Raw genomic sequence first — 56,909 nt, forward strand, 5'->3', positions numbered from 1 at the left:
CCCCCACACCCACTCCGCCCCCGCCCCTCCCCCTCCACCACCTGCGCCGCTCGGTACTGGCGGAGGCTGCCGTGGCCGCGGTGGTCCTGGCCCTGACGACGCTCCTGACCAGTACCGTCCCCGGCCGCACGGCGACGGAGGCGGCGCAGTCCACCACAGCGGACGCGGGCATCCCGACGGCATCGGTGACGACGATCCCCTTCGACGTCGGCACCCCGGGCGGCCACGGCAAGGTCCAGATCACCCTGGACCCCGGCCGGGTCGGCACCTGCTCCGTCCAGGCGGTCGTCTACGGCCCCGACGGCGGCCTGTCCACCGTCCCCGAACTCCGCATCACCCTCACCCTCCCCGACCGACGCATCGGCCCCCTGGACACCAAGGTCACCGACCGCGGCGGCTACTGGGCAGCCGACTCCTTCACCCTCCCCCTCCCGGGCACCTGGACGATGAGGGCGACGGTGCGCGTCTCGGACGTGGACCAGGTGACGGTGTCGGCACCGGTGCGGGTGACGCGGTAGCCAGGAGCCCTCCCGACAGGGCTCGTCCGCCCGGAGCTGCCGGTCCCTGCCGGTCCTGCCGGAGCCCGTCAGGGCGGGCGGCCGCACCCCCGTCCCCGAGCCGACCGAGCCCGCCCGGGAACCCCCTCAGCAGCCCGTCATGTCCCGACGTCCCGCGCCCGGGATATTCAGCCCCTCGTCTCCGGGCGGCACCGGAACATGCCGTCGATCTTCCGTGCCGGAACGATCCCGCAGGACCGCCGGGCACACTCGGTGAGTGCGGCGACCATCACATCCCGGTCGAACCGAGGCCACCGGCCCCCGTCCCGGGGACATCGGATCCGGAAACGCGAAAGGCCCCGACCGGCGAACCGGTCGGGGCCTTCAACTGCCCTGTCGGGCTGAGGCGGAGGATACGAGATTCGAACTCGTGAGGGGTTGCCCCCAACACGCTTTCCAAGCGTGCGCCCTAGGCCTCTAGGCGAATCCTCCGCCGGAAACATTACATGACCGAGGGGAGTGCTCGCGAACCCGTTCTCGCAGGCCCGGATCGGGAGTGACCCCGGCCGGTGATCGGGTACTGAACGCGGTCCGCGATCGGGTACTGTGGGGCGCAGCCCCTCACGTGGCGCTATCTGACTGAACTCCCCCAGGGCCGGAAGGCAGCAAGGGTAGGTCGGCTCTGGCGGGTGCGTGGGGGGCCCTTGTTTTCCCGGGTTGTCAGTGGGCGCCTATAACCTCGTATGCGTGTCGTCCCTCGCGCTGTACCGCCGCTATCGCCCGGAGACCTTTGCCGAGGTCATCGGGCAGGAGCATGTCACCGACCCGTTGCAGCAGGCGCTGCGGAACAACCGGGTCAATCACGCGTACCTGTTCAGCGGGCCGCGCGGTTGTGGCAAGACGACCAGCGCGCGCATCCTCGCCCGCTGCCTGAACTGCGAGCAGGGGCCCACCCCCACCCCGTGCGGTGAGTGCCAGTCGTGCCGGGACCTCGCGCGCAACGGCCCGGGGTCCATCGACGTCATCGAGATCGACGCCGCGTCCCACGGCGGTGTGGACGACGCCCGTGAGCTGCGTGAAAAGGCCTTCTTCGGGCCCGCGAGCAGCCGGTACAAGATCTACATCATCGACGAGGCCCACATGGTCACGTCGGCGGGCTTCAACGCGCTGCTGAAGGTCGTCGAGGAGCCGCCGGAGCACCTCAAGTTCATCTTCGCCACGACCGAGCCCGAGAAGGTCATCGGGACGATCCGGTCGCGTACGCACCACTACCCCTTCCGGCTCGTGCCGCCCGGCACGCTGCGGGACTACCTCGGCGAGGTGTGCGGGCGGGAGGACATCCCGGTCGAGGAGGGCGTGCTGCCGCTGGTCGTGCGCGCCGGCGCCGGGTCCGTGCGTGACTCCATGTCCGTCATGGACCAGCTCCTCGCCGGTGCGGGAGAGCAGGGTGTGACATATGCCATGGCCACCTCCCTCCTCGGCTACACCGACGGCTCGCTGCTCGACTCCGTCGTCGAGGCCTTCGCCACGGGGGACGGGGCCGCGGCCTTCGAGGTCGTCGACCGCGTCATCGAGGGCGGCAACGACCCGCGCCGCTTCGTCGCGGACCTGCTGGAGCGGCTGCGGGACCTCGTGATCCTCGCCGCCGTTCCGGACGCGGTGGACAAGGGGCTCTTCGACGCCCCGGCCGACGTCCTGGAGCGGATGCAGGCCCAGGCCTCCACGTTCGGCGCCGCCGAGCTGAGCCGCGCCGCCGACCTGGTCAACGAAGGCCTGACCGAGATGCGCGGAGCCACCTCGCCCCGCCTCCAGCTGGAGCTGATCTGCGCGCGCGTGCTGCTCCCCGCCGCCTACGGCGACGAGCGCTCGGTGATGGCCCGCCTCGACCGCCTCGAACGCGGCGTCAACTTCTCGGGCGGTGCCGGCGCGCCCGCCATGGGGTACGTCCCCGGCCCCGAGGCCCACGGCCAGGGCGGCGGTGCGCCGGTCGCGCCGGGCGGCGGTCCCGCCGCGGCCCGTGCCGCCGTCCGCGCGCCGGGGGCCCCGGCAGCACCGGCCGCCCCCGCCCCGGCCGCATCCCGCCCCGCGGCGTCCCAGCCCGCCTCGCAGGCCCCGGCGTCCCCGCAGTCCGGCCCCGCGGCCGCTCCGGCGGCGCCCGCCCCCGCCTCCGCCCCCGCACCGACCCCCGAGCCCGCCGTCGCCCAGGCTCCGGCGCAGCCCCCGGCCTCCTCCGCACCTGCCGCCGGCGCCTGGCCCACGGCCGCCCCGGCCGGTGGCGGCCGGCGCCCCGGTGGCTGGCCCACGGCCGCCCAGGCCGGCGGCCAGGGGCAGCAGGCCCAGGCCCCCGGCCGCGCGCCCGCGCAGCCGCAGCACCAGGCAGCCCCGGCGCCGGCCCCCACGCCGACGGCCACGGCAGCACCGGCACCCCCCGCACCCGCCGCGGCACCGGCCCCCGCCGGCGGCCTGGACCCCCGCGTCCTGTGGCCGAACATCCTGGAGGCCGTCAAGAACCGCCGCCGCTTCACCTGGATCCTGCTCAGCCAGAACGCCCAGGTGGTCGGCTTCGACGGCACGACGCTCCAGCTCGGCTTCGTCAACGCGGGCGCGCGGGACAACTTCTCCGGCAGCGGCAGCGAGGACGTGCTGCGGCAGGCGCTGGCCGAGCAGTTCAACGTGCAGTGGAAGATCGACGCGGTCGTCGACCCCTCCGGCGGCTCCGCGTCCCCGGCCCCGGCCGACTTCGGCGGCGGAGGAGGCGGTGGCTACGGCAGTGCCCCCGCCGGAGGTGGCTACGGCGCCCCGGCCGCATCCCGCCCCGCGGCGTCCCAGCCCGCCTCGCAGGCCCCCGCGTCCCCGCAGTCGGGCCCCGTGGCCGCTCCGGTGGCGCCCGCCCCCGCCTCGCGGCCCACGCCCGCCCCCGAGCCGCCCCCCGTCGCACCCGAGGACGACATCCCGGAGGACGACGACCCCGACCTGGACGAGTCGGCCCTCTCCGGCCACGACCTGATCGTGCGGGAGCTGGGGGCGACGGTGGTGGAGGAGTTCTCGAACGAGTAGGCGGCCGGCCGGCTCACGTGCGTACCTCGCTCACCCCTTCCGGGCCTCTTTGGAGGAAACTCCAGCAAACCCGGCCCCCGGCCTTCGGCAACCTTGCCATTAGGCTGACCCCCGTGAAGGTCCTCGTCATCGGCAGCGGCGCCCGCGAACACGCCCTGTGCCACTCCCTGTCCCTCGACCCCGACGTCACCGCGCTGCACTGCGCCCCCGGCAACGCCGGCATCGCCGAGGTCGCCCAGCTGCACCCGGTCGACGCGCTCGACGGTGCGGCGGTGGCCGAACTGGCCGTGGGCCTCGGCGCCGAGCTGGTCGTCGTCGGCCCGGAGGCCCCGCTGGTCGCCGGGGTCGCCGACGCCGTCCGGGAGGCGGGCATCCCCGTCTTCGGCCCTTCGAAGGAGGCCGCTCAGCTGGAGGGCTCCAAGGCCTTCGCCAAGGACGTCATGGCGGCGGCCGGGGTGCCGACCGCCCGCTCCTACGTCTGCACGACCGCCGAGGAGGTCACCGAGGCCCTCGACGCCTTCGGCGCCCCCTACGTCGTCAAGGACGACGGCCTGGCCGCCGGCAAGGGCGTCGTCGTCACCGAGGACGTCGAGCAGGCGACGGCGCACGCCGCAGGCTGCGAGAGGGTCGTCATCGAGGAGTTCCTCGACGGCCCCGAGGTCTCCCTCTTCGCGATCACCGACGGCGAGACCGTCGTACCGCTCCAGCCCGCCCAGGACTTCAAGCGCGCGCTCGACGGCGACGAGGGCCCCAACACCGGTGGCATGGGCGCGTATTCGCCACTTCCGTGGGCTGATCCGAAGCTGGTCGAGGAGGTGTTGGAGACGGTCCTGCAGCCGACCGTGGACGAACTGCGCCGCCGCGGCACGCCGTTCTCCGGTCTGCTCTACGCCGGACTCGCGATCACGAGCCGGGGCGTGCGGGTCATCGAGTTCAACGCCCGTTTCGGCGACCCGGAGACCCAGGTCGTGCTGGCCCGGCTGAAGACGCCGCTGGCCGGTGTCCTGCTCGCCGCCGCGAACGGCACGCTCGCCGATCTGGCGCCGCTGCGCTGGAGCGAGGACGCCGCCGTGACCGTCGTCGTCGCCTCGCACAACTACCCGGGCACGCCCCGCACCGGCGACCCGATCACCGGCCTCGCCGAGGTGGCCGCCGAGGACGCCCCGCACGCGTACGTGCTCCACGCCGGGACCAGGCGGGACGGCGACGCCGTCGTGAGCGCGGGCGGGCGCGTGCTGTCCGTCACGGCCGTCGGCGGCGACCTGTCCGAGGCGCGCGAGCGGGCGTACCGGGCGGTGGACCGGATCGGGCTGGACGGCTCCCAGCACCGCACCGACATCGCCGCGAAGGCGGCGCGGGAGGCTGCGGCGGCCCGCGCCTGACCTGGTCGGCCGTCCGCCCTGTTCTCCCGCAGGACCGCACCCGGGCCCCGGATCCACGATCCGGGGCCTGATCTTTGCTGTCTGTCACCCACCTCTGACCAAAGCCATTCCATCGAGTGAGCAATCGTCTATACGGCTGACGGGGGCCGGGGCCCCAACTAGGGTGCCGCGCAAGCGTTCCGGCACTTGGCCCACCGGCATTGCGATGTCAGTGGTGGGTGCCACAGTGGGGGAGTGAGCACCACCAGGCAAGCACGGCAACGGCAGCGAGGGGGTGAGGTCGGCACGTGAGCGGAATCGGTGTGGAAGTGGGCGCGCAGGCCGCGCGTTCCCGGGCCCTGGCCGTTCTCCGGGTCCGGGGCCGGGCGCTGGCCGCGGCCCTGGTGCCGGCAGGCGCCGCGGTGATCCTGCTGACCGGCGGCTCCACGGGCCATCTGGTCGGCCCGGGCTGGGACGCGGCCCGGATGGCGGTGAGCGCACTCGCCCTGCTGGTGCTGGTGGCCGCCGCCGGCATCGCCCTGGTCGTGGCCCGCGCCCGCCCCGCCATGACGCCCACGGTGGCGATCCCGGAGGAGTCCGCCCCGGATCTGTACCGGCTGGTGCGCGACCTCGCCGACCGGCTTGACGTGCCGGCGCCCTCGGCCGTCGCGCTCACCCCGGACTGCGACAGCTGGCTGGAGGACCGTACGCACACGGCGCACGGCCCACCGGCCCGCTCCGCGCCCGACGAGATAACGGGACCCCCCGGCTCCCCGCCCCAGCGCCGTACGCCGGTCGCACCGGTCCTCGTGATCGGCTCCCCGTTCCTGTGGTGGATGCGCGTCGGCGAGCTGCGCGCGGTCCTCGCCCCGGTCGTCGCCGGTACGGGTCCTTCGGCGCACCCCGACATAGCGGCCGCCCGCCGCTTCGTACGCGGGCTGGACGCGGCGCTCGCGGTCGCCTCGGCGCCCGGCCGCGGCCCGCTGGCCCGGCCGGCGTGCGCGGCGCTCGGCTGGGTGGCCCGGCTGCTGCTGAGCGGCTGCCGGGAGCACGCGACGCAGATGGAGCGCGGGGTCGCGGCAGCCGCGGCCGAGCGCGCCCAGGCGGTCGACTACGGCCTCAGGATCGTCGCCCAGGAGCAGGTCGGCCTCGCCTACGCGGGCTGGGACCGGCTGCTGACCCGGGTCGCGCTGCCCGCCTGGCGCATGGGCCGCTGGCCCGCCAGGCTGGACGCGGGCGTGGTCGCGGCGCTCACCGAGCTGTCCCGGCGCGACCGGCTGGCCGAGGGCTTCGCCTCCCGGCTCGGCGAGCGCCCCGCCTGCGACCTGCTGGAGGAGCCGGGCACGGTGGACGAGGCCACCTCGCTGCTCGCCGCCCGCCTCTTCCACGGCGGCCCCGCCGAGCCCGGCCCCGACTGGGCACCGGTGGACTGGCACGCGTATCCGGAGGAGGTCGTGGACCGCACCTGGCGCGCCGAGGCGGCCCGGCTGCACCGCGTCCTGGACTCGCTCGGCGTGCGCCCCTCGGCCGGCCCCACGGGTCCCGGCGGCCCGACCCTGGCCCGGGTGCTGGACCACCTCACCGAGCCCGCCGACGCGCTGCCGCACCGGGCCGCCCCCTGCGCGGCCGGCGAGCCCCCGGAGGCTGACGACGCCGAGGACGCCGAGGCCGGTACGGAGCGCAGCGCCGCCCTCGCCGCCCGGCTGAGCGCCGAGCTGGCCAGGGAGGAGGCCGTCACGCCGAGCGGGGCGAGCCCCGCGGGCGGCAGCCCGGAGAGCGCGCTGTGGGACGACGGCGCGCTCCCGCTCTTCCCGCTCCAGCCCCCGCGCAGCGGCCGCGACCTCCTCGCCGACCACGTCACGGCGATGGTGTGCTGCGCGGCCGTCGACAACGCCGGCGCGGCCCCGGCCCTGGACTGGCTGGACGGCCCCTCCCTGCTGCTGGACGGCGAGCGGGCTTCCGACCTGACGCCCAAGGTGCTCAGCCTCATCGAGGAGGGGGACCCGGGCCCGCTGCGCGACTGGCTGGCCGCGACCGGAATACGTCCGGAAAAGCCTGTACGGCTCGTCTGACGGATCTCGTTCCACGGGCGTCCAATGGGAGCCCTGACTTCCACTTCAGGTCAATTCGCGACGACCGGTGACCGAGCGCGTGCGTTATGTGATGTGCTGGGAGCGACCACGCACCTGGCAAAGGCGTGCGACATACGACAGCACGGCCGAGCACCGCGAGCTCCACCGAGCACGACCGAGCACAGCGAGCACCACCGAGACAGGGCCGACACGGGGGACCTGAGGGAGGGGAGCGATCATGGCCTCGGACCACATTCGTCGCTGGGAGTCCGGAGCGCTCGCGCACGCCGTCACGGACCCGTTCGGCCAGGGCCCGGTGCCCTGGCTGCGCGGCAGCGAGACGTACTTCGACGACACCGGTCACGTCGTGCCCTGGTACGTCGACGCCACCACCCAGCAGCACACCACGCGGGCCGCACGCGTCCCCGCGCCGCGCACCTCCCCCGGCGGCCCCCGCTCGGCCGACGACGTGCACCGCCAGATCAAGGGCTTCACCTCCACCGGCGCGGTCGCGCCCGGCGAGGCGATCGACTTCCGCATCACGGTCGACCCGCCCCAGGAGTTCAGCGTCGACATCTACCGGATCGGCCACTACGGCGGTGACGGCGCAGCCAAGATCACCACCAGTCCGCGGCTGTCCGGCATCGTCCAGCCCGCCCCGCTGACCGCCGACCGCACGGTCTCCTGCCACCACTGGTGGCTCTCCTGGCGCCTCCAGGTGCCCGTCCACTGGCACATCGGCGCCTATGTGGCCGTCCTCACCACCGTCGACGGCTACCGCTCCCACGTGCCGTTCACGGTTCGCGACGACCACCCTGCCGACCTGCTCCTGCTGCTCCCCGACATCACCTGGCAGGCGTACAACCTCTACCCGGAGGACGGCCACACCGGCGCGAGCCTCTACCACGCCTGGGACGAGAAGGGCCGCCTCCTCGGCGAGGCCGACGCGGCGACCACGGTCTCCTTCGACCGCCCCTTCGCGGGTGCCGGCCTTCCGCTCCACGTCGGCCACGCCTACGACTTCATCCGCTGGGCCGAGCGCTACGGCTACGACATCGCCTACGCCGACGCCCGCGATCTGCACGCCGGCCGCGTCGACCCCACCCGCTACCGGGGCCTCGTCTTTCCCGGCCACGACGAGTACTGGTCGGCGCCGATGCGCCGGGCCGTCGAGGACGCCCGGGACCGGGGCACCTCGCTGGTCTTCCTGTCCGCCAACACCATGTACTGGCAGGTCGAGTTGGGCTCGTCCCCGTCCGGCGACGCGGACCGGCTGCTGACCTGCCGCAAGCGCAAGGGCCCCGGAAAACCGCTGCTGTGGCGGGAGATCGACCGGCCCGAGCAGCAGCTCGTCGGCATCCAGTACGCGGGCCGGGTGCCCGAGCCGGCCCCGCTGGTCGTCCGCAACGCCGGGCACTGGCTGTGGGAGGCGACCGGCGCGCACGAGGGCGACGAGATCGACGGCCTGGTCGCGGGCGAGGCCGACCGGTACTTCCCGCGCACCCCGCTGCCCGAGTGCGACGAGCGCATCCTGCTCGCCCACTCCCCGTACACGGACAACGACGGCGCCCTGCGCCACCAGGAGACCTCCCTCTACCGCGCTCCCTCCGGCGCCTGGGTCTTCGCCTCCGGCACCTTCGCCTGGTCCCCGGCCCTGGACCGCCCCGGCCATGTGGACCCTCGCATCCAGCGCGCCACGGCGAACCTCCTGGACCGCATCTGCAAACGCGACTGACCCCCCGAACGCAGTGGACCACCCCATACGGGAGAATCGAGGCACTTGGACAGAACCACGGGGAGGAACCGTGTCCGGATTCGTAGAAAAGCCCGAGCCGATCCAGGTTCCGGGCCTGGTGCACCTGCACACCGGCAAGGTGCGCGAGCTGTACCAGAACGAGGCGGGCGACCTCGTGATGGTCGCCAGTGACCGTATGTCCGCCTACGACTGGGTGCTGCCCACGGAGATCCCCGACAAGGGCCGCGTCCTCACCCAGCTCTCCCTGTGGTGGTTCGACCAGCTCCGGGACCTCGCCCCGCACCACGTCCTCAGCACCGAGCTGCCCGCGGGCGCCCCGGCCGACTGGGCGGGCCGCACGCTGGTCTGCAAGCGGCTGAAGATGGTCCCGGTCGAGTGCGTGGCCCGCGGCTACCTCACCGGCTCGGGTCTGCTGGAGTACAACGAGTCCCGGACGGTCTGCGGCCTCGCCCTGCCCGAAGGCCTCGTCGACGGCTCCGAGCTGCCCGCCCCGATCTTCACCCCGGCCGCCAAGGCCGAGGTCGGCGAGCACGACGAGAACGTGTCCTACGAGGAGGTCGCCCGCCAGGTCGGCGCCGAGACCGCCGCGCAGCTGCGCCAGGCCACCCTCGCCGTGTACTCCCGCGCCCGGGACGTCGCCCGCGACCGCGGGATCATCCTGGCCGACACCAAGTTCGAGTTCGGCTTCGACGGCGACACCCTGGTCCTGGCCGACGAGGTCCTCACCCCGGACTCCTCCCGCTTCTGGCCGGCCGACACCTGGCAGCCGGGCCGCGCCCAGCCGTCGTACGACAAGCAGTTCGTGCGCGACTGGCTGACCTCGGCGGAGTCGGGCTGGGACCGCACGAGCGAGCAGCCTCCGCCCCCGCTGCCGGCCGAGGTCGTCGAGCGGACCCGGCAGAAGTACGTGGAGGCCTACGAGCGCCTGACGGGTCACACCTGGTCGTAACGCGAAAGGCCCCCGGAGAACCGGGGGCCTTTTCGATGGAGCGGACGACGAGGCTCGAACTCGCGACCTCAACCTTGGCAAGGTTGCGCTCTACCAACTGAGCTACGTCCGCAGTGCGCCGTGGCGCGAGAGCAACTATACCCAACCTCGCTCGCGTGCGAGGCGCACTGCGGTATGGCGGTTCTCGGCGCCGAGCTTGGTGGCGGCGGAGGAGAGATAGTTCCGCACGGTCCCGGGGGACAGCGCGGCCCGCTCGGCGATCTCCGTGACCGGCGCCCCGTCGGCCGCCAGCTCCAGCACCTCGGCCTCCCGCGCGGTCAGCGGGGAGTCCCCGGCGGTGATCGCGTCGGCGGCCAACTCCGGGTCCACGTAGCGGTTTCCGGCGTGCACGGTGCGGATGATCTCGGCGAGCCGCTGGGCGCTGACGGTCTTGGGGACGAACCCCCGCACACCGGCCGCGAGCGCCCGTTTCAGATGGCCGGGCCGGCCGTGGCCGGTGACGATCAGCACCTGGCAGTCCGGCAGTTCGGCGCGCAGGGATGTGGCGACCCTCACACCGTCGGCGCCCGGCATCTGGAGATCCAGTACGGCCACGTCGGGCGCGTGGGCCCGGGCCATGGCGAGGGCCTCGGGTCCGGTCGCGGCCTCCGCGACGACGAGGAGATCGTCCTCCAGCGACAGCAGCGCGGCCAGGGCGCCCCGGATCAGATGCTCGTCGTCGGCGAGCAACAGCCGTACCGGACTGCTCACAACATGACTCCGCTCACTTCTCTCGCCTCCTGTGTCAGCGGCACCTCGGCCGACAGCCGGAACCGGTCGTCGCCGACCCGCCCGGCCCGGAGCGTCCCGCCGACGGCGGCCAGCCGCTCGCGCAGCCCGGCGAGGCCGGAACCCCCACCCCCGTGGGGGGTTCCGGCCGCTCCGTCGTTCTCCACCGTCAGCACCACACGCCCCTCCCGCATCTCCAGCCGCAGGGCGCAGTGGCCCGCGTCGCCGTGCCGCAGCACGTTGGTGGTCGCCTCGCGCACCACCCAGCCGAGCACCGACTGGACCTCGGCGGGCAGCCCCGTGGTCCGGTCGCCGACCTCGCAGTCGATGCCGGCGGCCGTCAACACGCCCTGCGCGCCCACCAGTTCCGCACCGAGGTCGGCCTCGCGGTAGCCGCGGACGACGGCCCGCACCTCGCGCTGCGACTCCTGCGCGATGCGCTGCACCTCGATCATCTGCTCCACCGCCTCCGGCCGTCCGCGCCGGGCCAGTTGCACGGCCAGCTCGCTCTTCAGCGAGATCACGGACAGATTCCGCCCGAGGACGTCGTGCAGATCCCGCCCGAACCGCAACCGCTCCTCGGCGACGGCGAGCCGGGCCTCGGTCTCCCGGGCGCGGTCCGCCTCCCACATCACGGAGAGGGTCCAGGCGCCGCAGCGGCCCGCGAGCAGGGTGAAGAGCGACTGGAAGACGGTCGTCACGGCGGTCGCCACCAGGCCGACGGCGCTGTGGTCGGCCCAGCCGAAGGCGGCGGTGAGCAGGACGGTGAGCAGTGCCGCCCTGAGGAGAAAGGTGCGGACCGGCACGGTGAGTGCGTAGAGCAGCCCGAACGGCATCAGCAGGCCGCCGATCGCCATCCGGACCGGCACCGGCTTGGCCGCGTCCAGCGCGACGAGCGCTACGAGGACCGCGAACCCCAGTCCCAGCAGGACGGCCGGGAAGCGGTGGGTGCCGGGCGGCAGTTCGGTGCGGCCCAGACAGGCGTCGAGCGCGGTCCTCATGAGCGCGTTCGCCGTCGCGCACTGCGCGACCGACACGAGGGCGAGGACGGAGCCGAGGACGACCGCGACGGGCCGGTGGGCGAGCCCGGCGGGCAGCGGCAGGAGCACCCAGCAGCCGGCGATGAACCAGATCGAGCAGTGCCAGGTGATGACGCTGTACAGCTCGACCCGCTCGACCTTGCTCCGCTCCCCCCAGTGCCGCTGCTGCCAGCGTCGTATCCGGCCCGTCATCTGCTCCCCCGTACGTCAGCTCTCTCACCGCCGCGGTTCCCAGCGGAACCACCGGCGTCCAGCAAACACCGCCACGATCGTCCAGGCCAACGCGGTCCCCAGGGCGCCGAGCGCCTCGTACCCGCTCAACTGGCCGGTCCAGCCGCCGCGGACCAGCCGGATCGCGGGAGAAAGCGGGAGGAACTCGCAGACGACGGCGAGCCGGTGGGGCATGACCTCGGTCGGGAACGTGACCCCGGAGCCGAGCATCGTCACGAACATCAGCGGCAGCGCGGTGACCTGCCCGCTCTCCACGGTCCGGGTGAAGGCCGTGGTGAGCGCGGCGAGCGCGGCACTCGTCACGAACCCGGCCACCAGCCCCGGCAGCAGCAGGTACGGCGCCTTGGGCGCGCCGGTGTGCAGCAGCGCGGCGCACGCGACCGACACCACGACCGCCTGGGCGAGCCCGATGCCGACGGCGGGCAGCGCGGTGCCGGTGAGGATCTCGGCGTCGGAGAGTTCGCCGGTGCGCAGCCGCTTGAGGACGAGTTCCTCGCGGCGGGCGACGTAGGCGTTGACCAGCGAGGTGTAGACGGCGAAGAGGAAGGAGAAGCCGATCGCGGCCGTCAGCATGGTCGTGCCGAGGGTCAGGCCGTGCTTCTTCATGTCGACGTGGTCGAGCGCCGGCCGCACGCTGAACGGCAGCAGCAGCGGTACACACAGCGCCGTGAACACGACACCCCGGTTGCGGCCGAGCAGCGTCAGCTCCGCCCGCCCCAGCGCCCGCAGCCGCCGTACGGCCGTCGTCGGGGACGCCCCGCGTGCCCGTGTGCCCGCGGCTTCGAACGTGCTCATGCCGCCACCCCCTGTGCCGGTGCCGGCGCCTGTTCTCGTGTCTGCTCGCGCGCGATCCCGAGGAACGCCTCCTCCAGCGAGGCGGAGCGCACGTCCAGGGCGCGCAGTTCGACCCCGGCCCGCTCGGCCCAGGTCAGCACCCGGGTCGCCGTCAGCTGGAGTCCGTTCGTCCGCAGCCGTACGACCCTGCCCTCCACCTCATGGCCGCTGACGCCGAGTTCGGCCAGCGGCGGCAGGTCGCCGAGGAAGTAGCCCGGGGGCAGTTCGAAGGACATCCGGGAGGGCCGGCCGGCGGTCACCTCGGCCGGGGTCCCGGAGACGGCGATCCGGCCCTCGTGCAGGATGGCGAGCCGGTCGGCGAGGCCCTCGGCCTCCTCCAGGTAGTGCGTGGTGAGGAGCACGGTCGTGCCCGCGTCGCGCAGCGCGCGCACCAACTCCCAGGTGTCCCGGCGCCCTTCCGCGTCGAGCCCGGTCGTCGGCTCGTCGAGGAAGAGCACCTCGGGGTCGTTGAGCAGCGCCAGCGCGAGGTCCAGCCGCCTGCGCTCACCGCCGGAGAGCTGCTTGACCCGCACGTCGTGCTTGCCGGTGAGCCCGACCAGCGCCAGCACCTCGGCCTCCGGCCGGGCCCCGCTGGTGCACCCGGCCCACATGCGGGCGGTCTCGGCGACGGTCAGCTCGGCCGGGAAGCCGCCCTCCTGGAGCATCACCCCGGTGCGCGGCCGTACGGCGGCGCGTTCGCGGTACGGATCGTGCCCGAGGATCCGGATCCGGCCCTCGGCGGGTGCGGCCAGCCCCTCCAGCAGTTCGACCGTCGAGGTCTTGCCCGCGCCGTTGGTGCCCAGCAGGGCGAAGATCTCCCCGCGTGCGACGGAGAAGGAGATTCCGCGTACTGCCTCGAACCCGCCCCCGTAGACGCGTTTGAGATCGGTGACCTCAATCACGTGTTCGTGTTCGTCGTAGTCCATGGGGCCAGCGTCCCGGCGCCCCGGGTCGTTCGGCAGTGCGCGGTGTCATCACCCCGCATGACAAATGTCAGAAGACCGATCGACGGGCAACGAAAAGACCCCGGTCCAGAAGGACCGGGGTCTCATTCCCGAGCGGACGACGAGGCTCGAACTCGCGACCTCAACCTTGGCAAGGTTGCGCTCTACCAACTGAGCTACGTCCGCACTGCCTCCGATCGGCTCCCACCGATCGGTGCGAGCACCAGCCTACCTGATCCACAAGAGTGGTCGTGACCGGTGCCAGAGCGGGTGACAGGAATCGCACACTGCGCCTTCCCCCTGGAAGGGGGATGTTCTACTACTGAACTACACCCGCAAGATCCTCGGGGTTTCGGTCTTTCGGCCTCGCCCCTCGGCGTGCTCCAGACATTAGCTGATCAACGGGGGGGTTGCGCAAGTCGGCTCCCCAGAGCCCCCACGGCGGCCCGCCGCCACCCAAGTGCACAGCCCCTCAGGGCCCGCTGACGGACCCTGAGGGGCTGCCCCTTCGCGGGCTCACTGGGCGGCGCTGAAGGCCTCGTACACCTTCTTGGGGATGCGTCCGCGGGCCGGTACGTCCATCTTGTTGGCCTGGGCCCAGGCGCGGACGGCCGCCGGGTCGGGGGCGACCTCCGTCTGCTTGTACGCCTTGCCGGACCGTGACCGCTTGCGGCCGGCCTCGACGTAGGGCGCGAGCGCCTTGCGCAGTTTCTTGGCGTTGGATGCGTTGAGGTCGATCTCGTACGACTTGCCGTCGAGTCCGAAGGCGATCGTTTCCGCCGCTTCCGAGCCGTCGATGTCGTCAAAGAGCGTGACCACGACCTTTTGCGCCACGAATATCGGTCCCTTCGTGCGGCACGTCATAACGGCTCAACGCCGATGACATGCCGAGTATCGGCTATTGCCAATTCATTTGTACAGTGCCCGGCAATGCAAAGTGAAGCCCGACTAAATCCGTCTGCGTGTCCCAGTGCAATAGGCGAACCGGGCGGACTGTGGAACTTTCCCAGAACTTTTCGCGACCGCACGGCTTCGACACCCGATCGTGATGCGCCTCACGTACTTTCCTCCAACTCTACTCGCGTAGAAATTTTGTGCGGGTAGTCTGAAGGAACCTGCTCAGCACCACACACCGGGAGTGCCAGTGGCACGCGTCGTCGTCGACGTCATGCTCAAGCCGGAGATCCTCGACCCCCAGGGCCAGGCGGTCCAGCGTGCGCTGCCGCGCCTGGGTTTCGAAGGGATCTCGGACGTACGTCAGGGAAAGCGTTTCGAACTGGAAGTTGACGGGCCGGTCGACGAGGCCGCGCTCGCCCGCATCCACGATCTTGCGGAATCCTTCCTCGCCAACACCGTGATCGAGGACTTCACCGTCAAGGTGGAAGAGGCCGCGGAAGTCGCGGAGGCGGCGAAGTGACCGCTCGTATTGGCGTCGTCACTTTCCCCGGCAGCCTCGACGACCGGGACACCCAGCGCGCGATCCGCCTCGCGGGCGCCGAACCGGTCGCCCTGTGGCACAAGGACAAGGACCTGCACCAGGTCGACGCCGTGGTGCTGCCCGGCGGCTTCTCGTACGGCGACTATCTGCGGGCCGGTGCCATCTCCCGGTTCTCGCCGGTGATGGAGTCCGTCATCGAACAGGCCAAGGCCGGCCTGCCGGTCCTCGGTATCTGCAACGGCTTCCAGGTCCTCACCGAGGCCCACCTCCTTCCGGGCGCGATGCTCGGCAACGACCACCTCCACTTCATCTGCCGCGACCAGAAGCTGCGGGTGGAGAACGCGGAGACCGCCTGGACCAGCGACTACCGCGCGGGCCAGGAGATCCACATCCCGCTGAAGAACATGGACGGCCGGTACGTCGCCGACGAGTACACGCTCGACAAGCTGGAGGCGGAGGGCCGGGTCGTCTTCCGTTACGTCGACTTCAACCCGAACGGCTCGCTGCGGGACATCGCCGGCATCACCAACGAGGCCGGCAATGTCGTGGGCCTGATGCCGCACCCGGAGCACGCCGTCGAGCCGCTCGTCGGCACCGGCCGCACCGACGGCCTCCCCTTCTTCACCTCGATCCTCAAGAAGCTGGTCAACGCATGAGCCGGACGCCTCTGGACACGGTCGAGCACGCGGCCGCGACCCCCGACGTCGAGCTGCCCTGGGCCGAACTCGGCCTGAAGAAGGACGAGTACGAGCGGGTGGTGGAGATCCTCGGCCGCCGCCCGACCGGTGCCGAGCTCGCCATGTACTCGGTCATGTGGTCCGAGCACTGCTCGTACAAGTCCTCCAAGGTCCACCTGCGCCAGTTCGGTGAGAAGGCCCCGCAGTCGGACGCCCTTCTCGTCGGCATCGGCGAGAACGCCGGTGTGGTGGACGTCGGCCAGGGCTACGCGGTCACCTTCAAGGTCGAGTCGCACAACCACCCCTCCTACGTGGAGCCCTACCAGGGCGCGGCCACGGGCGTCGGCGGCATCGTCCGCGACATCATCGCGATGGGCGCCCGCCCGGTCGCGGTCGTGGACCCGCTGCGCTTCGGCGCGGCCGACCACCCCGACACCAAGCGCGTCCTGCCGGGCGTCGTCGCCGGCATCGGCGGCTACGGCAACTGCCTGGGCCTGCCCAACATCGGCGGCGAGGTCGTCTTCGACGCCTGCTACCAGGGCAACCCGCTGGTCAACGCTGGTGCCATCGGCGTGATGCGGCACGAGGACATCCACCTCGCGAAGGCCTCCGGCGCGGGCAACAAGGTCATCCTGTACGGCGCCCGGACCGGCGGCGACGGCATCGGCGGCGCCTCGATCCTGGCCTCGGAGACCTTCGACGACGCCAAGCCTTCGAAGCGTCCCGCCGTCCAGGTCGGCGACCCCTTCCAGGAGAAGCTCCTCATCGAGTGCACCCTGGAGGCCTTCCGCGAGAAGCTGGTCGTCGGCATCCAGGACCTCGGCGCGGCGGGCCTGTCCTGCGCCACGTCCGAGCTGGCCTCCAACGGCTCCGGCGGCATGACCGTCACCCTGGACGACGTACCGCTGCGCGACTCGACGCTCTCGCCCGAGGAGATCCTCATGAGCGAGTCGCAGGAACGCATGTGCGCGGTGGTCGAGCCGGAGAAGGTCGACCGCTTCCTGGAGATCTGCGAGAAGTGGGACGTCATCGCCACCGTCATCGGTGAGGTGACCGACGGCGACCGGCTGGAGATCTTCTGGCACGGCGGCAAGATCGTGGACGTCGACCCGCGCACGGTCGCGCACGACGGCCCGGTCTACGAGCGCCCGTACGCCCGCCCGGACTGGCAGGACGCCCTCCAGGCCGACGACGCGAACAAGCTGCCCCGGCCCGCCACGTCGGACGAGCTGAAGGACCAGGTCCTCAAGCTGGTCGCGTCCCCGAACCAGGCCTCCAAGAAGTGGATCACCCAGCAGTACGACCACTTCGTGCAGGGCAACACCGTGCTGGCCCAGCCCGAGGACTCGGGCATGATCCGCGTCGACGAGGAGAGCGGCCTCGGTGTCGCGATCGCCACGGACGGCAACGGCCGCTACGCCAAGCTCGACCCGTACACGGGCGCGCAGCTGGCGCTGGCCGAGGCGTACCGCAACGTCGCCACCACCGGTGCCAGGCCGCTGGCCGTCTCCGACTGCCTGAACTTCGGCTCGCCCGAGGACCCGGCGGTGATGTGGCAGTTCGCGGAGGCCGTGCGCGGTCTGGCGGACGGCTGCCTGCAGCTCGGCACGCCCGTGACCGGCGGCAACGTCTCGCTCTACAACCAGACGGGCGAGGCGGCCATCCACCCGACCCCGGTCGTCGCCGTCCTCGGCGTGATCGACGACGTGGCCCGCCGCACCCCGGTCGCCTTCCAGGAGGAGGGCCAGCTGATCTACCTCCTCGGCGACACCCGCGAGGAGTTCGGCGGCTCGGCCTGGTCCCAGGTGGTCCACGACCACCTCGGCGGGCTGCCTCCGAAGGTCGACCTGGAGCGTGAGCGGCTGCTGGGCGAAATCCTGATCTCCGCCTCCCGCGACGGCATGATCGACTCCGCGCACGACCTGTCCGACGGCGGTCTGGTCCAGGCCGTGGTCGAGTCCGCGCTGCTGGGCGGCAAGGGCGCGCGGCTGGTCGTGCCCGACGGCCTGGACGCCTTCACCTTCCTGTTCTCCGAGTCGGCCGGCCGCGCCGTCGTCGCCGTACCGCGCTCGGAGGAGGTCCGCTTCAACGACATGTGCGGCGCCCGGGGTCTGCCGGTCACCCGCATCGGTGTCGTGGACGGCGAAGCGGTGGAGATCCAGGGCGAGTTCACGCTCTCGCTGGCGGAGCTGCGGAAGGCCCACGAGGAGACCGTCCAGGCGCTGCTGGCCTAGGCCTCGCAGGCCTCGCGTCGCCCGTCCGGGTCCGGCTCCCCTGTGGCCGGGCCCGGACGGGCATGCTCACGCGCGCCCGCTCACGCGGGGATGCCGTCGAACTGCCGTACCCAGTAGGGCGGGGCCTGCCATGTGCCGTTCCACTGCGACACGATCAGCGTCAGCGAGTTCGCGCTCGCGCTGCCGGGATGGATGTAGCCGCCGTAGAGGTTCGGCACCTGCAGGCCGGTGATCCGCGGGACCGGCACGCTCCACGCGGCGTCCGGACGGGGCGCGTTGCGCGTGAAGATCGCGCCCAGGGTCACGTCGAAGTAGCTCATGCAGTACGTGTCGCCGATCCGCTTGACCGAGAACTCACCGGTGTTGTTGCCGGAGAGGATCACCGAGGGCGGGGTCGAGGAGTCGGTCCACGTCCAGGAACCGTTCACGTAGGCCCAGTTCTGCTGTGCCCCGAAACGGCCGGCGCGGAAGTCGTCAGGCCGGATCCGGAACAGCTGGATCGCCCCGCCGTCGGCCGAGTTCCTGTGCGTGCCGTTCCAGCGCTTGGAGTAGATGTAGAGCCAGCCGTCGGGGTCGATGCCCGCGAACGACCACATGCCGTACATGTTCTGGTTGATGCCGCGGTGGTCGCCGTCCCAGTGGTAGGCGTAGTCGGTCCAGGTCACGCCGTGGTCGTCGGAGTAGGCGACTCCCGAGAGCAGGGAGCCGTCGTGGCCGTCCACCCACTGCGGGTCGCCCGGGGCGCCCCAGGTGTAGACCGACGTGTACTGGAGGTAGGTGCGGCCGCCGAACTCGATGACGTCGTTGGGGATCCGGCTGATCTCGAAGCCGTACCCGTTGTCCGCGCGGTGGTTGTAGGCGAAGAGCTGGCCCGCGCGGCCGCCGGTCGGCATGGCCCAGGTGAAGGAGATCGGGGCGGCGCCGGAGGCGTCGAAGCGGTCCTGGTTCAGCATCACCGGCGAGCCGATGTACTCGCCGGTCTGCTGGATGCCGCGCCACGAGTCGCCGAAGACGTAGCCCCAGGTGTTGTCGTGTTCCCGGTGGTACGGGATGCAGAGGTCACCGGAGCCGAGTCCCTGTCCGCTCGCCGAGTCGCCGGGGTTGTCGCACAGGGGGGTGCCGTTCTGCCCGGCGGCAGCGGCCGTGCCGGGAGCGGCGATGACGAGTCCCGTGCCGGACAGGGCGACGCCCATGCCCAGTCCGGCCTTCAGCACGGACCGACGGGCTAACCGGGGCGTGGTTCCGAAGCGTGGTGTCATGGCGGCCAGCGTAGAGCTGCCTGGAATGTGATTCTAGAAAGTCACTCTAGAAACATTGTGAATGAATCGTGGGCGGGTACGGCATAGGCTCACCGCCATGCCCCCCGCCACGAAGCGCGCCCGCACCTACGACTCCGCCAGGACCCGCGCCGCCGTCCTCGGCCAGCTCGGACACGTGCGGGAGGCGGTTCGCGGTCTCGACCCCGGTCGGCTCGCCCTGCCCACCCGGCTCGACGGGTGGACCGTACGGGACCTGGTCGCGCACATCGGCATGGCGGTCACCGCCGTGCACCGCGCCCTCGACCACCCGGCCCCGCCCCGGCAGGACGCGACGGTCGTGCAGTGGCCCTTCGCCACCGCGGCCAGCGCCTCCGCCATCGACGCGTTCACCCGCGGCCTCGCCGCCGAACACCCCGACCTCGACGCCTATCTCGCCGACGTCGACGCGTCCCTGCGCACCCTGCTCGCCGGGCACCCGGGCAGCCGGCTGCTGCTGACCAACGCGGGCGCGCTGACCCTGGACGACTACCTCGTCACCCGCGCCGTCGAACTCGTCGTCCACACCGACGACCTCAACGCCGCCGTGCCCGGCCTGGACGTGCCGTACGACCGCCAGGCCCTGGCCGCCGCCACCCGGCTGCTCGCCGACGCCCTGGCCGCGAAGGCGCCCGGCGGCTCCACCGAGGTCCGTGTGCCGCCGTACGCCGTCGTGCAGTGCGTCGAGGGCCCGCGGCACACCCGCGGTACCCCGCCGAACGTGGTGGAGACCGACCCGCTGACCTGGATCCGCCTCGCCACCGGCCGCGTGGGCTGGCGGGACGCCCTGGCGGAGGCCGCGGTGAGCGCGAGCGGGGAGCGGGCGGACATCGGGGGTCTGCTGCCGCTGATGTCGTAGCGGAACCGACGCGACCGGTACGGCGTCGAATCGCCATGAACCGGTACAAGCAGCACATGATCCTGACGGCCGCCGCCGCACTCGTCCCGCTCACGGTGGCCTGCGGCGCCGGGAAGGCGGACAGTGGTGCGGTGAGTTCCCAGCAGCCGAGTTCTCAGCAGCCGGGCCCACGTCAGCCCCAGCGGCCGATGTCCCGGCAGACGGTCACCGGGGTCGACTGGCGGGTCGACTCCCTCACCGTCGGCGGCCGGACCCGGTCCGCGCCCGCCACCGCCCGCCTGCGCATCGACGCGGACGGCCGGGCGGCCGGCAACCTCGGCTGCAACCGGTTCAGCGCCCGGGCCACCGTGCGGGGCGACCGGATCACCCTCGGCGGCCTGCGTACGACCCGGATGGCCTGCGCCCCGGACCGCATGGAGTTCGAGCGTGCCCTGGCCGCCGCGCTCACCACCGGCACGCTCGTCGCCAGGGCCGACGCCGGGAGCCTCACGCTCACCGACGGCAACGGCGACCTCATCCGCCTCAGCCGTCACGCCCTCGGATGATGTGCGACACCTCACTCGCGCATACGGCAAATGCAGCCGACGGCCCCCTGCTGACCTGCGTAAATCAGAAAAGCGACAAGGTGATGGACGCCCTGTGACCCGTTACGGTCGCGTATCCCCAATTCGGACCAGTGGTCGACCTCGCCTACACTCGGTGCCGTGCCACGTGGTGACGGTCGACTCAATCACGATCTGCTCCCCGGCGAGAAAGGCCCCCAGGACGCGTGTGGCGTCTTCGGTGTCTGGGCTCCGGGCGAAGAGGTCGCAAAGCTCACGTACTTCGGGCTCTACGCCCTCCAGCACCGGGGTCAGGAATCCGCGGGAATCGCGGTAAGCAACGGCTCCCAGATCCTCGTCTTCAAGGACATGGGCCTCGTCTCCCAGGTCTTCGACGAAACCTCGCTCGGTTCGCTCCAGGGTCATATCGCGGTCGGACACGCCCGCTACTCGACCACCGGCGCGTCCGTGTGGGAGAACGCCCAGCCGACGTTCCGTGCCACCGCGCACGGCTCGATCGCGCTCGGCCACAACGGCAACCTGGTCAACACGGCGCAGCTCGCCGAGATGGTCGCCGCCCTGCCGAACGACAACAACAGCCGGTCCACCCGGGTCGCGGCCACCAACGACACCGACCTGCTGACGGCGCTGCTCGCCGCCCAGGTCGACGAGGACGGCAAGCCGCTGACCATCGAGGAGGCCGCACACGCGGTGCTCCCGAAGGTGCGCGGTGCCTTCTCCCTCGTCTTCATGGACGAGGGCACCCTCTACGCCGCCCGCGACCCGCAGGGCATCCGTCCGCTGGTCCTCGGCCGGCTTGAGCGCGGCTGGGTGGTCGCCTCCGAGTCCGCCGCCCTGGACATCTGCGGCGCCAGCTTCGTCCGCGAGATCGAGCCGGGCGAGTTCGTCGCCATCGACGAGAACGGCCTGCGCGCCTCGCGATTCGCGGAAGCAAAGCCCAAGGGCTGTGTCTTCGAGTACGTGTACCTGGCCCGCCCGGACACGGACATCGCCGGCCGGAACGTGTACCTCTCCCGTGTGGAGATGGGCCGCCGGCTCGCCAAGGAAGCACCCGTCGATGCCGACCTCGTCATAGCGACCCCGGAGTCCGGCACCCCGGCCGCCGTCGGCTACGCGGAGGCCTCCGGCATCCCCTTCGGCAACGGCTTGGTGAAGAACGCCTACGTCGGCCGGACCTTCATCCAGCCCTCGCAGACCATCCGCCAGCTGGGCATCCGCCTGAAGCTGAACCCGCTGAAGGAAGTCATCAAGGGCAAGCGCCTGGTCGTCGTCGACGACTCGATCGTGCGCGGCAACACCCAGCGCGCCCTGGTCCGCATGCTCCGCGAGGCCGGCGCCGCCGAGGTCCACATCCGGATCTCCTCGCCGCCCGTGAAGTGGCCCTGCTTCTTCGGTATCGACTTCGCCACGCGCGCGGAGCTGATCGCCAACGGGATGACCATCGAGGAGATCGGCACCAGCCTCGGCGCCGACTCGCTCGCGTACATCTCCATCGACGGCATGATCGAGGCGACCACCATCGACAAGCCGAACCTGTGCCGCGCCTGCTTCGACGGCGAGTACCCGATGGAGCTGCCGGACCCCGAGCTGCTCGGCAAGCAGCTCCTGGAGACCGAGCTGGCCGCCGGGCCCGCCGCCACGGCCGCGGCCGACGCGATCCGTCGCCCGTAAGCCCGTCATCAGCCCCGTCATCAACCCGAAAGATCCCAGGCAATGTCTGAGAGCCAGTCCGGTGCTTCCTACGCGGCTGCCGGTGTCGACATCGAGGCGGGCGACCGCGCCGTCGAGCTGATGAAGGAGTGGGTGAAGAAGACGCAGCGCCCCGAGGTCCTCGGCGGCCTCGGCGGCTTCGCCGGCCTCTTCGACGCCTCCGCCCTCAAGCACTACGAGCGCCCCCTGCTCGCCTCCGCCACGGACGGCGTCGGCACGAAGGTCGACATCGCGCGCCGGCTGGGCGTCTACGACACCATCGGCCACGACCTGGTCGCCATGGTCATGGACGACATCGTGGTGTGCGGTGCCGAGCCGCTGTTCATGACGGACTACATCTGCGTCGGAAAGGTCCACCCCGAGCGCGTCGCGGCCATCGTGAAGGGCATCGCGGAGGGCTGTGTGCTCGCCGGGTGCGCCCTGGTGGGCGGCGAGACGGCCGAGCACCCGGGGCTGCTGGGCGAGGACGACTTCGACGTCGCCGGCGCCGGTACGGGCGTCGTGGAGGCCGACCGGCTGCTCGGCGCGGATCGCATCCGCACGGGTGACGCGGTGATCGCCATGGCGTCCTCCGGGCTTCACTCGAACGGGTACTCCCTGGTCCGCCATGTTCTGCTGGACCGCGCCGGTCTCGCCCTGGAGGCGGAGGTCGCCGAGCTCGGCCGCACCCTCGGCGAGGAGCTGCTGGAGCCCACGAAGATCTACTCGCTGGACTGCCTGGCGCTGCTGCGCACCACCGAGGTGCACGCGTTCTCGCACATCACCGGCGGCGGTCTCGCGGCCAACCTGGCCCGCGTGATCCCGGACCACCTGCACGCCACGGTCGACCGTGCCACCTGGACGCCGGGCGCGATCTTCGACCTCGTCGGGCGCGCCGGCAGTGTCGAGCGCCTGGAGCTGGAGAAGACCCTCAACATGGGCGTCGGCATGATGGCGATCGTCCCGCAGGAGTCCACCGAGGTGGCCCTCGCGACCCTGGCCGACCGCGGGGTCGACGCCTGGGTGGCCGGCGAGATCACCGAGCGTGGCGAGAAGGCGACCGGCGCGGAGCTGGTCGGGGACTACTCGGCCTGATCCGGCAGCCGGTGACCGTGCGGACAGCACAGAAACCGGTCGGTGGCTCTGCCACCGACCGGACTGGTCACTGCAAGGTCAAGCGCCGCGACGGTGCTGTTGGTGAGGATCCTTGTCGTCCTCTTCCTCGTCGTCGTCCTCGTAGAGGTCCGCGTAACGAGAGTAGAGATCGTCCTCGTCGTTCTCATCGTCCTCGAACGGCTCGCCGTTCGGCGGCTGGTTCGAAGTCGATGCGCCCAGTTCACTGGCCAGACGTGACAGGTCAGTCCCACCGCTGTTGTACTTCAGCTGGCGGGCGACCTTTGTCTGCTTGGCCTTGGCCCGGCCGCGCCCCATGGCTCGACCCCCTCGGTGACGGGGCTCGACGGCCCCAGAGTCTGACACGCGTTCATGATCTGGAACGGACTCTCAGTAGAGAGGCCGGTCCGTAGGGCTTCCACGGTACCTGAGCCCGCGCCCATACGGTACGTCGCCCGCACCACGCGCGTGTGCACAGGACCTTCGAGGCGCCCTGTCCTCGCTGGTCAGTGGCGATTTTAACCACTTATCGGGGAACGACCCGCCGGGGGAAGTGAGAGTTCTCTCTAAGTTCCCGCCGACGGGTACCGCTCATGTGTGCGAACGAGTCAGTGTGCGACCTGTCCCGTGCGGGCCTCGGCCATCCGCTGCTCGGCGATCCGGTCGGCCGCGGCGGCCGGGGGGATGCCATCGTCCTTCGCACGTGCGAATATGGCCAGCGTGGTGTCGAAGATCTTCGACGCCTTCGCCTTGCACCGGTCGAAGTCGAACCCGTGCAGCTCGTCGGCCACCTGGATGACCCCGCCGGCGTTCACCACGTAGTCCGGGGCGTAGAGGATCCCGCGGTCCGCGAGGTCCTTCTCCACACCCGGGTGCGCGAGCTGGTTGTTGGCCGCGCCGCACACCACCCTGGCGGTGAGCACCGGGACGGACGCGTCGTTCAGGGCGCCGCCGAGCGCGCAGGGGGCGTAGACGTCCAGCCCCTCCACGCGGATCAGCTCCTCGGTGTCCGCGACGGCCGACACGCCCTCGGGGTACTGGTCGAGGATCCGCTGGACGGCGTCCGCGCGCACGTCCGTGATGACGACCTCGGCGCCCTCGTTCCGCAGGTGCTGGACCAGGTGGTGACCGACCTTGCCGACGCCGGCGATGCCGACCTTGCGGTCGCGCAACGAGGGGTCGCCCCACAGGTGTTGGGCGGAGGCACGCATGCCCTGGTAGACGCCGAAGGCGGTGAGCACGGAGGAGTCGCCGGCGCCGCCGTTCTCGGGGGAGCGGCCGGTGGTCCAGGCGCACTCGCGGGCCACGACGTCCATGTCGGCGACGTAGGTGCCGACGTCGCACGCGGTGACGTAGCGCCCGCCGAGCGAGGCGACCATGCGGCCGTAGGCGAGGAGCAGTTCCTCGGTCTTGTCGCGCTCCGGGTCGCCGATGATCACGGCTTTGCCGCCGCCGTGGTCGAGGCCGGCCATGGCGTTCTTGTACGACATGCCACGCGCGAGGTTGAGGGCGTCGGCGACGGCCTCGGCCTCGGTGGCGTACGGGTAGAAGCGCGTCCCGCCGAGGGCCGGACCCAGGGCGGTGGAGTGGATGGCGATCACGGCCTTGAGGCCGCTGGCCCGGTCCTGGCAGAGCACGACCTGCTCATGGCCGCCCTGGTCCGAGTGGAACAGGGTGTGCAGAACATCAGCAGACGCGCCGGTTACGTCGGTCACTGTGGTGACTCCTGTGTACATAGCGGCGAGTGGGGCGGAACCCCGTACGGGTGGCGGGGCGCCGTGCCCTGAGCGTAGAGCCTCGGTGCGACCACCATCCGTGCAGTGTTCAGGATCACTCTCGCGTGCCACTGGTGCACGCATGTCCGTGGCACGATTTGCCGTGGTTTCGAGCGGGGCCCGGTGGGGAGGGAGCAGGCGTGCCGAAGGTGTCCTCCGTGGTCGTCCCCTATGCCGCGTACCTGCGCGTGTACGAGCCGCTGGGCGCCTTCCCGGAGCCGGAGCGCGGCCACTGGGCCCGCTACGCCCGCCGCCCCGACCGCCCCTCGTACCAGGACGAACTGCGGCGTTCCCTCGCCGACTTGCTGCCCACCCCGCCGGTCGCGGTGCCGGTGCACGAGAGCGGTGACGCGTTCGTGCTGGAGGCCGACGGTGTGGTCTGCGTGTGCCCCTGGCGCACCCGGCTGCGCGGCTGGCAGGCGCTCGGCGAGCTGGCGGAGGAGCTGCCCGCGCCGGTGCTGGACGCGGCGCTGCCGCCCTTGGTGCGCCACCAGGCCGCCCAGGACTACGAGCGCTGGCTCGCCCGCAACCCCGACGCCCGGCCGTGGATCCGCACGGCGACCTGGCAGGTGCCCCTGAACTGGTTCGTGCTGGTCTCCGACGAGGAGCGGCGCTACGAGAAGGGCACCGCCGAGGTGCCCCCGCTGCTGCGCTACCGCACGCCGATGGTGCAGTCCCGGCGCCGGGTGGCGCGGGCCCTGCGCACGCTGAAGGACACCGTCGAGGAGGGCCCGCTGATCGACGGCCTGGTGGACGTCGGCCGCTGGCTGGAGGAGTTCCACCCGCGCTCGCTGGTGGAGCTGGACTACGGCGGCCTCGTGCACGTCCTGCCGGCCGGCGAGCTGGAGGGCGACCACTCGGCGGCGGACGTCGCCGCCGGCATCGAGGCGCTGCGCCGGGGCGACGGCGCGGCGGCCGGCGAGGCGTACGCGCGGCTCGTGGAACGCTGGCGGTCGGTACGGGACCGGCGCTCCGCGAACTGAGGGGCCGGTCGGGTGATGCACGTCACGCTCCACGACAGCCTCGAACGGCATACGGTCTACCGCACTTGACCAGCTGACGGGATGTTGATCCCGATCCGGGCGTTTGTGTCAAGGATGGCCGAAGCGTGATGGACCGCACGTACGGGGCCCTTGCGTCCCTTGCCCCTCCTCATGCCAAAATAGGACAAGGAGCCCGGAGAGGGTTCCTTCCGTCCAACTGTGCTCTATTACGGGCGGATTCTCCGCATTGCACGCTTTGGGGGGTCTGGTGCCTCCTGATCGCCCTGTGACTGATCGTCACAGTGGCGTGACTGTCCGCTATGGCATGGTCCATCGGCTTCCGTCGCTGATGAACACCTGGGAGGGCAATTCCATCGGTTTGGCCGACGCGGCTGGACGGATGGTGTAGTTGTAGTGCCGAGGACAAGCCGTTCGTCCTATAACCGACTCGACTCGCGTCCACCATTTCGGGCAACGCGGGTCAAGGTGCAGAATTTAGAGGAAAGAACCGAGAAGGTTCGGTTCTCCCGAGGAGGCCGCTCATGACCGCTCGCACCCCTGATGCCGAGCCGCTGCTGACCCCGGCTGAGGTCGCCACCATGTTCCGTGTCGACCCCAAGACGGTCACGCGGTGGGCGAAGGCCGGCAAGCTCACTTCGATCCGTACGCTCGGCGGGCACCGCCGCTACCGCGAGGCCGAGGTCCGCGCTCTGCTCGCGGGCATCCCGCAGCAGCGCAGCGAGGCCTGAACAACTGCATAACCGGGCAGAACGGCACGTCCCCCAACGTGCCGGGGCGCCCGGAACAGTAGCTCCAAGCGACGCGGGATCTGCCCCAACAGACCCCACGCCCAAGCCGAACAGACCGTTGTTGGCAGCGCCACAGGGTGCGTCGTAGATCGCGCTGGACTCCGCCGGGTCCAGCGCGATCTTTTTTGTGCGCTGGTCGGAGCTTCGGGGCGGTCCTGTGAGCGGCCTTGTCGGACCTTGGGGAGGGCTGTCGGAACGGCTGTGCGCGACCTCTGGGGCGGGTGCAATTGCACATATTAAATTGACCTGTTGTAGGACAGGGGTAAGTACCGCCCTTTTGAAAACTCATGCGGTGACTCCCGTCACACGCCCGGGCAGTTGTTGCCGATGGCATGTGTGCGCTAATGGAACGTCATGTTCCAGCGTCCCACGCACAGTGGGGTGTTGGGGCCGGCGCCGGTCACGCGGGCCGGGGATCCTCGACGCCGTCGGCGTCCTCGTCGGCGACGTACTCGTCCTCGGCATCCTGCCCCCGCGGGCCGGCGTCCATCGCCAGCCGCAGGAGGTGATGGCAGACGGGACAGTGGCGGGTGAGGTGACGGTAGGGCGAGGCGGCCGCCAGATGCGCCCTCAGCAGCGCCCGCGTCTCGTGCCTGGCCGATGGCCCCATACCCACCTCCAGGGGCCGCAGCGGGAAAGCAGGCCCTGTCTTCTGGGTACCGAGGGAATGTGACGCCGTCAAGGGAACGGGCGGAACGGACACCGGAGGCCGCAACAGAAGAAGGGCCCCTCCCGGGGCCCTTCTCGATGCGGTGCTGACGGGATTTGCCGTGTCTGACTGCGGCTGCCGCCGCGGGCGCGGCCTCCGTATGCCGAAAGGCCCTCGTCCGGGTGGGACGAGGGCCTTCCTTGATGCGGTCCTGACGGGATTTGAACCCGCGGCCTCCACCTTGACAGGGTGGCGAGCACTCCAAACTGCTCCACAGGACCAGGTTTCGCGGCGCTTTGCTCAGTGCGTTGCGCTGCGAGATGAGACTGTACAGGAGGTGGGGCCGCCTGGTCGAACTCACCCCCTGTACGCGTGCGACTACGCCACGGCCGCGTCGATCGCCTTCACGATCCGCTTGTCGGAGATGGGGTACGCGGTGCCGAGCGCGTGGGCGAAATAGCTGACCCTCAGCTCCTCCAGCATCCAGCGGATGTCCAGGACGGCCTGCGGGACGGGGCGGCCCTTCGGGAGCTGTTCCAGCAGCCAGGCGTACTCGTCCTGCATCTCCTGGACCTTCTCCATGCGCGTGGTGTCCCGCTGGACGCCGGTCGGCATCTGCTGCAGCCGCCGGTCCACGGCCACCAGGTAGCGCATCAGGTCGGGCAGGCGGCGTATGCCGGCCCCGGTCACGAAGCCCGGCTTCACGAGGGCGTCCAGCTGCCCCCGGACGTCCGTCAGGTTCGTGAGCAGCGCCGGGCTCCGTACGGCCTTCAGCCGGCGTTCGGCGGCCTGCCAGGCCGCGAGGACCTGCTGCACCTGGGCGACCGTACGGACCGTCGTGTCCACGATCTCCGCGCGGACCTTGTCGTACAGCTTCCGGTACGACTGCTCGTCCCACACCGGACCGCCGAAGTCCGCGATCAGTTTGTCCGCCGCGGCCGTCGCGCAGTCGTCGAAGAGGGCCTGGACGGAGCCGTGCGGGTTCGCCGACAGGGCGAGCTTCTGGGCGTTCGTCAGCTTCTCCGAGGCGAACTTCGCCGGGTTCACCGGGATGTTCCGCAGGATCAGGCGCCGGGTGCCCTTCCACATGGCCTCCGCCTGCTCGGCCTCCGTGTCGAAGAGCCGTACGGACACCGTGTCGCCGTCGTCCACCAGCGCCGGGTAGGCCTTCACCGGCTGCCCGGCCCGGCGGGTCTCGAAGACGCGGGTCAGCGTGCCGATCGTCCAGTCGGTCAGCCCCTTGCGCTCCAGGGACTCCCCGCCCTGACGGGACGCCGTCGCAGCGGCCGCCTGCGACAGGGCCTTGCGCGCCTTCGGCTTCAGCTGGAGCCGGAGCGCGTCCAGGTCCTTGTCCTCGGCGAGCTTGCGGCGCCGCTCGTCGACGATCCGGAAAGTGATCTTCAAATGTTCGGGGACCTTCGACCAGTCGAAGTCCTCCGCCTCGAAGGGGACGCCGACCATGCGCTTCAGCTCGCGCGCCATCGTCACGGTCAGCGGCTCCTGCAAGGGCACGGCCCTGTCCAGGAACGCCTTCGCGTAGTTCGGGGCGGGCACGTAGTTGCGGCGCACGGGCTTGGGCAGGGAGCGGATCAGCTCCGTCACGACCTCCTCGCGCAGGCCGGGGATCTGCCAGTCGAAGCCCTCGTCGGTGACCTGGTTGAGCACCTGGAGCGGGACGTGGACCGTCACGCCGTCGGCGTCCGCGCCCGGCTCGAACTGGTACGTCACCCGGAACTTCAGCTGTCCCTGCCGCCAGGAGTCCGGATAGTCGGCCTTCGTCACCGCCTCCGCCGACTCCCGGATGAGCATCTCCCGCTCGAAGTCCAGGAACTCCGGCTGCTCGTGCCGCTTGTGCTTCCACCAGGAGTCGAAGTGGGCGCCCGACACGACGTGTTCGGGGACGCGCTGGTCGTAGAAGTCGAAGAGTGTGTCGTCGTCGACCACGATGTCCCGGCGCCGCGCCCGGTTCTCCAGCTCCGCGACCTCGCCGAGAAGCCTGCGGTTGTCGGCGAAGAACTTGTGGTGCGTGCGCCAGTCGCCCTCCACGAGCGCGTTGCGGATGAACAGCTCGCGGCTCGTCTCCGGGTCGATCCGGCCGTAGTTCACCTTCCGCTGGGCGACGATCGGGACGCCGTACAGCGTGACCTTCTCGTACGCCATCACGGCCGCCTGGTCCTTCTCCCAGTGCGGTTCGCTGTACGTCCGTTTCAGCAGGTGCTCCGCGAGCGGCTCGACCCACTCGGGCTCGATCTTCGCGTTGACCCGGGCCCAGAGCCGGGACGTCTCCACCAGCTCCGCCGACATCATGAACTTCGGCTGCTTCTTGAACAGCGACGAGCCCGGGAAGATCGCGAACTTGGCGCTGCGGGCGCCCAGGTACTCGTTCTTGTTGCCGTCCTTCACGTCCTTCATCCCGACGTGGGAGAGCAGGCCGGCGAGGAGGGAGACGTGGACGCGGTCGTCCGGGGCGTCGTCCTCGTTCAGATGGATGCCCATCTGCTTGGCGACCGTCCGCAGCTGGGTGTAGATGTCCTGCCACTCGCGGATCCGCAGGAAGTTCAGGTACTCCTGCTTGCACATGCGGCGGAAGGAGCTGGAGCCGCGTTCCTTCTGCTGCTCGCGGACGTACCGCCACAGGTTCAGATAGGCGAGGAAGTCGCTGGTCTCGTCCTTGAAGCGGGCGTGCTGCTGGTCGGCCTGGGCCTGCTTGTCGGCCGGGCGCTCGCGCGGGTCCTGGATGGACAGCGCGGCGGCGATGACCATGACCTCGCGGACACAGCCGTTCCTGTCGGCTTCCAGGACCATGCGGGCCAGACGCGGGTCGACCGGGAGCTGAGCCAGCTTGCGGCCGGTGTCGGTGAGCCGCTTGCGGGGGTCCTTCTGGGCCGGGTCCAGCGCGTGCAGCTCCTGGAGCAGCTGGACGCCGTCACGGATGTTGCGGTGGTCCGGCGGGTCGATGAAGGGGAACTTCTCGATGTCGCCGAGGCCCGCGGCGGTCATCTGGAGGATGACGGAGGCCAGGTTCGTGCGGAGGATCTCGGCGTCCGTGAACTCCGGGCGGGCGAGGAAGTCGTCCTCGCTGTAGAGCCGGATGCAGATGCCGTCGGACGTACGGCCGCAGCGGCCCTTGCGCTGGTTGGCACTGGCCTGCGAGACCGGCTCGATGGGCAGCCGCTGGACCTTGGTGCGGTGGCTGTAGCGGCTGATCCGGGCGAAGCCGGGGTCGATGACGTACTTGATGCCGGGGACGGTCAGCGAGGTCTCGGCGACGTTGGTCGCGAGAACGATCCTGCGCCCGGTGTGCGGCTGGAACACCCGGTGCTGCTCCGCGTGCGACAGCCGGGCGTACAGCGGCAGGACCTCCGTGAACCTGTACTTCTTCTTCTCCAGCGCGTCCGCCGTGTCCCGGATCTCGCGCTCGCCGGAGAGGAAGACGAGGATGTCGCCCCGGCCCTCGCCCTGGAGTTCCTCGACCGCGTCGCAGATCGCGGTGATCTGGTCCCGGTCGGCGTCCTCGGAATCGTCCTCCAGCAGCGGCCGGTAGCGCACCTCGACCGGGTAGGTCCGCCCGCTGACCTCGACGATCGGAGCGTCGCCGAAGTGCCGCGAGAAGCGCTCGGGGTCGATGGTGGCGGAGGTGATGACGACCTTCAGGTCCGGCCGCTTCGGCAGCAGCTGGGCCAGGTACCCGAGCAGGAAGTCGATGTTGAGGGACCGCTCGTGCGCCTCGTCGATGATGATCGTGTCGTAGGCGCGCAGCTCGCGGTCGGTCTGGATCTCGGCGAGCAGGATGCCGTCCGTCATCAGCTTGACGAAGGTGGCGTCCGGGCTCACCTGGTCGGTGAAGCGGACCTTCCAGCCGACGGCCTCGCCGAGGGGGGTGCGCAGCTCCTCGGCCACGCGTTCGGCGACGGTCCGGGCGGCGATACGGCGAGGCTGGGTGTGCCCGATCATGCCGCGCACGCCCCGGCCCAGCTCCATACAGATCTTCGGGATCTGCGTGGTCTTGCCGGACCCGGTCTCACCGGCGACGATGACGACCTGGTGATCGCGGATGGCGTCCGCGATCTCGTCCTTCTTCTGGCTGACGGGCAGCTGCTCGGGGTAGGTGACGGCGGGCACACGGGCACGCCGTTCACCGATCCGGGCCTCGGCCTTGTCGACCTCCGCCTCGATCTCGGCGAGGACGGCGGCGCGGGCCTCCGGCTTACGGATCTTGCGCGCGCCCTCGAGCCGCCGCCCGAGCCGGTGCGCGTCACGCAGCGACAGCTCGGTCAGACGGGGGGCGAGGGTGCCGAGGGCGGGGGCGGGATGCGTAGACATACGCGGTCCAGGATCTCACCCCGGCCGAAAATCACGCGAATGATTTGACGGTGCCGTTTAGCCGGCGGGCTGTGCGGGTGCCGCTACCGCGGCCGGAGACGATGTCGCGGGGGTCGATGCCTTGGAGCCGGGCTGGACCTGCTGGACCTGCTGGGCGAGTGACTTCGCCGTATTGGAGATCGCCTTGATCCCCAGATACGCCGTCGTCATGCTGCTCACCGCGGTGAACGCGGCGGTCAGGATGCCGACGACCACTGACCTGTCCCCGTGCAGCCGCCACACACCCACGCTCGCGACCACGACAATCGCGAGATTGCTGGCGATGATGGCGAACAGTCCGTACCGCGCCCGGGTCTTCTCCACCTGGGCGTCCGCCGCTATGGCAGCGACCTGGTCCTGGCTCATTTCCTCGTCCCCCACGACTCTCGATACGACGGTTTCCGATACGACGAAGGCCCCGTTCGATGAACGGGGCCTTCTGGTTGTGGCTGGGGCCGGGGTCGAACCGGCGACCTATCGCTTTTCAGGCGATCGCTCGTACCAACTGAGCTACCCAGCCACGGTGTTTCACGTGAAACACCAGCGGTCCTGACGGGATTTGAACCCGCGGCCTCCACCTTGACAGGGTGGCGAGCACTCCAAACTGCTCCACAGGACCAAGCTTGTGCGTGCAACAGTGTCGCACACGATCTTGCGTGCCCCCAACGGGATTCGAACCCGTGCTACCGCCTTGAAAGGGCGGCGTCCTAGGCCGCTAGACGATGAGGGCTATCGGCCCGCCTGGGCGCTTCTCAGCGCGTCGGGGACGTGAGAAGCATATGGGATGGCGAGGGGTATCGCCAAAACGGTTTACGGCGAGGGGACGGGGGAGGCCGGTGCACCGGAGGAGGAGGGGGCGGGGCCGGGCTTGACGGGGGTGGCCAGATGGCGGCTGACCTCGGCCGTCGTCTCACCCAGCCCGCCCAGCCTGATCGCGTCCCAGGCCTGCAGACGGCGGCTGTCCCGGTCGAAGTAGAGGATCGAGGCCTCGATCGGCGCCGGGTACCTGCCCTCCACCGCGCGCAGCCCGCTGCCGCCCGTGGAGCCCTCCATCCGCAGCCGGGTGCCGTAGGGCAGGATCTCGTCCCCCTCGTGGTGCAGATGCCCGCACAGCACCAGCGGCACCTCGCCGTCCGTCTCGCGGGCCGCCGCCGGCTCGTGGGCCACGGCGACGTCGACCGGGGTGTGCCGGGCCTTCTCGTCGTGCAGGGCGCTGGCCAGCCGGTCGCCGGCCAGCTGCTCGGCCGCGTCGCCGCCGGGCACCACGGCGCGGTCCGGGGTGAACTGCGGATCGCCGATGCCCGCGAACCGCAGTCCCGCGACCGTCTGCGCGTGCCCGTCGTCCAGGACGTGCACGTTCTTCATGCGCTCCAGATAGCGCTGGGTGATCCGCGAGTCGTGGTTGCCGCGCACCCAGACGTACGGCACGCCCAGGTCCCTGATCGGGTCCAGGAAGCCGTTCTCGGCCGCGATGCCGTGGTCCATCGTGTCGCCGGAGTCGACGATCACGTTCACGTCGTACTGCTCCACCAGCGAGGCGATGATCTTCCAGCTCGCGGGATTGAGGTGGATGTCCGACACGTGCAGGACGCGGATGGTGGAGGGGTCGGGCTGGTAGGCCGGGAGCGTGGAGGTGACGTCGTAGAGCTTCGTCACGTTCGTCACCAGGCGGGCCAGTTCCTTCTGGTAGACGTCGAACTCGCTGACGATGCTGCGCGCGTTGCCGACCACGGACGGCGCCGAGGACAGCAGGCCCGAGTACTTCGGCTCCAGCACCGACCTCGGGTTCCAGGTGGCGTACGCCGACGCGCCCGAGGCGGCGAGCAGGACCAGGGCCAGTCCGCCGGCCGCGAGGGCGCGGCGCGGGCGGCGGTAGACGGCGAGGCCGAGGGTGGTGGCCCCGGCGACCACGGCGACACAGGAGCGCACGGCCAGGTCCAGCGTGCCGTGCTCGACGTCCTGGGCGACCTCCTGCTGGAGGCCGGAGATCCGCTCGGGGTGGTCGACCAGAGCCTGGGAGCGCAGCGGGTCGAGCTGGTCGACGTTGACGTCGAGACGGACCGGGGCGACATGGCTGTCCAGGGTGAGCGCGCCCAGCGGGGAGATGTTGATCTTCGTGCCGCCGCTCAGCGAGGGGCGCAGTGCCATCGTCGTGTTCATCGGACCGACCGGGGTCCGGACGTTGCCGACGACCAGCAGGCCCAGCCAGGCGCCGAAGAGCACGACGGCGGTGAGTCCGAGGGCGTTCAGCCAGCGGCGGCCAGGACCGGCGGCCGGTGGCGGGGCGGGGAGCGTGCGGGTGCCCCTGCGGGCCGGGCGCGGGCGTACGCGGTTCGTCAGCGTGCGGAGGGCTGCGACGGGGACGCGGACCATTGGTCCCGTATGCCCATGTACGGAGGCGGATATGCGGCGCCGCGCCGCTCTCGTACGAAGCTCCCGTACCGGACAATGACGGTGTGCTGGAGATGACGCGCGAGGAGTTCGAGGAACTGGTCGCCGAGGCGCTCGACCGGATCCCGCCGGAGCTGACGCGGCTCATGGACAACGTGGCGGTGTTCGTGGAGGACGAACCGCCCGCCGGTGACCCCGAGCTGCTCGGCCTGTACGAGGGCACCCCGCTGACCGACCGGGGCGAGTGGTACGCGGGCGTGCTGCCGGACCGGATCACCGTCTACCGGGGGCCGACGCTCAGGATGTGCGCGACCCGCGAGGACGTCGTCGCGGAGACAGAGGTGACCGTGGTGCACGAGATCGCCCACCATTTCGGGATGGACGACGCACGCCTGCACGCCCTCGGCTACGGCTGAGTTCGGTCAGCCCGCGCGGGGCGCGTGTCCTCTTGCGGGCGGCGGGAGTTGGGGAGGTTGACTCCTTTCCTTTGCCCCCGGAGGTGGCCGCCGTGCGCCCCTTGTACGTACCCGTCCGGCTCGCCGTCACCGTGCTGGCCGTCAGCGCGGCCGCGGCCGGCTGTGTGAGCGTGGGTGACGACGCGGGCCGGGCCCGGCCCTCGCACTCGGCCGGGCGGCACGCCGGTGAGGCGCCCGACGGCGGTCCGGTGGACGGCGTCGGCGGCCAGGGGCACGGCGGCCCGCCGGCCGACGGCAAGCACGGCAAGGGCGGCAGGCCGAAGCCGGGGGAGTCGCCCAGTGCCTCGGTCGCTCCGTCGCCCGGCGCGGACGACGCGTCCGCGACCACCGCACCGTCCGGCAGGCCCGCCAAGCCCGGGAAGACGGTCGCGCCCGGTGATCCGGCGCCGACCAAGGCCCCACCGGCCCCACCGGTCACCTCCGCACCACCCCAGCCCCCGGTCTCCACCCCGCCCGCGGCCACCTCCGAGCCCCCGACGGCCGAGCCGTCCTCCTCGGCGCACGAGGGCACCGGACCCCAGCTGGCCCAGCGCGAGCCGGCTCCCACGGCGGGCCTGCCGGCATGAGGGGCGCGACCGGGTCCGACCTGGGGTTTCATGGCTCGGTTTGCCTTCAGGGGTGATGGGTGCGTATGGTGGTAGATCGTTTGATCCCATTTGCCCGGCGCCACCACAGAGCGCGCCGTGTGGCGCGTACTCTCCCTTGCCGTGGCGGACCGCATTGAGGCGGTCGTGAGCGAATCACGGAGTTGACGGGCGCGTGCCGACGAGACTCCGGAAGGTTTCGCATTCGCATGTCCGTGTCCAGTACCGATCAGTTTGTCGTGTCCGAGAACGAGCTCGACGAGTTCGAGAACGAACTCGTCGACGAGACGAACGAGATCACCGAGGCCGACGAGGCCGCTGACACCACCCCCCAGACCACCTTCGCCGACCTCGGCCTCCCCGAGGGCATCGTGCGCAAGCTCGCGCAGAACGGCGTGACGACCCCCTTCCCGATCCAGGCCGCGACCATCCCGGACGCCCTGGCCGGCAAGGACATCCTCGGCCGTGGCCGCACCGGCTCCGGCAAGACCCTCTCCTTCGGTCTGCCGACCCTGGCCACGCTGGCCGGCGGCCGCACCCAGAAGCACAAGCCCCGCGCGGTCATCCTCACCCCGACCCGCGAGCTGGCCATGCAGGTCGCCGACGCCCTCCAGCCGTACGGCGACGTCCTCGGCCTGAAGATGAAGGTCGTCTGCGGCGGCACCTCGATGGGCAACCAGATCTACGCCCTGGAGCGCGGCGTCGACATCCTCGTCGCCACCCCGGGCCGCCTGCGGGACATCATCAACCGCGGCGCCTGCTCGCTGGAGGACACCCAGATCGCCGTCCTCGACGAGGCCGACCAGATGTCCGACCTGGGCTTCCTGCCCGAGGTCACCGAGCTGCTGGACCAGGTCCCGGCCGGCGGCCAGCGGATGCTCTTCTCCGCCACGATGGAGAACGAGATCCAGACCCTCGTCGACCGCTACCTGAACAACCCCGTCTCCCACGAGGTGGACGCGGCCCAGGGCGCGGTGACGACCATGTCCCACCACATCCTCATCGTGAAGCCCAAGGACAAGGCGCCGGTCACCGCCGCGATCGCCTCCCGCAAGGGCCGCACGATCATCTTCGTCCGCACCCAGCTGGGCGCCGACCGCGTCGCCGAGCAGCTGCGCGAGGCGGGCGCGAAGGCCGACGCGCTGCACGGCGGCATGACCCAGGGCGCGCGCACCCGCACCCTGGCCGACTTCAAGGACGGCTACGTCAACGTCCTGGTCGCCACCGACGTCGCCGCCCGCGGCATCCACGTCGACGGCATCGACCTGGTCCTGAACGTGGACCCGGCCGGCGACCACAAGGACTACCTGCACCGCGCCGGCCGTACCGCCCGCGCGGGCCGCACCGGCACGGTCGTCTCCCTGTCGCTGCCGCACCAGCGCCGCCAGATCTTCCGGCTGATGGAGGACGCCGGCGTCGACGCCGCGCGCCACATCATCCAGGGGGCCGGCGCCTTCGACCCGGAGGTCGCCGAGATCACCGGCGCCCGCTCCATGACCGAGGTCCAGGCCGAGTCCGCGAACAACGCCGCGCAGCAGGCCGAGCGCGAGGTCGCCCAGCTCACCAAGCAGCTGGAGCGCGCCCAGCGCCGCGCCGCCGAGCTGCGCGACGAGTCCGACCGGCTGGTCGCCCGGGTCGCCCGCGAGCGCGGCGAGGACCCGGAGGCCGCGGTGGCCGAGGCCCAGGCGACGGCCGCGGAGGAGCTGGCGGCCGCCGAGGCGCAGGCCGCTGCCGCCGCCGAGCAGCGGGCCGAGCGCGAGGAGCGCCCGGCGGCCTCGGCGCCGTACGAGCGCCGCGAGCGGCGCAGCTTCGACCGGGACCGTGACGACCGTCGCGACGACCGTGGCGGCCGTGGTTTCGAGCGCCGTGACGACCGCCGTCCGTTCGACCGCGACCGCAACGACCGTGACCGTGGTGGCCGTTCCTTCGAGCGCCGTGACGACCGCGGTGGCCGTGGTTTCGAGCGTCGCGACGACCGCCGTCCGTTCGACCGCGACCGCAACGACCGCAACGACCGCAGCGACCGTGACCGGGGCTTCGACCGGGGCGGCGACCGTGGTGGCCGTTCCTTCGAGCGCCGTGACGACCGTGGCGGCCGTGGTTTCGAGCGTCGCGACGACCGCCGTCCGTTCGACCGCGACCGCAACGACCGCAGCGACCGTAACGACCGCAGCGACCGTGACCGGGGCTTCGACCGGGGCGGCGACCGTGGTGGCCGTTCCTTCGACCGTCGTGACGACCGCGGTGGCTTCCGCCGGGACGAGCGCGGCGGACACCGGGGCAGCGACCGTCCGTTCAACCGCGACCGCCGCGACGACCGTCCCGGCTTCCGCTCCGCCGGTCACGACCGCCCCTTCGGCCGTCGTGACGACCACCGCGGCACCGGCTCCTTCGGCCGCCGCGAGGACAAGCCGCGCTGGAAGCGCAACGGCTGACGCCGGGTGAGCTCGGCCGAGTGACCCCAGAAAGGCCCGTACGACACTGTCGTACGGGCCTTTTTTGGCCATAGCGTGACGCATGTCACGCCCCAGGTGGGGGAATTGCTGGGGGCATGACAGAAGACGCGAGAGCGAACGGGGCGCACGGCCTGTCGGACGAGGAACGGCTGGCCCAGCTCGGCTACACCCAGGTCCTCGCCCGCCGGATGTCGGCGTTCTCGAACTACGCCGTCTCCTTCACGATAATCTCGGTGCTGTCCGGCTGCCTGACGCTCTACCTCTTCGGCATGACCACCGGCGGCCCGGCAGTGATCACCTGGGGCTGGGTGGCGGTCGGTCTGATGACCCTGTTCGTGGGCCTGTCGATGGCCGAGATCTGCTCGGCCTACCCGACCTCGGCGGGCCTCTACTTCTGGGCCCACCGCCTCGCGCCGCCCCGCTCGGCGGCGGCCTGGGCCTGGTTCACGGGCTGGTTCAACGTGCTGGGGCAGGTTGCGGTGACGGCCGGCATCGACTTCGGCGCGGCCTCCTTCCTCGGCGCGTACCTGAACCTCCAGTTCGGCTTCGAGGTGACCCCGGGCCGCACGGTCCTCCTCTTCGCCGCGATCCTCGTCCTGCACGGCCTGCTGAACACCTTCGGCGTGCGGATCGTCGCGTTCCTGAACGACGTGAGCGTGTGGTGGCACGTGCTCGGCGTGGCCGTCATCGTCGGCGCGCTGGCCTTCGTCCCCGACCATCACCGGTCGGCGTCCTTCGTGTTCACCAAGTTCGTGAACGAGACCGGCTGGGGCTCCGGCCCGTACGTGGTCCTCCTCGGCCTCCTGATGGCCCAGTACACCTTCACCGGCTACGACGCCTCCGCGCACATGACGGAGGAGACCCACGACGCGTCCACGGCCGGTCCCAAGGGCATCGTCCGCTCCATCTGGACGTCCTGGATCGCCGGCTTCGTGCTCCTCCTCGGCTTCACGTTCGCGATCCAGTCCTACGACAAGGAGCTGGCCTCCCCGACCGGCGCACCCCCGGCGCAGATCCTCCTGGACGCCCTGGGAGCCACGACGGGCAAGCTCCTGCTCCTGGTCGTGATCGGCGCCCAGCTCTTCTGCGGAATGGCCTCGGTGACCGCCAACAGCCGTATGATCTACGCCTTTTCGCGTGACGGCGCACTGCCCTTCTCGCGCGTCTGGCGCACCGTCAGCCCGCGCTCGCGCACGCCCGTCGCCGCCGTCTGGCTGGCCGCCCTGGCCGCTCTCGCCCTGGGCCTGCCCTACCTGATCAACACGACGGCGTACGCGGCGGTGACGTCGATCGCGGTGATCGGCCTGTACATCGCGTACGTCATCCCGACCTTCCTGCGCGTACGCAGGGGCGCCGCCTTCGAACGCGGGCCGTGGCACCTGGGCCGCTGGTCGGGGGCGATCGGAGCCGTGTCGGTCCTCTGGGTCGTGACGATCACGATCCTCTTCATGCTTCCGCAGGTCTCCCCGGTCACCTGGAAGACCTTCAACTACGCTCCCGTCGCCGTCCTGGTCGTCCTCGGCTTCGCCGCGACCTGGTGGCTCGCCTCGGCCCGCCGCTGGTTCCTCACCCCGGACCGGGCTTCCGCCCCGCAGACGGCCGAAAAGTGACCATCCCGCCCTTTCCCTCCCCCGCGACGCGGCCGGTCCACCGATACCCGATCGGAGACACGGCCGCGTCCGGCTATGCTCGGACAGGCAACATCGCCTGGGCCCTTAGCTCAATTGGCAGAGCAGTGGACTTTTAATCCATTGGTTGTGGGTTCGAGTCCCACAGGGCCTACGGCTGGCAGACGGGGGAAACGCCTCTGACCTGCTACGCAGCGCTCGGGTCGACTTCGGTCGGCTCGGGCGCTGAGTCGTTTTCGGGCTTGCGCGTGAGCGATGCGTGAGCGGATGTGATCAGGCCTGGCGGGTGGTGGGCTTGGTGGCGCGGATGATGGCGGAGTGCATGCCGTCCGCGACGGAGTGGGTCTGGGTGATCTCGACGTCCGTGAATCCGGCGGCTTCGAGGCCCGCCCGGTACTCGGAGAAGGAGAGTGCGCCGGCGATACAGCCGACGTAGTCACCGCGCTCGGCGCGCTGTTCGGGGGTGATCGCGTCGTCGGCGACGACGTCCGAGGCGCCGATGCGGCCGCCGGGCCGGAGGACCCGGAAGGTCTCGGCGAAGACGGCTGGCTTGTCGACGGACAGATTGATCACGCAGTTGGAGATGACGACGTCGATGGTGTTCGCCGGGAGCGGGACGGCCTCGATGGTGCCCTTCAGGAACTCGACGTTCCTGGCGCCCGCCTTCTCGGCGTTGGCCAGGGCCAGGGCGAGCATCTCCTCGGTCATGTCCAGTCCGTACGCCTTGCCGGTCGGGCCGACGCGGCGAGCGGAGAGCAGGACGTCGATGCCGCCGCCGGAGCCGAGGTCGAGAACACGTTCGCCTTCGCGGAGTTCGGCGACGGCGGTGGGGTTGCCGCAGCCGAGGGAGGCGGCCACCGCTTCGGCAGGCAGGGCGTCGCGTTCTTCGGCGTCGTAGAGGGTGGCGCCGAAGCTCTCGTCGACCTCGACGGGCTGCGGCCCGCAACAGGCGGTGCTGCCCTCGGTGACCTTGAGGGCCGCGGCGGCATACCGATCACGGACGGTTTCGCGCAGGTCGGTGGACTGCTCGCGCATGGTTCACTCCTGGGTGACGGGGCATGGCGGTGCCCTGGAACGGCTTGTATTGACGTTCGTTGATGCAGTCTTGCGCGCTGGATCGAAAAACGTCAACATAGAGGAATGTCGAAGCAAGAGCTTGAGGTGGTCGGCCAGGACGCCACCTGCTGCCAGGGCCTGGCCGGCGCGCCGCTGGACGAGGAACGCGCCTCGGAGCTGGCGAGGGTTTTCAAGGCGCTGGGCGATCCGGTCCGGCTGCGGTTGCTGTCGATGATCGCCTCGCGGGAGGGCGGCGAGGTCTGTGTGTGCGAGATGACGCCGGCCTTCGACCTCTCCCAGCCGACGATCTCCCACCACCTCAAGCTGCTGAGGCAGGCCGGCCTGATCGACTGCGAGCGCCGCGGCACCTGGGTGTACTACTGGGTGCTGCCTGGCGCCCTGGACCGGCTCGCCGCCTTCCTGACCACGCCGCAGACCGCTGGAGTGACGGCGTGACGGCGCCCCTCGGCCGTCGTGTCGCCGCCGAAGTAGTGGGGACCGGGTTGCTGGTGGCCGTGGTCGTGGGTTCCGGCATCCAGGCGACCGAGCTGTCGCACGACGTCGGCGTGCAGTTGCTGGCCAATTCACTGGCCACCGTCTTCGGCCTGGGCGTGCTGATCACGCTGCTCGGGCCGGTCTCGGGGGCACACTTCAACCCCGCCGTCACCCTGGCCGCCTGGCTCGCGGGCCGCCGCGCCGGTGATGGTCCGGCCCTTCGCGAGGTCGCCGCGTACGTTGCCGCGCAGGTGGCCGGGGCGATCGGCGGCGCGGTACTGGCCGACGCCATGTTCGGAAAGCCTCTGGTCACGTTCTCCACCCACGACCGGTCCGCCGGCCACCTCTGGCTCGGCGAGGTCGTTGCCACGGCCGGGCTGATCCTGCTCGTCTTCGGCCTGGACCGCATCGGCCGGGCGTCCCTGGCCCCGGTCGCCGTGGCCTCCTACATCGGGGCCGCCTACTGGTTCACCTCCTCCACCTCCTTCGCCAACCCGGCGGTGACCGTCGGCCGCGCCTTCACCGACACCTTCGCCGGGATCGCTCCCGCCTCGCTCGTCCCGTTCATCGCGGCCCAGCTGGTCGGCAGCGTGCTCGGGCTGGGCGCCGTCGCGGTGGTGTACGGACGTCCTGCCCTCACGGCAGACGCCGTCGCCCCGCACGGCGCGCCCGAACTCGCCTCCTCCTGACCTCCCTCCGCTCCCAAGGACGCCCGCCATGAGTACTGCCGCCCCGCGCCCCTCCGTGCTGTTCGTCTGCGTCCACAACGCGGGCCGCTCCCAGATGGGCGCCGCCTTCCTCACCCACCTCGCCGGTGACGCCGTCGAGGTGCGCTCGGCCGGTTCCGCGCCTGCCGACGCCGTCAACCCGGCGGTAGTGGAGGCGATGAAGGAGGTCGGCGTCGACATCTCCGCCGAGACGCCGAAGATCCTCACCACCGAGGCCGTACGGACTTCCGACGTGGTGATCACGATGGGCTGCGGGGACACCTGCCCCGTCTTCCCGGGCAAGCGGTATCTGGACTGGCAGCTCGATGACCCGGCGGGCCAGGGTGTGGACGCCGTGCGGCCGATCCGGGACGAGATCGAGCGGCGCGTGCGCGCTCTGCTGGCCGAGTGCGGGATTCCGGCGGCATCGGCCTGAGCCGGCACCAGAGCCGGCTCGACTGCCTACTCGGCTGACGAGCGAGTGGCTCGTGTACGTGTCCGAGGTCAGCGTGATGGTGGAGTGCCGGAGCGTCTCCTTCACGGTATGGATATGGCTCACGGTATGGATATCGCCGCCGCCTCCCTGCGTGAGCGTCGCGGCCACGTGGCGCAGGTCTCGCAGCGTGCCTACGGGCGGTCGAGCCGGATACGCCGGCGCTCAGGCGGACACGCGGCGACTCGACCACCTGGGCTCAGGCCGCACTGCTGGCACGAGATGCCGGCCTGGGAACCTGACCACACCCCCGGCGACGCTGACGCGGTGACCTGCCCCACCTCTCGGGTTCCAGTCTCGTGGGGTGGCGCACCCGGCGTTCTCCGACGTGGTCGCCACGCTCCGCGGCATGGCGATCGCGGCCCGACCCGCACCATCCATCCATCGCCCTGACCTGGCGGTTCTGGATCGTGATGCAGTATCCGGAACCGCCTGGCCGGCTTCGGTCGGTCCGGGCGCCGCGGTGTCTTCCGGGGCGGGTGGCCGAGTTCCCCGCACAGGGTGCTTCCGGTCGTCAGGTGCTGCGGCGCGGTGCAGTGTGGATACATGGACCTCCGGCAGGGCGGGGTCGCCGGGCGGCGGCCATGGTGGTCGAGCCGCGCGCTGCTGGCGGTTCCGGTCACGATCATCGTGGTGATCACGACGATGGACCAACTCCTCCCGGAGGACATCCATCTGGGGCCGCTGCTGGTCATCGCCCCCGCGATCACCGCCTACTTCGCCGGCCCCTGGCTGACCGCGCTGGTCGGGCTGCTGACCGTGGCGGCGCAGGCGTACATCGGCTGGCACTTCGGCGTGCTGCTCTCCCGCAACGTGCTGGTGCAGATCCTCGCCCTGGCGGTGCTGACGGCCCTGATCGTGGTCTTCTGCGTGCTGCGTGAGCGGCACCGCCGCCAGCTGGCCCGGGTGCGTACGGTCGCCGAGGCCACGCAGCACGTGCTGCTGTGGCCGCTGCCCGACCTGCTCGGCTGTGTGCGGGTCGCCGTGCTGTACCTGGCGGCCGAGGACGAGGCCCAGATCGGCGGCGACCTGTACGCGGCCACCCCGGTCGACGGCGGTGTCCGGATCATGATCGGGGACGTGCGCGGCAAGGGCCTGCCGGCCATCGGCGAGGCCGCCCTGCTCATCGGGGCCTTCCGGGAAGCCGCCCACCAGCACGCCGGTCTGTCGGAGCTGGCCGCCGCGCTGGAACAGAGCGTGACCCGGAACCTGGCCCAGCTGGCGCCCGCCGGGGAGAGCGGGGAGCAGTTCGCCACCGCGCTGCTGCTGGAGGTTCCCGACGAGGACCGCATCACCCGGATCATCAGCTGCGGGCACCCGCCACCGCTGTTGCTCGGCCCGGACAGCGCGGTCACGGTTCCGCTGCACCCGGCGCCCCCGCTGGGGCTCGGCCGACTGGGGACGAGCACGTACACCGTCGACGTGTTCTCCTTCGAACCCGGTGACACGCTCCTGCTCTACACCGACGGCGTCATCGAGGCCCGGAACACCTCCGGCGTCTTCTATCCGCTCGCCGAGCGGGCCGCGTTGTGGGCCGGACAAAGCCCCGAGAAGCTGGTGCACTCGCTCCGGCAGGATCTGCTCGCGCATGTCGGCGGCCGCCTCGACGACGACGCGGCGGTCATCGCGCTGTGCCGTACGCCCGGCCCGCATCGCGGCCACCACCGGTAGGCCCCGGTCCGTTACCGGGCGGGCACGGATGGGGCACCGGTGGGGCAGGCCCGGGTACGGAGGCCTGCCCCACCCCCGTCTCACAGGCCGTCGTACGGTCCCTGCGGCTTGGTGCCGCGCCGGTCGTGCGCGGCGTGCCGGGGTCTGGTCACCTTGGACGAGACCTGGCCGACGATCTCCCAGAAACACACCAGTGCGGTGATCGGCGGAATTCCGAAGATGATCAGTGAAAGCAGTGAATGTGATGAATGACTGACGCACAGGGCGACAGCCATCGCGGAGGCGCCCAGCAGAACGCCCCAGGACCGCCGCGCACTCCGGTTCTGCACGGTGGCCCGCAGAATGGACAGGGCCGCCACGAGCCACGGTCCGTACACCGTCAGCGGCCACCAGCGGGCCAGGCGCATCGGCAATACGTCGGAAGCGGTGGCGCGGAGTTGTGCATAGGAATAAGAAAAAGACCAGCCCAACATGCACACCGCGCACACCGAGATGGTTGCGATCAGGATCGTGACGGGTGCGCCGCGCTGGCCGTCGCGCATCCAGCGGGATTCCGCGTGGACCCGCCGCCGGTTGCGCCGGTGACTTGAGCGTCCGGGCGGCGGGGCCTCGTCGGGGGCAGCCGTGGTGGCCGCTCCCGACAGCATCTGGGCCAGCTCCTCGACCGGATCCCACTGCATCTCGATCGTGCTGAACTCGGCGTCACAGAAGATGTCTTCATTGTGAATCCTGTCCATCAGATAAGTCCTACAGCCCCACCATCGCCCGCGAGTAATCACTTTCCAACTGGCTGATTCTTCTCAGAAAATCATCGAGAAGATCTGAACAACCGTCGATGAGCCCGTCGAGGAACCCGTCACCGTCGCTGGAGTCCAGCTGGAATGTGATGGTCCCGTGAAGGTTGCCGGCTGCATGCCTTTCGGTGCGTGTCACGACCGCCTAACGAGCCCCTCGTGAGGCGCGGGTGTCGGGCATTCGGGTATTTCTGTGACTCGAAAGTGTGCCCTGTGGGCCTAATGAAGCAATTGGCGAAAATGTGAGTGAGCAGGAAATTGCATTCCGTGAATATAGCCGGGATGCCCCACTCCTGGCCTAGTCCGTCACCTCTTCCGGTCCAGTCCGGGATGACGATCCGTTCGACGACGGCGGTCACCGGCCCGCCCCGTCCCGCCTCGGACAGGACGTCCGGCAGGGTGCGCTGTTCGACGATCAGCCGGTTCAGCGAGAGGTAGAGCAGTTTTACGGCCGTGGCGTCGCCGGGCAGGTCGGAGGACCCGTGCTATGCGCCACCGGCACCGAGCCCGGCGCGCACCCGCTCGGTGAACACCGCGCGTACGTCTCCCGGTCGCGCCGGCCGTGCGCCGCCGGTCGATCGTGGCCTCGCCGGACCGAAACCGCTCGTGGACGCGGCCGCCGGCCCGGGTGATCAGGCCGCCCCGGCCGCCGAAGGCTCGGGGACCGGGACCGGTATGCGTACCGAGCCCGGTCCGGGGTCGGGCGGGTGCATCCGCGCCCGACGTGACGCCACCGGGTTCCGCGTGCCGCACGCGGTTCCGCTGCCGGATGCCGGTCTGGCTGCCTTCGGGTGGGCCGGTCACGTGTGGTGGTGTGTGTGGCTGAGGTGTGGGTCGGGGTGTTGGGTCCCGGGCTCGGGTGCTGGGTGCCGGCCCGTGCGCCGCCTTCGCCGCGATGCGCGTCGGGTCGTACGCGGCCGTCGGCACTGCCGCCGCCGTGGCATCCCGGTGCTGCCGCCGGTACGGCCCCGGTGTCGTCGTCATCGTCCACCGTCACCTCCCGTCCGTCGCCTTCAGCGGCGCAGCGCTCGAACCGGGCTCCTCCGTCCGGGAGTTCGGGGATCCGCCCCTGCGAGCCGAGCCGAGCCGAGCCGAGCCGATCCGAGCCGATCCGAGCCGACCCGATCCGAGCCGGTCGCCGTGGCCGGAGGCCGGCTGCCTGCAGCGGGGGCGGCGGAGGCCTCGGCCGCGCCGCGTGGATCTGGGCGCGCCGGCCGGGGCCGAGTCGGCGCAGATCCGGTACGTGCGGCCAGGGGCGCCCGGTGAGCTGGGGTTCAGACGGTGGGGCCGGTGCCGGCCCCACCGTAGGCCCGCAGGAACGCCGCGACGCCGCCGCCGACGAGGCGGTCGGTCTCGGCAGGTGGCAGGGGCAGGACGCCGTAGTGGCTGAACTGGGCAATCGTGTGCGTCGTCAGGGCCATGAAGTGGGCGGCGGCCATGGCCGGGTCGCCGTGCAGGTCGAGCAGGCCGGCTCCGGCGAGGTGGCCCATCGCCTCGGCGACGGCCCGGCCGACCGGTGCCGGTCCCTCCTCGTGCCAGGCCGTCAGGACCTCCGGCGGTACGTGGTCGGCCTCGGCGTGGATGTGCCGGACGAGGGCGAAGTGGTCCGGGTGCTCGGTCATGAGGCCGACGAACGCGCGGGCCAGCGCGACCAGGTCGCGCTCCAGGTCCCCGGGATGCGGGGGCCTTGCCGGGTCCAGCACCTCGCGCAGCCGGGCCAGTTGGGCGTCGCGGACCTCGCCGGACGTCCAGGTCACCACGGTCTGGAACAGCTGTGCCTTGCCGCCGGGGAAGTGGTTGTAGAGCGTGCGCGTGGAGACGCCGGCCTCGGCGGCGAGCGCGTCGACCGAGGCGCGCGCATAGCCCTCGCGGCCGAAGACCGTGCAGGACGCGCTCGCGATGGCGATCTGCTTCTCCAGTTTGCGCGGGGAGACCTCGCGCTGTGCCCGTTCCAGCCTGGACTTGTTCGTTTCGCTCACGCCCGCCTCCTTCTGTGACCGCCACTCTAGCCGACCGAAAACGCTCGTTGTAATTGTTACAACGACCGTTGTACCTTGTGGGGACGGGAGGCCGCAACGGGCGGCCTACCGCCGGAAGATGGGGGACATCCGTGTCTGTGACCAGCAACGAAGCCGTATCCGCCGCCGATGGCGAGAGGCCGGCCGATGACGCACCGCTGCGCGTCGCGGTCGTCGTCGGCAGCGTCCGCGAGGGGCGGGCGGGCCGGGCCGTGGCGGACTGGTTCCTCGGCACCGCCGCCGGTGACCCCGGCCTCGACCTCGACGTCATCGACCTCGCCGAGGTGGACCTGCCGCTCGTGCTGCCCGGCTGGGGCGGCAGTCCGAACCCCGAGACCGCCGCCGTACTGGGCGACGTCTCGCCGCGGCTCGCCGCCGCCGACGCGTTCGTCGTCGTCACGCCCGAGTACAACCACAGCTTCCCGGCGTCCCTGAAGAACTTCGTCGACTGGCACTACGTCCAGTGGCAGGCCAAGCCGGTCGGCTTCGTGTCTTACGGCGGTCTCGGCGGCGGGCTGCGCGCGGTCGAGCAGCTCCGGCCGGTCTTCGCCGAACTGCACGCCGTGACCGTGCGCGACTCGGTCAGCCTGCACGGGCCCTGGTCCGGCCTCACCGAGGACGGCGTCCCGCGCGACGCCGATGTCTGCGCCGGCGCCGCCAAGGGCATGCTCGGCCAACTCACCTGGTGGGGACGGGCGTTGCGGGCCGCCCGCGCCGAGCGTCCCTACGCGGGCTGAGGGCGGGGACGACGATGAGCCGCAGCAGTACCCGCTCCGTCGCGCCACCGACGTACCGGCCGGCACCCGATCCGGCCACCGCCCTGCGCCGCACGCTCACCGTCACCGTCATCGGCTCGGTGATGTCCGTGCTCGACGTGACGATCGTGAACGTCGCGCTGCGCTCGCTCTCGGAGTCCTTCGACGCCCCGCTGGAGACCGTCCAGTGGACCGCCACCGCCTACACGCTCGCGCTCGCCGCCGTCGTCCCTGTCGCCGCCTGGGCGATGGCCCGGATCGGCGCCCGGCGGACGTACACGACGGCGCTCGTCCTGTTCACCCTCGGCTCCCTGCTCGCCGCCTGCGCCTGGGACGCGGGCAGCCTCATCGCCTTCCGCGCGGTGCAGGGGCTGGGCGGCGGCCTGCTCCAGCCGGTCGCGATGACGATGGTGCTGAGGGTCGCCGACCGGCGCCGGCTCGGCCGCGCGATGGCCGTCGGCGGGCTGCCCATCCTGGTCGGGCCGGTCGTCGGCCCGATGCTGGGCGGCTGGCTGGTCGACGCCGCGTCCTGGCACTGGATCTTCCTGGTGAACCTGCCCGTGGGCCTCGTCGCCCTGGCCCTCGCGCTGCGGCTGCTGCCGCGCGACGAACCGGACGCGGCGACGCGCGCCGCCGCCCGCCTGGACGTCCCCGGCCTGCTGATGCTCTCGCCGGGTCTCGCCCTGCTGCTCTACGGCCTGGCCCGGGGCGGCGAGCGCGGCGACTTCACCGCCACCGGCGCCCTGCTGCCCGCCCTCACGGGCGCCGCCCTGACGGCCGCCTTCGTCCGCCGGGCGCTGACGGTCAGCGAACCCCTCCTGGACCTACGGCTGTTGCGCGACCGCACCTTCGCCGCGGGCATCGCCACGCTCGCCCTGTTCACCTGCGGCTACTTCGGTTCGGCGCTGCTCGGCCCGCTGTACTGGCAGCAGGAGCGCGGCCTGAGCGCGACGGCGGCCGGGCTGCTGGGCGCTCCGACCGGGCTGGTCGTCGGCACGGCGATGCAGCTCGCGGCGCGGTGGGTCGACCGGGCCGCGCCGCGCCGGCTCGTGCCGGCCGGCATCGCGCTCGCCGCCCTCGGGATGGCGCTGCTGGCCTGGCAGACGGGCGTGCCGGGGGTCGCGACCTGGCGGTTCGTCGCCTCGGCCATGGTGACGGGCGCCGGTATCGGCATGGTGCTGATGCCGACGATGACGACCGCGAGCCGGGACCTGCCCGTGGACCGGATGCCCGCGGCGAGCACCGCGCTCAGCATCAACTCGCAGCTCGGGGCGTCGGTGGGCACGGCGGTGCTCTCGGTGGTCCTGGGCGCGGTGGGCCAGGATCCGGCGGGCTTCCGGATCACCTACGCGGTGGCGGCCGCTCTGCTGGCCCTCTCCGCTCTGCCGGCCCTGTGTCTCCCCGGCCGCCGCCGGCCATGAGGTCAGCCCGCGGTCCGCTCCGTCAGCCCCGACAGTTCCGTCCGGTCCGTCAGCTCGGCCAGCGGCAGCGTGTGCTGGGTCTGGAGCACCTTCGCGCGCAGGTAGCGGACGTTGTGGGCGGTGGTGAAGACGCCGGTCGGCACCCGGTCCCGGACGACGGCGCCCAGTGCCCTCAACTGCTCGGCCTTGTCGGGGTTGTTGGACAGCAGGTCCAGCTCGCCGATGCCGAGGGCGGCGAGCATCTGCGCGGCGGCGGTGTAGTCGCGGGCGTCCTCCGGCAGGCCGAGCGCGGCGTTCGCCTCGTACGTGTCGAGGCCCTGGTCCTGGAGGGCGTAGGCGTCGAGCTTGTTGTAGAGGCCGATGCCGCGGCCTTCCTGGCGCAGGTAGAGCAGTACTCCGCCCCGGTCGGCGATGCGCTCGACCGCCTCGCGCAGCTGGGGGCCGCAGTCGCAGCGGGCGGAGCCGAAGACGTCGCCGGTGAGGCACTCGGAGTGCAGCCGCACCAGCGGGACGGAGCCCGGGGCCGGGTCGCCGAGGACGACGGCGACGTGCTCCTGGCCGTCGGCCAGGCCGTGGAAGGTGACGAGTTCGGCGTCGACGCTGTAGCCGTCGTGGAAGCGCAGCGGTACCCGGACGCGGGCGCGCGGCGTGGCGGCGGGGGTGTCGGGCATGCGGGTCCCTCCGGAGGCTGCTGCTTCAGATTTGAAGCAGCTGTACGTCAGGGACCCTACCTCATGCTTAAAAGTTAAAGCAATTGAATCCGGGAGCGATTCACAGCGGTTCACAGCGCTTCCCGGCGCTTTTCGGCGCATCGCAGCGACTCACGAGGAGGCGGGCGGCGGCTGGGACGACGGACACGACGACCGGCGCCGCCAGGGCACATCCCCCGTGCCGGCCTCGGCGTCCTCGTCCTGCAGTCCCCGCGCGACGCTCGTGAAGATCTCCTCCAGCTGCCCCACCTGCGCGGGCGTCAGCCGGTCGAAGAGGGTGCCACGCACGGTCTCGACGTGCCCGGGCGCCGCACGCTCCAGCACGGCCATCCCCTCGTCCGTCAGTACGGCGATGCTGCTGCGCTTGTCCCAGCGGCAGTCCTCCCGGCGCACCAGCCCGTCCCGCTCCAGCCGGGTCACCGCGTACGTCAGCCTGCTGCGCGTGATCTTCACCGTCTCGGCGAGATCGGTCATGCGCAGCCGTCGCTCGGGCGCCTCGGACAGGTTGGCCAGCACCGAGTAGAAAAGGTGGGGCATGCCGGCGTCCTGCTGGAGCTGCCGGTCCATCGCGTCCTCCAGGAGGTGGGTCGCGGCCATGTACGCGCGCCAGGCGCGCTGCTCCTCGGGGCTGAGCCAGCGGGTCGTCATGCCGCCAGTGTAGGTTTGTTTCAAACTTGAACCAAGAGTCCCGCTCCGCAGACCTCGCAGACCCGCAGGGAGAGTGCGCCCGATGTCGTACCCGTATGTGCTGCTGTCCGCCGCCGTCTCTCTCGACGGCTACCTGGACGACACCGGCCCCGAGCGACTGCTGCTGTCCGGCCCGGCCGACTTCGACCGGGTCGACGAGGTGCGGGCCGCGTCCGACGCCATCCTCGTCGGCGCCGGCACGATCCGTGCGGACAACCCGCGGCTGCTGGTCAACTCGGCCGAGCGCCGCGCGGCCCGGATCGCGGCGGGCAGGCCCGCATACCCCCTCAAGGTGACTGTCACCGTCTCCGGCGACCTCGATCCGGCCGCGAGGTTCTGGCACACCGGCGGGGCGAAGGTCGTCTACACGACCGACGCCGGTGCCGAGCGCGCCGCACGCCTCCTCGGCGACGGTGCCGAGGTCGTCCCGCTCGGGCCCGACCTCGACTGGCGGGCGCTCCTGGAGCACCTGTACGTCGTGCACGGTGTGCGGCGCCTGATGGTCGAGGGCGGCGGCACGGTCCACACCCAGCTCCTGCGGCAGGGTCTCGCCGACGAACTCCAGCTGGTCCTCGCCCCGCTGCTCGTCGGCGACCCGGCCGCCCCGCGGCTGTTCGGCCCGGGGGCGTACCAGTCCGGCCGCCTCCGCCTCACCGAGACCCGCCGGATCGAGGACGTCGTCCTCATGCGCTACGAGCCCACCGCCCCCGGCACCGGAGCCGTCCCCGCCGCCGCCGACCGTCACTGGCTGCGCATCGCCTGCGAGCTCGCCGCGCTGTGCCCGCCCTCGAAGACGGCGTTCAGCGTCGGCGCGGTGGTCGTCGCGGCCGACGGCACGGAGCTGGCGCGCGGTCACTCGCGCGAGGGGGACGACCCGGTGGTCCACGCGGAGGAGGCGGCGCTGGCCAAGATCGACCCGGCCGACCCGCGGCTGGCCGCCGCCACGGTCTACAGCAGCCTGGAGCCGTGCGCCCGCCGCGCGTCCCGGCCCGCGCCGTGCGCCGAGCTGATCCTGCGGGCGGGAGTGCGCAGGGTGGTGACGGCATGGCGCGAGCCGGACACGTTCGTCGCGGCGGCCGACGGCAGCGGGATTCTGGCGCAGGCCGGGGCCGAGGTGGTCGTAATGCCGGAGTACGAGGCGCAGGCCAAGGCGCCGAACGGGCATCTGGTGCGGTGAGCCGCCGCGCCCCTTCGGGGGCGCACAACACTCAGGGCCCGGAATCCAGTGGATTCCGGGCCCTGAGTCTTCAGTAGCGGGGACAGGATTTGAACCTGCGACCTCTGGGTTATGAGCCCAGCGAGCTACCGAGCTGCTCCACCCCGCGTCGTTGTGTCTCAAGAGTACCCCATGCGAGGGGCAGCTCGCACACCGCTTGATCACGGAAGCCGGCAGCCCCGTGATTCCGGGCCCGTTTCCATGGATTCTTCACTGACGGTGACCGCGCGACCGCCGTCCGCATAACATCTGAGACACCATCAAAAACGCCGAGACTCCTGAGCGTCGGCCAACTCGACCGGTTTGCTGTGGTTCTGGCCGGTACGTCCGGCCGGAAAACGTTAACGATCAAGCCGAACGGCTTGGAAAGTGACTTGCAGGTCTATTAACGTTCGATAACGCAGCGCGGTCGTCCCAGCCGTCACAAGAGACGGCTCCGTGCGCACGCGCCGAATCCCGCAAGGGAACCGGGGAACCACCACCTTGGGGTGAATCACGCGGACACCGACGTGAACTCACTGAGTCACGCCCGGTATACGCGCGTAGGAGACCTTCCTGCTCCGAACCCGTCAGCTAACCCGGTAGGCGACGGAAGGAAAGGAGTACGCCCGCGTGGCGTCCAACCGGCTTGCCCCCGAAGCCCCGTTCATACCGGCGTCCGACGAGCCCGAGACCTTCGCCTACGGCTCCCACCCCGCCGAAGAGGGCACGTGGGAGGAGTGGAACCCCACCGAGGACTCCGTCGACCGGGTCCGTGGCCGGCACCGGGTCGCCAAGCAGCGCGGCGGCTTCGCCCGCAGCTCCACCGTCCTCGGCGTCGGTGTCATCGCGGCCGTCGGCGCGGGCGGCATGGCCAGCGCCCACACCGGCAAGCCGCCGGTCTCCATCTCCCTGCCGGACTCCGTGAGCCACCTCTTCGAGGGCGGCTCCACCGAGGCGCCGAAGTCCACCACCGCCACCGGGCTCTCCGACGTCGGCATGCACACCGAGAGCGGCAAGAGCGGCGACGCCGGCGAGGCCCTGCGCAACCGGATCATGGCCCAGGCCGAGCAGCAGCAGAGCAAGGCCGACAGCCGGGCCACCGCCGCCAGGCTCGCCGCCGCCGAGCGACAGACCGCCGGCGCGGCCGCCCAGGCCGAGCAGGACGCCGCCGCCAAGGCCACGGCCGCCAAGGCCACGGCGGAGGCCGACGCCGCGAAGGCCGCCGAGGCCAAGCGCCTGGCCGAGCTCGCCAAGCAGTACACGCTGCCCGTCGTGTCGTACACGATCACCGGCACCTTCGGTCAGCCCGGCGCGATGTGGTCCTCCGGCTACCACACCGGTCTCGACTTCGCCGCCCCCACCGGCACGCTCATCAAGGCCGTCCACGGCGGCACCATCACCCAGGCCGGCTGGGCCGGCGCCTACGGCTACCGCACCGTCCTGACCCTGGACGACGGCACCGAGCTGTGGTTCTGCCACCAGTCCTCGATCGGGGTCTCGGTCGGCCAGAAGGTCTCGACCGGCGACGTCATCGGCCGCGTCGGCGCCACCGGCAACGTCACCGGCCCGCACCTGCACCTGGAGGTGCACCCGAACGGCCAGGCCACCGCCGTCGACCCGGCGCCGTGGCTGCGGGACAAGGGCCTCAACCCCTGACCGTCCCGCCTTCCGAGTGATCGTGGCGCCGGTGGCGGAATGAGATCATCCGCCACCGGCGTTGACGTGAAGCATGACTTCCTTGCGCACACTCGGCAGTTCGGATCTCCGGGTCTTCCCCCTCTCCCTCGGCGGCAACGTCTTCGGCTGGACCGCCGACGAGGCGACCTCCTTCGCCGTCCTCGACGCCTACACGGCGGCCGGCGGCAACTTCATCGACACCGCCGACGCCTACTCCGCCTGGATCCCGGGCAACCAGGGCGGTGAGTCCGAGACGATCATCGGCAAGTGGGCCAGGGCCCGCGGCAACCGCTCCGACGTCGTCATCGCCACCAAGGTCAGCCAGCACCCTCAGTACCAGGGCCTGTCCGCCGCCAACATCAAGGCCGCCGCCGACGCCTCCCTGCGCCGCCTGGACACCGACTACATCGACCTCTACTACACCCACTTTGACAAGCCCGAGGTCCCGGTCGAGGAGATCATCGGGGCCCTCGACGAGCTGGTGAAGGCGGGCAAGGTCCGGCACATCGCCGCCTCCAACATCAGCGCCGCACGCCTGCAGGAGTCCCTCGACTTCTCCGCGCGCGAGGGCCTGGCCCGCTACGTCGCCCTCCAGCCGCACTACAACCTCGTCTCCCGCGACACCTACGAGGGCGAGCTGCAGGAGGTGGCCGCCGAGGAGAACCTCTCCGCGGTGCCGTACTACGCCCTCGCCTCGGGCTTCCTGACCGGCAAGTACCGCCCCGGCACCACGGTCGACAGCGCCCGTGCCGGCCGGGCCCAGGAGTACGCGGACTCCGCGCGCGGCCAGAAGATCCTCGCCGCGCTGGACGAGGTCGCCGCCGCCCACGAGGCCCCGCTCGCCACGGTCGCCCTGGCCTGGCTCGCGGCCCAGCCGACGGTCACGGCCCCGATCGCCTCGGCCCGCACGGTCGACCAGCTTCCCGCACTGCTGGGAGTGGCGGACCTGAAGCTGACGGACGAGGACCTGACGAAGCTGACGGCGGCGTCGGCCTGATCCCCTCCCGGCGGCGCCGAGCCCCGCGCGAGCCCGCGGGCCTACGACTGGTACGGGTTGTGGGCGGGGTACGCGGGGTACGCGGGGTACGCCGCCGGGTATCCGTATCCGTATCCGTACTGCGGATGCGGAGGAGCCCAGCGCACCGGAGCCGGAGCGGTGGCCCGGGCGGCGTACTCCAGGGCCGGCCGTGCGGCGTCCCTGCGCCGCCAGAGCGCGTCCAGCAGCTCCCGTTCCCGTACGACGAAGTCGGCCCCGGCCCGCCCGCTGCGCCCGCGGCGGCGCAGCAGCGCGAGCGTCGTGGCGTACGCCTCGTACTGCGCCACCTCCCGTGCCGCCGGCTTCCCGCCGTGGTGCCGGGCGTAGTCGCGCGCCGCGCGCCGCGCCCGCATCGACCCCAGCGCGTCCGGCTCGGCCGGCCCCAGCCACCCGGCCAGCACATACGCGGGCAGCTCCGTGCGCACGGTCCGCAGCTCCCGCTGCCGTGTCCAGATCGCCAGCCAGGTCAGCAGCCCGAACACGGGCACCATGAAGCAGCCGTAGACGGCGAAGAACCCGAACTCGCCGAAGGTCGAGGAGCCGTTCCAGCAGGCGTGCATGCTCATTGCGAGCAGCAGCCCGCAGACCGGCAGCAGCACCCGCCGCGCGCGCTGCCGTGGCGCGGAGAACGCGGAGAGGCCGAAGCCGAGGCCGGTCATGGTGGTGAACAGGGGGTGCGCGAACGGCGACATCACGATGCGCACGAAGAAGGTGGCGGCGGTGACGGAGGCGATGCCGCTGTCGCCGGAGAGCTGGTCGGCCCCGAAGGCCGTGCCGAGGTAGAGGATGTTCTCGGTGAACGCGAAGCCGGTGGCGGTGATCCCGGCTATCACCATCCCGTCCACGATCCCGGTGAAGTCGCGCCGGCGGAAGAGGAAGACCAGCAGCACGGCCGCGGCCTTGGCGGACTCCTCGACGATCGGCGCTATCACCGTGGCGCCGAGGGTGTTGGCGCCGGCCGGATCGGCGGTGGCGGTCGCTATCCACCTGGTCGCGAAGCTGTTGGCGACGATGGCTATGAGCGCCGCCGCGCAGGCGCCCCAGGCGAACGCGAAGACGAGGTTCCGCCGGGGGCCGGGCGCCACCCGGTCCAGCCAGCGGAAGGCGGCGGTCAGCCACGGCACGGGCAGCATCGCCAGCCCGAGCCCGACGAGGAACCCCTCGGTACCGGTCTGCCGGCGCACGAGCGCGAGGATCACCAGCCCGGACAGCGCCAGCAGCGTGATCAGGGCCCCGTACCGCACCGAAGCGCGCTGCCACCAGTGCGGATGGCGGAGCACGGGACCGCCGGGGGCGGGCGGGTACGCGGGATACGGAGGACTGGTCGGACTGATGGCCACGGCATCGACCCTAACGGTGACGGGACGAGGGGCTGGAGCGGATTACCGGACCGGGAAGGTCCGGCCCGGTCACGCGCTCCTGTGCGGTACGCGCCGGAACAACAGGTCGTTCACCACATGACCCTTGTCCAGTCCCTGCCCCTCGAAACGGGTCAGCGGCCGGAACGCGGGACGCGGTGCGAAGCCGCCGTCCGCCTGCGTGTTCTCGAAGTCGGGGTGTGCGGTGAGCACGTCGAGCATCTGCTCGGCGTACGGCTCCCAGTCGGTCGCGCAGTGCACGAGCGCGCCGGGGCGCAGCCTCGTCGCGGCCAGGGTGAGGAACTCGGGCTGGACGAGCCGCCGTTTGTGGTGCCGCTTCTTCGGCCAGGGGTCCGGGAAGTAGACGCGCAGCCCGTCGAGCGCGTCGGGCGTGAGCATCTCGCGGAGCAGGATGATCGCGTCGCCGTTGGCCACCCGGACGTTGGTCATGCCGCCCTGGTCGGCGAGGTTCAGCAGATTGCCCTGGCCCGGCGTGTGCACGTCGACGGCGAGGATGTTGGTGTCCGGGTCGCCGGCGGCCATCTGTGCGGTGGCTTCGCCCATGCCGAACCCGATCTCCAGCACGACGGGCCGGTCGTTCCCGAACAGCTCGCCGAGGTCGATGACCTGCTGTCCGTCGATGTCGAGCCCCCACACGGGCCACAGCCGCTGGAGCGCGTCGGCCTGCCCGGCCGTCACCCGGCTGCGCCGCGGCTGAAAGCTCCGGATCCGCCGCTCGAAGTGCGACCCGGCGGGATCGGCCTTGGGCCCGTCCGGAAACCGCGGCTCGCCCTTGGCCCGGGTGTGCCGGACGGACGCACCGGGTGCGTGCGGGTCGGCCGGGGCGGGGACGTCGGGAGTGTTCAGCGAGTCAGACACAGTAAGACCGATTTTACGGCGCCCCACAGACACCCTCGGCTCCCGCCGGGTTTCCTCAGGTGGTTGAGGCGAGCATGTCCAGCACGCGACGTCCCACTTCCCGGCCGATGGGCAGGGAGGCGGTGGCTGCGGGGGAGGGGGCGTTCAGTACGTGGACGGCTCTCGCGCTCTCGCGGATGAGGAAGTCGTCGACCAGCGTCCCGTCCCGCAGCACCGCCTGTGCCCGCACCCCGGCCGGGGCGCGCACCAGGTCCGCGGGCTCCGCGCCGGGCAGCAGCCTGCGCACGGCCTCCAGGAACGCCCCCTTGGACACCGATCGCCGCAGCTCCCCGGCGCCGTATCTCCAGTGCTGCCGGGCGATCGCCCACGAGCCCGGCCAGGCCATGGTGCCGGCCAGCTCCCGGGGCCGTACGACCCCCCAGCCGTATCCCTCCCGGGCCAGCGCCGGCACCGCGTTGGGCCCG

Annotated in this window: 48 protein-coding genes, 10 tRNA genes, 1 other RNA gene, 1 pseudogene and 1 riboswitch (1 of these 61 running past the window's edge); of the genes and pseudogenes, 30 read left to right on the forward strand and 30 right to left on the reverse strand. The window is 71.4% G+C overall.

Annotation, left to right across the window (positions count from 1 at the left end; all coding sequences use genetic code 11):
* Positions 1 to 518: pseudogene (locus BIV25_RS25525) on the forward strand (transporter); the annotation flags it as partial.
* Positions 519 to 904: 386 nt separating this feature from the next.
* Here the strand turns inward: BIV25_RS25525 and BIV25_RS25530 are convergent.
* Positions 905 to 989, reverse strand: a tRNA-Ser gene (locus tag BIV25_RS25530).
* Between the two features lie 120 nt (positions 990 to 1,109).
* Here BIV25_RS25530 and ffs point away from each other — a divergent pair.
* From ffs to BIV25_RS25560, 6 genes are all read left to right on the forward strand, one after another.
* Positions 1,110 to 1,206, forward strand: an RNA gene (gene ffs / locus BIV25_RS25535) — signal recognition particle sRNA small type.
* A gap of 38 nt (positions 1,207 to 1,244) precedes the next feature.
* A complete protein-coding gene (locus BIV25_RS25540) occupies positions 1,245 to 3,554 on the forward strand; it encodes a DNA polymerase III subunit gamma and tau (protein WP_071374767.1) in 2,310 nt (769 codons plus the stop codon).
* Between the two features lie 113 nt (positions 3,555 to 3,667).
* Positions 3,668 to 4,936, forward strand: coding sequence for a phosphoribosylamine--glycine ligase (purD, locus tag BIV25_RS25545; protein ID WP_071374768.1), 1,269 nt, complete (start codon positions 3,668 to 3,670; stop codon positions 4,934 to 4,936).
* A gap of 287 nt (positions 4,937 to 5,223) precedes the next feature.
* The gene (locus BIV25_RS25550) at positions 5,224 to 6,987 is read left to right on the forward strand and encodes a hypothetical protein (protein WP_071374769.1); all 1,764 of its coding nucleotides are present in this window, start codon (positions 5,224 to 5,226) and stop codon (positions 6,985 to 6,987) included.
* Positions 6,988 to 7,225: 238 nt separating this feature from the next.
* Positions 7,226 to 8,722 carry a N,N-dimethylformamidase beta subunit family domain-containing protein gene (locus BIV25_RS25555; RefSeq protein WP_071374770.1) on the forward strand — a complete coding sequence of 499 codons (1,497 nt, stop codon included), beginning with the start codon at positions 7,226 to 7,228 and terminating at the stop codon, positions 8,720 to 8,722.
* 70 nt (positions 8,723 to 8,792) lie between these two features.
* Positions 8,793 to 9,692 (forward strand): phosphoribosylaminoimidazolesuccinocarboxamide synthase, encoded by a 900-nt coding sequence (locus tag BIV25_RS25560; protein WP_071374771.1) that lies wholly within the window; start codon positions 8,793 to 8,795, stop codon positions 9,690 to 9,692.
* 36 nt (positions 9,693 to 9,728) lie between these two features.
* Here the strand turns inward: BIV25_RS25560 and BIV25_RS25565 are convergent.
* From BIV25_RS25565 to BIV25_RS25600, 8 genes are all read right to left on the reverse strand, one after another.
* Positions 9,729 to 9,804: transfer RNA gene (locus tag BIV25_RS25565), tRNA-Gly, on the reverse strand.
* 23 nt (positions 9,805 to 9,827) lie between these two features.
* A complete protein-coding gene (locus tag BIV25_RS25570) occupies positions 9,828 to 10,442 on the reverse strand; it encodes a response regulator transcription factor (protein ID WP_071374772.1) in 615 nt (204 codons plus the stop codon).
* A complete protein-coding gene (locus BIV25_RS25575; protein WP_071374773.1) occupies positions 10,439 to 11,692 on the reverse strand; it encodes a sensor histidine kinase in 1,254 nt (417 codons plus the stop codon). Before BIV25_RS25575 ends, BIV25_RS25570 begins: the two co-directional genes overlap by 4 nt.
* 24 nt (positions 11,693 to 11,716) lie before the next feature.
* Entirely contained in the window at positions 11,717 to 12,526 is an 810-nt protein-coding gene (locus BIV25_RS25580) for an ABC transporter permease (protein WP_071374774.1), read from the reverse strand.
* The gene (locus BIV25_RS25585; RefSeq protein WP_071374775.1) at positions 12,523 to 13,491 is read right to left on the reverse strand and encodes an ABC transporter ATP-binding protein; all 969 of its coding nucleotides are present in this window, start codon (positions 13,489 to 13,491) and stop codon (positions 12,523 to 12,525) included. Before BIV25_RS25585 ends, BIV25_RS25580 begins: the two co-directional genes overlap by 4 nt.
* Positions 13,492 to 13,622: 131 nt before the next feature.
* Positions 13,623 to 13,695, reverse strand: a tRNA-Gly gene (locus BIV25_RS25590).
* Between the two features lie 79 nt (positions 13,696 to 13,774).
* A tRNA-Gly gene (locus BIV25_RS25595) sits at positions 13,775 to 13,846 on the reverse strand.
* Between the two features lie 179 nt (positions 13,847 to 14,025).
* Positions 14,026 to 14,343, reverse strand: a complete 318-nt coding sequence (locus BIV25_RS25600; protein ID WP_067056255.1) for an Lsr2 family protein — start codon at positions 14,341 to 14,343, stop codon at positions 14,026 to 14,028.
* 310 nt (positions 14,344 to 14,653) lie between these two features.
* On the opposite strand from BIV25_RS25600, the gene purS reads away from it, so the two are divergent.
* The 3 genes from purS to purL are packed head-to-tail and all read left to right on the forward strand — an operon-like array spanning position 14,654 to position 17,858.
* On the forward strand, positions 14,654 to 14,926 hold the full coding sequence (gene purS / locus BIV25_RS25605; protein WP_067056252.1) for a phosphoribosylformylglycinamidine synthase subunit PurS: 273 nt from the start codon (positions 14,654 to 14,656) through the stop codon (positions 14,924 to 14,926).
* Positions 14,923 to 15,603, forward strand: a complete 681-nt coding sequence (purQ, locus tag BIV25_RS25610) for a phosphoribosylformylglycinamidine synthase subunit PurQ (protein WP_071374776.1) — start codon at positions 14,923 to 14,925, stop codon at positions 15,601 to 15,603. Before purS ends, purQ begins: the two co-directional genes overlap by 4 nt.
* The gene (gene purL, locus BIV25_RS25615) at positions 15,600 to 17,858 is read left to right on the forward strand and encodes a phosphoribosylformylglycinamidine synthase subunit PurL (RefSeq protein ID WP_071374777.1); all 2,259 of its coding nucleotides are present in this window, start codon (positions 15,600 to 15,602) and stop codon (positions 17,856 to 17,858) included. Before purQ ends, purL begins: the two co-directional genes overlap by 4 nt.
* Positions 17,859 to 17,938: 80 nt before the next feature.
* Here purL and BIV25_RS25620 read toward each other — a convergent pair whose 3' ends face one another.
* Positions 17,939 to 19,072, reverse strand: a complete 1,134-nt coding sequence (locus BIV25_RS25620; protein WP_256256063.1) for a DUF4185 domain-containing protein — start codon at positions 19,070 to 19,072, stop codon at positions 17,939 to 17,941.
* A 142-nt stretch (positions 19,073 to 19,214) separates the two neighbouring features.
* Here BIV25_RS25620 and BIV25_RS25625 point away from each other — a divergent pair, with 142 nt between their 5' ends.
* The 4 genes from BIV25_RS25625 to purM all read left to right on the forward strand — a co-directional run bounded on the left by BIV25_RS25625 (position 19,215) and on the right by purM (position 23,359).
* Positions 19,215 to 20,012: a maleylpyruvate isomerase family mycothiol-dependent enzyme gene (locus BIV25_RS25625; RefSeq protein ID WP_071374779.1), complete on the forward strand. Its 798-nt coding sequence runs from the start codon at positions 19,215 to 19,217 to the stop codon at positions 20,010 to 20,012.
* Positions 20,013 to 20,047: 35 nt separating this feature from the next.
* Positions 20,048 to 20,557 (forward strand): META domain-containing protein, encoded by a 510-nt coding sequence (locus tag BIV25_RS25630; protein ID WP_071374780.1) that lies wholly within the window; start codon positions 20,048 to 20,050, stop codon positions 20,555 to 20,557.
* A gap of 159 nt (positions 20,558 to 20,716) precedes the next feature.
* A complete protein-coding gene (purF, locus tag BIV25_RS25635) occupies positions 20,717 to 22,246 on the forward strand; it encodes an amidophosphoribosyltransferase (RefSeq protein WP_071374781.1) in 1,530 nt (509 codons plus the stop codon).
* A 42-nt stretch (positions 22,247 to 22,288) separates the two neighbouring features.
* On the forward strand, positions 22,289 to 23,359 hold the full coding sequence (gene purM, locus BIV25_RS25640) for a phosphoribosylformylglycinamidine cyclo-ligase (RefSeq protein ID WP_071374782.1): 1,071 nt from the start codon (positions 22,289 to 22,291) through the stop codon (positions 23,357 to 23,359).
* A gap of 78 nt (positions 23,360 to 23,437) precedes the next feature.
* On the opposite strand, the gene BIV25_RS25645 is transcribed toward purM, so the two are convergent.
* Both BIV25_RS25645 and BIV25_RS25650 read right to left on the reverse strand, forming a co-directional pair.
* Complete coding sequence (locus BIV25_RS25645) at positions 23,438 to 23,695, reverse strand: DUF3073 domain-containing protein (RefSeq protein ID WP_071374783.1); 258 nt, start codon at positions 23,693 to 23,695, stop codon at positions 23,438 to 23,440.
* A gap of 290 nt (positions 23,696 to 23,985) precedes the next feature.
* On the reverse strand, positions 23,986 to 25,092 hold the full coding sequence (locus BIV25_RS25650) for a Glu/Leu/Phe/Val dehydrogenase dimerization domain-containing protein (RefSeq protein ID WP_071374784.1): 1,107 nt from the start codon (positions 25,090 to 25,092) through the stop codon (positions 23,986 to 23,988).
* A 200-nt stretch (positions 25,093 to 25,292) separates the two neighbouring features.
* On the opposite strand from BIV25_RS25650, the gene BIV25_RS25655 reads away from it, so the two are divergent.
* Positions 25,293 to 26,135 (forward strand): hypothetical protein, encoded by an 843-nt coding sequence (locus tag BIV25_RS25655; protein WP_071374785.1) that lies wholly within the window; start codon positions 25,293 to 25,295, stop codon positions 26,133 to 26,135.
* A 542-nt stretch (positions 26,136 to 26,677) separates the two neighbouring features.
* Positions 26,678 to 26,884, forward strand: a complete 207-nt coding sequence (gene bldC / locus BIV25_RS25660) for a developmental transcriptional regulator BldC (protein WP_003949541.1) — start codon at positions 26,678 to 26,680, stop codon at positions 26,882 to 26,884.
* 460 nt (positions 26,885 to 27,344) lie between these two features.
* Here the strand turns inward: bldC and BIV25_RS25665 are convergent, their stop codons facing one another.
* From BIV25_RS25665 to BIV25_RS25700, 8 genes are all read right to left on the reverse strand, one after another.
* Positions 27,345 to 27,554: a DUF6274 family protein gene (locus tag BIV25_RS25665; protein ID WP_071374786.1), complete on the reverse strand. Its 210-nt coding sequence runs from the start codon at positions 27,552 to 27,554 to the stop codon at positions 27,345 to 27,347.
* Between the two features lie 245 nt (positions 27,555 to 27,799).
* A tRNA-Asp gene (locus BIV25_RS25670) sits at positions 27,800 to 27,874 on the reverse strand.
* Between the two features lie 97 nt (positions 27,875 to 27,971).
* A complete protein-coding gene (gene hrpA / locus BIV25_RS25675; RefSeq protein WP_071374787.1) occupies positions 27,972 to 31,916 on the reverse strand; it encodes an ATP-dependent RNA helicase HrpA in 3,945 nt (1,314 codons plus the stop codon).
* Positions 31,917 to 31,973: 57 nt separating this feature from the next.
* Positions 31,974 to 32,321 (reverse strand): hypothetical protein, encoded by a 348-nt coding sequence (locus BIV25_RS25680; protein ID WP_071374816.1) that lies wholly within the window; start codon positions 32,319 to 32,321, stop codon positions 31,974 to 31,976.
* A gap of 80 nt (positions 32,322 to 32,401) precedes the next feature.
* Positions 32,402 to 32,475, reverse strand: a tRNA-Phe gene (locus BIV25_RS25685).
* A gap of 24 nt (positions 32,476 to 32,499) precedes the next feature.
* Positions 32,500 to 32,574, reverse strand: a tRNA-Asp gene (locus tag BIV25_RS25690).
* A gap of 38 nt (positions 32,575 to 32,612) precedes the next feature.
* Positions 32,613 to 32,685, reverse strand: a tRNA-Glu gene (locus BIV25_RS25695).
* A gap of 80 nt (positions 32,686 to 32,765) precedes the next feature.
* Positions 32,766 to 34,328, reverse strand: a complete 1,563-nt coding sequence (locus tag BIV25_RS25700; RefSeq protein ID WP_107486322.1) for a metallophosphoesterase — start codon at positions 34,326 to 34,328, stop codon at positions 32,766 to 32,768.
* Positions 34,329 to 34,411: 83 nt separating this feature from the next.
* On the opposite strand from BIV25_RS25700, the gene BIV25_RS25705 reads away from it, so the two are divergent.
* From BIV25_RS25705 to BIV25_RS25725, 5 genes are all read left to right on the forward strand, one after another.
* On the forward strand, positions 34,412 to 34,762 hold the full coding sequence (locus tag BIV25_RS25705; RefSeq protein ID WP_071374788.1) for a metallopeptidase family protein: 351 nt from the start codon (positions 34,412 to 34,414) through the stop codon (positions 34,760 to 34,762).
* 92 nt (positions 34,763 to 34,854) lie between these two features.
* Complete coding sequence (locus BIV25_RS25710) at positions 34,855 to 35,388, forward strand: hypothetical protein (RefSeq protein WP_071374818.1); 534 nt, start codon at positions 34,855 to 34,857, stop codon at positions 35,386 to 35,388.
* 227 nt (positions 35,389 to 35,615) lie between these two features.
* Complete coding sequence (locus BIV25_RS25715; RefSeq protein ID WP_071374789.1) at positions 35,616 to 37,841, forward strand: DEAD/DEAH box helicase; 2,226 nt, start codon at positions 35,616 to 35,618, stop codon at positions 37,839 to 37,841.
* A gap of 116 nt (positions 37,842 to 37,957) precedes the next feature.
* Positions 37,958 to 39,472: an amino acid permease gene (locus BIV25_RS25720; protein WP_071374790.1), complete on the forward strand. Its 1,515-nt coding sequence runs from the start codon at positions 37,958 to 37,960 to the stop codon at positions 39,470 to 39,472.
* Between the two features lie 99 nt (positions 39,473 to 39,571).
* Positions 39,572 to 39,644, forward strand: a tRNA-Lys gene (locus BIV25_RS25725).
* Positions 39,645 to 39,763: 119 nt separating this feature from the next.
* On the opposite strand, the gene arsM is transcribed toward BIV25_RS25725, so the two are convergent.
* Complete coding sequence (gene arsM / locus BIV25_RS25730) at positions 39,764 to 40,525, reverse strand: arsenite methyltransferase (RefSeq protein ID WP_071374791.1); 762 nt, start codon at positions 40,523 to 40,525, stop codon at positions 39,764 to 39,766.
* Between the two features lie 105 nt (positions 40,526 to 40,630).
* Here arsM and BIV25_RS25735 point away from each other — a divergent pair, with 105 nt between their 5' ends.
* From BIV25_RS25735 to BIV25_RS25750, 4 genes are all read left to right on the forward strand, one after another.
* A complete protein-coding gene (locus tag BIV25_RS25735) occupies positions 40,631 to 41,002 on the forward strand; it encodes a helix-turn-helix transcriptional regulator (protein WP_079176886.1) in 372 nt (123 codons plus the stop codon).
* The gene (locus BIV25_RS25740; RefSeq protein WP_071374793.1) at positions 40,999 to 41,730 is read left to right on the forward strand and encodes an aquaporin; all 732 of its coding nucleotides are present in this window, start codon (positions 40,999 to 41,001) and stop codon (positions 41,728 to 41,730) included. The genes BIV25_RS25735 and BIV25_RS25740 overlap by 4 nt, the downstream gene beginning before the upstream one ends.
* Positions 41,731 to 41,758: 28 nt before the next feature.
* Positions 41,759 to 42,184, forward strand: a complete 426-nt coding sequence (locus tag BIV25_RS25745; RefSeq protein WP_071374794.1) for an arsenate reductase ArsC — start codon at positions 41,759 to 41,761, stop codon at positions 42,182 to 42,184.
* Between the two features lie 603 nt (positions 42,185 to 42,787).
* Positions 42,788 to 43,912, forward strand: coding sequence for a PP2C family protein-serine/threonine phosphatase (locus tag BIV25_RS25750; protein ID WP_071374795.1), 1,125 nt, complete (start codon positions 42,788 to 42,790; stop codon positions 43,910 to 43,912).
* Positions 43,913 to 43,992: 80 nt separating this feature from the next.
* Here BIV25_RS25750 and BIV25_RS25755 read toward each other — a convergent pair whose 3' ends face one another.
* From BIV25_RS25755 to BIV25_RS25765, 3 genes are all read right to left on the reverse strand, one after another.
* Positions 43,993 to 44,649, reverse strand: a complete 657-nt coding sequence (locus BIV25_RS25755; protein WP_071374796.1) for a DUF2637 domain-containing protein — start codon at positions 44,647 to 44,649, stop codon at positions 43,993 to 43,995.
* Positions 44,650 to 44,659: 10 nt separating this feature from the next.
* Positions 44,660 to 44,845, reverse strand: a complete 186-nt coding sequence (locus BIV25_RS25760; RefSeq protein ID WP_071374797.1) for a hypothetical protein — start codon at positions 44,843 to 44,845, stop codon at positions 44,660 to 44,662.
* Between the two features lie 1,135 nt (positions 44,846 to 45,980).
* Complete coding sequence (locus BIV25_RS25765; protein WP_071374798.1) at positions 45,981 to 46,685, reverse strand: TetR/AcrR family transcriptional regulator; 705 nt, start codon at positions 46,683 to 46,685, stop codon at positions 45,981 to 45,983.
* Between the two features lie 137 nt (positions 46,686 to 46,822).
* Here BIV25_RS25765 and BIV25_RS25770 point away from each other — a divergent pair, with 137 nt between their 5' ends.
* A complete protein-coding gene (locus BIV25_RS25770; RefSeq protein ID WP_071374799.1) occupies positions 46,823 to 47,461 on the forward strand; it encodes an NADPH-dependent FMN reductase in 639 nt (212 codons plus the stop codon).
* Positions 47,462 to 47,475: 14 nt separating this feature from the next.
* The gene (locus BIV25_RS25775; protein ID WP_071374800.1) at positions 47,476 to 48,900 is read left to right on the forward strand and encodes a DHA2 family efflux MFS transporter permease subunit; all 1,425 of its coding nucleotides are present in this window, start codon (positions 47,476 to 47,478) and stop codon (positions 48,898 to 48,900) included.
* A gap of 2 nt (positions 48,901 to 48,902) precedes the next feature.
* On the opposite strand, the gene ribA is transcribed toward BIV25_RS25775, so the two are convergent.
* Together ribA and BIV25_RS25785 are read right to left on the reverse strand one after the other, a co-directional pair.
* Positions 48,903 to 49,571 carry a GTP cyclohydrolase II gene (gene ribA, locus BIV25_RS25780; protein WP_071374801.1) on the reverse strand — a complete coding sequence of 223 codons (669 nt, stop codon included), beginning with the start codon at positions 49,569 to 49,571 and terminating at the stop codon, positions 48,903 to 48,905.
* 150 nt (positions 49,572 to 49,721) lie between these two features.
* Positions 49,722 to 50,258: a MarR family winged helix-turn-helix transcriptional regulator gene (locus BIV25_RS25785; protein WP_071374802.1), complete on the reverse strand. Its 537-nt coding sequence runs from the start codon at positions 50,256 to 50,258 to the stop codon at positions 49,722 to 49,724.
* A gap of 82 nt (positions 50,259 to 50,340) precedes the next feature.
* Here BIV25_RS25785 and BIV25_RS25790 point away from each other — a divergent pair, with 82 nt between their 5' ends.
* Positions 50,341 to 51,474 carry a dihydrofolate reductase family protein gene (locus BIV25_RS25790; RefSeq protein ID WP_071374803.1) on the forward strand — a complete coding sequence of 378 codons (1,134 nt, stop codon included), beginning with the start codon at positions 50,341 to 50,343 and terminating at the stop codon, positions 51,472 to 51,474.
* 74 nt (positions 51,475 to 51,548) lie between these two features.
* Here BIV25_RS25790 and BIV25_RS25795 read toward each other — a convergent pair.
* Positions 51,549 to 51,622 (reverse strand) — tRNA-Met (locus BIV25_RS25795).
* Positions 51,623 to 51,950: 328 nt separating this feature from the next.
* Positions 51,951 to 52,118, forward strand: a riboswitch (cyclic di-AMP (ydaO/yuaA leader).
* Between the two features lie 7 nt (positions 52,119 to 52,125).
* Here BIV25_RS25795 and BIV25_RS25800 point away from each other — a divergent pair.
* The gene (locus tag BIV25_RS25800; RefSeq protein WP_071374804.1) at positions 52,126 to 53,151 is read left to right on the forward strand and encodes a M23 family metallopeptidase; all 1,026 of its coding nucleotides are present in this window, start codon (positions 52,126 to 52,128) and stop codon (positions 53,149 to 53,151) included.
* Positions 53,152 to 53,224: 73 nt separating this feature from the next.
* Positions 53,225 to 54,169, forward strand: coding sequence for an aldo/keto reductase (locus BIV25_RS25805; protein WP_071374805.1), 945 nt, complete (start codon positions 53,225 to 53,227; stop codon positions 54,167 to 54,169).
* A gap of 41 nt (positions 54,170 to 54,210) precedes the next feature.
* Here the strand turns inward: BIV25_RS25805 and BIV25_RS25810 are convergent, their stop codons facing one another.
* The 3 genes from BIV25_RS25810 to lhgO all read right to left on the reverse strand — a co-directional run.
* Positions 54,211 to 55,548 (reverse strand): PrsW family intramembrane metalloprotease, encoded by a 1,338-nt coding sequence (locus BIV25_RS25810; RefSeq protein WP_371273066.1) that lies wholly within the window; start codon positions 55,546 to 55,548, stop codon positions 54,211 to 54,213.
* Positions 55,549 to 55,617: 69 nt separating this feature from the next.
* On the reverse strand, positions 55,618 to 56,445 hold the full coding sequence (trmB, locus tag BIV25_RS25815) for a tRNA (guanosine(46)-N7)-methyltransferase TrmB (protein ID WP_177235413.1): 828 nt from the start codon (positions 56,443 to 56,445) through the stop codon (positions 55,618 to 55,620).
* Between the two features lie 55 nt (positions 56,446 to 56,500).
* On the reverse strand, positions 56,501 to 56,909 hold the end of the coding sequence (gene lhgO / locus BIV25_RS25820; RefSeq protein WP_071374806.1) for an L-2-hydroxyglutarate oxidase. 812 nt of this gene lie beyond the right edge of the window; 409 of the gene's 1,221 nt are visible here — the last part of the coding sequence; the start codon falls outside the window, past its right edge; the stop codon is at positions 56,501 to 56,503.

Origin of the sequence: Streptomyces sp. MUSC 14 (assembly GCF_001866675.1) — a bacterium.
In the GTDB taxonomy this organism is placed as follows: Bacteria; Actinomycetota; Actinomycetes; order Streptomycetales; family Streptomycetaceae; genus Streptomyces.

Coding starts and splice junctions, on each gene's coding strand:
- purL (WP_071374777.1), top strand. CDS start 15,600: ATGAGCCGGACGCCTCTGGACACGGTCGAGCACGCGGCCGCGACCCCC.
- BIV25_RS25715 (WP_071374789.1), top strand. CDS start 35,616: ATGTCCGTGTCCAGTACCGATCAGTTTGTCGTGTCCGAGAACGAGCTC.
- BIV25_RS25735 (WP_079176886.1), top strand. CDS start 40,631: ATGTCGAAGCAAGAGCTTGAGGTGGTCGGCCAGGACGCCACCTGCTGC.
- hrpA (WP_071374787.1), bottom strand. CDS start 31,916: ATGTCTACGCATCCCGCCCCCGCCCTCGGCACCCTCGCCCCCCGTCTG.
- BIV25_RS25750 (WP_071374795.1), top strand. CDS start 42,788: ATGGACCTCCGGCAGGGCGGGGTCGCCGGGCGGCGGCCATGGTGGTCG.
- BIV25_RS25580 (WP_071374774.1), bottom strand. CDS start 12,526: ATGAGCACGTTCGAAGCCGCGGGCACACGGGCACGCGGGGCGTCCCCG.
- BIV25_RS25805 (WP_071374805.1), top strand. CDS start 53,225: ATGACTTCCTTGCGCACACTCGGCAGTTCGGATCTCCGGGTCTTCCCC.
- BIV25_RS25700 (WP_107486322.1), bottom strand. CDS start 34,328: ATGGTCCGCGTCCCCGTCGCAGCCCTCCGCACGCTGACGAACCGCGTA.
- BIV25_RS25555 (WP_071374770.1), top strand. CDS start 7,226: ATGGCCTCGGACCACATTCGTCGCTGGGAGTCCGGAGCGCTCGCGCAC.
- ribA (WP_071374801.1), bottom strand. CDS start 49,571: ATGCCCGACACCCCCGCCGCCACGCCGCGCGCCCGCGTCCGGGTACCG.
- BIV25_RS25585 (WP_071374775.1), bottom strand. CDS start 13,491: ATGGACTACGACGAACACGAACACGTGATTGAGGTCACCGATCTCAAA.
- BIV25_RS25720 (WP_071374790.1), top strand. CDS start 37,958: ATGACAGAAGACGCGAGAGCGAACGGGGCGCACGGCCTGTCGGACGAG.
- bldC (WP_003949541.1), top strand. CDS start 26,678: ATGACCGCTCGCACCCCTGATGCCGAGCCGCTGCTGACCCCGGCTGAG.
- BIV25_RS25680 (WP_071374816.1), bottom strand. CDS start 32,321: ATGAGCCAGGACCAGGTCGCTGCCATAGCGGCGGACGCCCAGGTGGAG.
- arsM (WP_071374791.1), bottom strand. CDS start 40,525: ATGCGCGAGCAGTCCACCGACCTGCGCGAAACCGTCCGTGATCGGTAT.
- BIV25_RS25665 (WP_071374786.1), bottom strand. CDS start 27,554: ATGGGGCCATCGGCCAGGCACGAGACGCGGGCGCTGCTGAGGGCGCAT.
- BIV25_RS25785 (WP_071374802.1), bottom strand. CDS start 50,258: ATGACGACCCGCTGGCTCAGCCCCGAGGAGCAGCGCGCCTGGCGCGCG.
- BIV25_RS25790 (WP_071374803.1), top strand. CDS start 50,341: ATGTCGTACCCGTATGTGCTGCTGTCCGCCGCCGTCTCTCTCGACGGC.
- BIV25_RS25575 (WP_071374773.1), bottom strand. CDS start 11,692: ATGACGGGCCGGATACGACGCTGGCAGCAGCGGCACTGGGGGGAGCGG.
- BIV25_RS25625 (WP_071374779.1), top strand. CDS start 19,215: ATGCCCCCCGCCACGAAGCGCGCCCGCACCTACGACTCCGCCAGGACC.
- BIV25_RS25755 (WP_071374796.1), bottom strand. CDS start 44,649: ATGGACAGGATTCACAATGAAGACATCTTCTGTGACGCCGAGTTCAGC.
- BIV25_RS25775 (WP_071374800.1), top strand. CDS start 47,476: ATGAGCCGCAGCAGTACCCGCTCCGTCGCGCCACCGACGTACCGGCCG.
- BIV25_RS25630 (WP_071374780.1), top strand. CDS start 20,048: ATGAACCGGTACAAGCAGCACATGATCCTGACGGCCGCCGCCGCACTC.
- purM (WP_071374782.1), top strand. CDS start 22,289: ATGTCTGAGAGCCAGTCCGGTGCTTCCTACGCGGCTGCCGGTGTCGAC.
- BIV25_RS25745 (WP_071374794.1), top strand. CDS start 41,759: ATGAGTACTGCCGCCCCGCGCCCCTCCGTGCTGTTCGTCTGCGTCCAC.
- BIV25_RS25645 (WP_071374783.1), bottom strand. CDS start 23,695: ATGGGGCGCGGCCGGGCCAAGGCCAAGCAGACAAAGGTCGCCCGCCAG.